The sequence below is a fragment of the Methanomicrobium mobile BP genome (assembly GCF_000711215.1).
In the GTDB taxonomy this organism is placed as follows: domain Archaea; phylum Halobacteriota; class Methanomicrobia; order Methanomicrobiales; family Methanomicrobiaceae; genus Methanomicrobium; species Methanomicrobium mobile.
Map to the genome: position 1 here is coordinate 55,622 of NZ_JOMF01000007.1, position 57,671 is coordinate 113,292.

The 57,671-nt window shown below is 50.7% G+C and carries 54 protein-coding genes, 2 tRNA genes and 1 other RNA gene (1 of these 57 cut by a window edge); 23 read left to right on the forward strand and 34 right to left on the reverse strand.

From position 1 onward, the window contains the following. The first annotated feature begins 32 nt into the window (after positions 1-32). The gene (locus tag T502_RS06040) at positions 33-590 is read left to right on the forward strand and encodes a CBS domain-containing protein (protein ID WP_042706291.1); all 558 of its coding nucleotides are present in this window, start codon (positions 33-35) and stop codon (positions 588-590) included. Positions 591-709: 119 nt separating this feature from the next. Here T502_RS06040 and rnpB read toward each other — a convergent pair. Further along, an RNA gene (gene rnpB, locus T502_RS08630) (RNase P RNA component) lies at positions 710-1,021 on the reverse strand. Positions 1,022-1,057: 36 nt separating this feature from the next. Here rnpB and T502_RS06045 point away from each other — a divergent pair. The 5 genes from T502_RS06045 to gltA all read left to right on the forward strand — a co-directional run bounded on the left by T502_RS06045 (position 1,058) and on the right by gltA (position 7,371). After that, on the forward strand, positions 1,058-1,639 hold the full coding sequence (locus T502_RS06045) for a TIGR00296 family protein (RefSeq protein ID WP_042706293.1): 582 nt from the start codon (positions 1,058-1,060) through the stop codon (positions 1,637-1,639). A gap of 118 nt (positions 1,640-1,757) precedes the next feature. Continuing rightward, a complete protein-coding gene (gene tgtA, locus T502_RS06050; protein WP_042706295.1) occupies positions 1,758-3,224 on the forward strand; it encodes a tRNA guanosine(15) transglycosylase TgtA in 1,467 nt (488 codons plus the stop codon). Next, on the forward strand, positions 3,217-4,902 hold the full coding sequence (arcS, locus tag T502_RS06055) for an archaeosine synthase subunit alpha (protein ID WP_042706296.1): 1,686 nt from the start codon (positions 3,217-3,219) through the stop codon (positions 4,900-4,902). Before tgtA ends, arcS begins: the two co-directional genes overlap by 8 nt. A 136-nt stretch (positions 4,903-5,038) precedes the next feature. Continuing rightward, the gene (locus tag T502_RS06060; protein ID WP_084173094.1) at positions 5,039-6,013 is read left to right on the forward strand and encodes a sulfide/dihydroorotate dehydrogenase-like FAD/NAD-binding protein; all 975 of its coding nucleotides are present in this window, start codon (positions 5,039-5,041) and stop codon (positions 6,011-6,013) included. Further along, complete coding sequence (gene gltA / locus T502_RS06065; RefSeq protein ID WP_042706297.1) at positions 6,013-7,371, forward strand: NADPH-dependent glutamate synthase; 1,359 nt, start codon at positions 6,013-6,015, stop codon at positions 7,369-7,371. The genes T502_RS06060 and gltA overlap by 1 nt, the downstream gene beginning before the upstream one ends. A 203-nt stretch (positions 7,372-7,574) precedes the next feature. Here the strand turns inward: gltA and T502_RS06070 are convergent, their stop codons facing one another. Together T502_RS06070 and T502_RS06075 are read right to left on the reverse strand one after the other, a co-directional pair. Next, positions 7,575-8,684 (reverse strand): hypothetical protein, encoded by a 1,110-nt coding sequence (locus tag T502_RS06070; protein ID WP_042706298.1) that lies wholly within the window; start codon positions 8,682-8,684, stop codon positions 7,575-7,577. 5 nt (positions 8,685-8,689) lie between these two features. Further along, the gene (locus tag T502_RS06075; protein WP_042706299.1) at positions 8,690-9,862 is read right to left on the reverse strand and encodes a tubulin/FtsZ family protein; all 1,173 of its coding nucleotides are present in this window, start codon (positions 9,860-9,862) and stop codon (positions 8,690-8,692) included. A 522-nt stretch (positions 9,863-10,384) separates the two neighbouring features. On the opposite strand from T502_RS06075, the gene T502_RS06080 reads away from it, so the two are divergent. The 6 genes from T502_RS06080 to ndk all read left to right on the forward strand — a co-directional run bounded on the left by T502_RS06080 (position 10,385) and on the right by ndk (position 15,133). After that, positions 10,385-11,356, forward strand: coding sequence for a lysylphosphatidylglycerol synthase transmembrane domain-containing protein (locus T502_RS06080; RefSeq protein WP_042706300.1), 972 nt, complete (start codon positions 10,385-10,387; stop codon positions 11,354-11,356). 112 nt (positions 11,357-11,468) lie between these two features. Further along, entirely contained in the window at positions 11,469-13,652 is a 2,184-nt protein-coding gene (locus T502_RS06085; RefSeq protein WP_042706301.1) for a DUF2298 domain-containing protein, read from the forward strand. 243 nt (positions 13,653-13,895) lie between these two features. Further along, positions 13,896-14,264: a 50S ribosomal protein L7Ae gene (gene rpl7ae, locus T502_RS06090; RefSeq protein WP_042706302.1), complete on the forward strand. Its 369-nt coding sequence runs from the start codon at positions 13,896-13,898 to the stop codon at positions 14,262-14,264. 11 nt (positions 14,265-14,275) lie between these two features. Beyond that, a complete protein-coding gene (locus T502_RS06095; protein WP_042706303.1) occupies positions 14,276-14,482 on the forward strand; it encodes a 30S ribosomal protein S28e in 207 nt (68 codons plus the stop codon). Between the two features lie 2 nt (positions 14,483-14,484). After that, positions 14,485-14,676 (forward strand): 50S ribosomal protein L24e, encoded by a 192-nt coding sequence (locus T502_RS06100; protein WP_042706304.1) that lies wholly within the window; start codon positions 14,485-14,487, stop codon positions 14,674-14,676. A 7-nt stretch (positions 14,677-14,683) separates the two neighbouring features. Continuing rightward, positions 14,684-15,133: a nucleoside-diphosphate kinase gene (gene ndk / locus T502_RS06105; RefSeq protein WP_042706305.1), complete on the forward strand. Its 450-nt coding sequence runs from the start codon at positions 14,684-14,686 to the stop codon at positions 15,131-15,133. A 118-nt stretch (positions 15,134-15,251) separates the two neighbouring features. On the opposite strand, the gene T502_RS06110 is transcribed toward ndk, so the two are convergent. The 8 genes from T502_RS06110 to T502_RS06135 all read right to left on the reverse strand — a co-directional run bounded on the left by T502_RS06110 (position 15,252) and on the right by T502_RS06135 (position 22,609). Further along, positions 15,252-16,721, reverse strand: a complete 1,470-nt coding sequence (locus tag T502_RS06110) for a TrkH family potassium uptake protein (protein WP_042706306.1) — start codon at positions 16,719-16,721, stop codon at positions 15,252-15,254. Positions 16,722-16,981: 260 nt separating this feature from the next. Next, positions 16,982-17,362, reverse strand: coding sequence for a desulfoferrodoxin family protein (locus T502_RS06115; protein WP_042706307.1), 381 nt, complete (start codon positions 17,360-17,362; stop codon positions 16,982-16,984). Positions 17,363-17,366: 4 nt separating this feature from the next. Then, the gene (locus T502_RS06120; protein ID WP_042706308.1) at positions 17,367-18,560 is read right to left on the reverse strand and encodes an FprA family A-type flavoprotein; all 1,194 of its coding nucleotides are present in this window, start codon (positions 18,558-18,560) and stop codon (positions 17,367-17,369) included. 30 nt (positions 18,561-18,590) lie between these two features. Then, positions 18,591-18,746, reverse strand: a complete 156-nt coding sequence (locus T502_RS08770) for a rubredoxin (protein ID WP_084173096.1) — start codon at positions 18,744-18,746, stop codon at positions 18,591-18,593. Between the two features lie 108 nt (positions 18,747-18,854). Further along, positions 18,855-19,028: a rubredoxin gene (locus T502_RS09200; RefSeq protein WP_342665772.1), complete on the reverse strand. Its 174-nt coding sequence runs from the start codon at positions 19,026-19,028 to the stop codon at positions 18,855-18,857. 149 nt (positions 19,029-19,177) lie between these two features. Next, positions 19,178-21,289, reverse strand: a complete 2,112-nt coding sequence (locus T502_RS06125) for a DEAD/DEAH box helicase (protein ID WP_042706309.1) — start codon at positions 21,287-21,289, stop codon at positions 19,178-19,180. A 14-nt stretch (positions 21,290-21,303) separates the two neighbouring features. After that, positions 21,304-22,113: a DUF7839 domain-containing protein gene (locus T502_RS06130; RefSeq protein WP_042706310.1), complete on the reverse strand. Its 810-nt coding sequence runs from the start codon at positions 22,111-22,113 to the stop codon at positions 21,304-21,306. Beyond that, a complete protein-coding gene (locus tag T502_RS06135; RefSeq protein WP_042706311.1) occupies positions 22,097-22,609 on the reverse strand; it encodes an ArsR family transcriptional regulator in 513 nt (170 codons plus the stop codon). The genes T502_RS06130 and T502_RS06135 overlap by 17 nt, the downstream gene beginning before the upstream one ends. Before the next feature lie 327 nt (positions 22,610-22,936). Here T502_RS06135 and hypF point away from each other — a divergent pair, with 327 nt between their 5' ends. Continuing rightward, the gene (gene hypF, locus T502_RS06140) at positions 22,937-25,195 is read left to right on the forward strand and encodes a carbamoyltransferase HypF (RefSeq protein ID WP_042706312.1); all 2,259 of its coding nucleotides are present in this window, start codon (positions 22,937-22,939) and stop codon (positions 25,193-25,195) included. Positions 25,196-25,347: 152 nt separating this feature from the next. Here the strand turns inward: hypF and T502_RS06145 are convergent, their stop codons facing one another. From T502_RS06145 to T502_RS06185, 9 genes are all read right to left on the reverse strand, one after another. Continuing rightward, entirely contained in the window at positions 25,348-26,019 is a 672-nt protein-coding gene (locus tag T502_RS06145) for a PEGA domain-containing protein (RefSeq protein WP_042706313.1), read from the reverse strand. Positions 26,020-26,392: 373 nt separating this feature from the next. Beyond that, on the reverse strand, positions 26,393-26,710 hold the full coding sequence (gene rpl12p, locus T502_RS06150) for a 50S ribosomal protein P1 (RefSeq protein WP_042706314.1): 318 nt from the start codon (positions 26,708-26,710) through the stop codon (positions 26,393-26,395). 41 nt (positions 26,711-26,751) lie between these two features. Next, positions 26,752-27,600 carry a 50S ribosomal protein L10 gene (locus T502_RS06155; protein WP_042706315.1) on the reverse strand — a complete coding sequence of 283 codons (849 nt, stop codon included), beginning with the start codon at positions 27,598-27,600 and terminating at the stop codon, positions 26,752-26,754. 1 nt (position 27,601) lies between these two features. Further along, positions 27,602-28,246: a 50S ribosomal protein L1 gene (locus tag T502_RS06160; RefSeq protein WP_042706316.1), complete on the reverse strand. Its 645-nt coding sequence runs from the start codon at positions 28,244-28,246 to the stop codon at positions 27,602-27,604. A 64-nt stretch (positions 28,247-28,310) separates the two neighbouring features. Further along, positions 28,311-28,784: a 50S ribosomal protein L11 gene (locus tag T502_RS06165; RefSeq protein ID WP_042706317.1), complete on the reverse strand. Its 474-nt coding sequence runs from the start codon at positions 28,782-28,784 to the stop codon at positions 28,311-28,313. A 159-nt stretch (positions 28,785-28,943) separates the two neighbouring features. Beyond that, positions 28,944-29,420 (reverse strand): transcription elongation factor Spt5, encoded by a 477-nt coding sequence (locus T502_RS06170; protein WP_042706318.1) that lies wholly within the window; start codon positions 29,418-29,420, stop codon positions 28,944-28,946. Between the two features lie 43 nt (positions 29,421-29,463). Continuing rightward, on the reverse strand, positions 29,464-29,637 hold the full coding sequence (locus tag T502_RS06175) for a protein translocase SEC61 complex subunit gamma (protein ID WP_042706319.1): 174 nt from the start codon (positions 29,635-29,637) through the stop codon (positions 29,464-29,466). 9 nt (positions 29,638-29,646) lie between these two features. Further along, a complete protein-coding gene (ftsZ, locus tag T502_RS06180; RefSeq protein ID WP_042706388.1) occupies positions 29,647-30,762 on the reverse strand; it encodes a cell division protein FtsZ in 1,116 nt (371 codons plus the stop codon). Beyond that, positions 30,762-32,219, reverse strand: a complete 1,458-nt coding sequence (locus tag T502_RS06185; protein ID WP_042706320.1) for a D-aminoacyl-tRNA deacylase — start codon at positions 32,217-32,219, stop codon at positions 30,762-30,764. Before T502_RS06185 ends, ftsZ begins: the two co-directional genes overlap by 1 nt. 331 nt (positions 32,220-32,550) lie before the next feature. Between T502_RS06185 and ileS the strand changes: the two genes are divergently transcribed. Beyond that, positions 32,551-35,724, forward strand: a complete 3,174-nt coding sequence (gene ileS / locus T502_RS06190; protein WP_042706321.1) for an isoleucine--tRNA ligase — start codon at positions 32,551-32,553, stop codon at positions 35,722-35,724. Positions 35,725-35,856: 132 nt separating this feature from the next. On the opposite strand, the gene T502_RS06195 is transcribed toward ileS, so the two are convergent. Together T502_RS06195 and T502_RS06200 are read right to left on the reverse strand one after the other, a co-directional pair. Continuing rightward, positions 35,857-36,699 carry a tRNA(His) guanylyltransferase Thg1 family protein gene (locus tag T502_RS06195; RefSeq protein WP_342665759.1) on the reverse strand — a complete coding sequence of 281 codons (843 nt, stop codon included), beginning with the start codon at positions 36,697-36,699 and terminating at the stop codon, positions 35,857-35,859. 166 nt (positions 36,700-36,865) lie between these two features. Continuing rightward, a complete protein-coding gene (locus T502_RS06200; RefSeq protein ID WP_042706323.1) occupies positions 36,866-37,126 on the reverse strand; it encodes a PRC-barrel domain-containing protein in 261 nt (86 codons plus the stop codon). 51 nt (positions 37,127-37,177) lie between these two features. Here T502_RS06200 and T502_RS06205 point away from each other — a divergent pair, with 51 nt between their 5' ends. Next, a complete protein-coding gene (locus T502_RS06205) occupies positions 37,178-38,341 on the forward strand; it encodes a site-2 protease family protein (RefSeq protein WP_042706324.1) in 1,164 nt (387 codons plus the stop codon). Here the strand turns inward: T502_RS06205 and T502_RS06210 are convergent. The 3 genes from T502_RS06210 to T502_RS06220 are packed head-to-tail and all read right to left on the reverse strand — an operon-like array spanning position 38,331 to position 42,344. Next, positions 38,331-40,058, reverse strand: a complete 1,728-nt coding sequence (locus tag T502_RS06210) for a radical SAM protein (protein WP_052359212.1) — start codon at positions 40,056-40,058, stop codon at positions 38,331-38,333. The two genes, T502_RS06205 and T502_RS06210, sit on opposite strands and share 11 nt — an antisense overlap. 45 nt (positions 40,059-40,103) lie before the next feature. Beyond that, on the reverse strand, positions 40,104-40,814 hold the full coding sequence (locus T502_RS06215) for a 6-hydroxymethylpterin diphosphokinase MptE-like protein (RefSeq protein WP_042706325.1): 711 nt from the start codon (positions 40,812-40,814) through the stop codon (positions 40,104-40,106). A gap of 51 nt (positions 40,815-40,865) precedes the next feature. Further along, positions 40,866-42,344 (reverse strand): DHH family phosphoesterase, encoded by a 1,479-nt coding sequence (locus T502_RS06220; protein ID WP_042706326.1) that lies wholly within the window; start codon positions 42,342-42,344, stop codon positions 40,866-40,868. 88 nt (positions 42,345-42,432) lie between these two features. Here T502_RS06220 and T502_RS06225 point away from each other — a divergent pair. Next, a tRNA-Lys gene (locus tag T502_RS06225) sits at positions 42,433-42,506 on the forward strand. A 155-nt stretch (positions 42,507-42,661) separates the two neighbouring features. Here the strand turns inward: T502_RS06225 and T502_RS06230 are convergent. After that, positions 42,662-43,555, reverse strand: coding sequence for an ABC transporter ATP-binding protein (locus T502_RS06230; protein WP_042706327.1), 894 nt, complete (start codon positions 43,553-43,555; stop codon positions 42,662-42,664). A gap of 186 nt (positions 43,556-43,741) precedes the next feature. On the opposite strand from T502_RS06230, the gene T502_RS06235 reads away from it, so the two are divergent. The 3 genes from T502_RS06235 to T502_RS06245 all read left to right on the forward strand — a co-directional run bounded on the left by T502_RS06235 (position 43,742) and on the right by T502_RS06245 (position 48,210). Continuing rightward, a complete protein-coding gene (locus tag T502_RS06235) occupies positions 43,742-45,616 on the forward strand; it encodes a PrsW family intramembrane metalloprotease (protein ID WP_245597775.1) in 1,875 nt (624 codons plus the stop codon). Next, entirely contained in the window at positions 45,613-46,689 is a 1,077-nt protein-coding gene (locus T502_RS06240) for an ABC transporter permease (protein WP_042706328.1), read from the forward strand. Before T502_RS06235 ends, T502_RS06240 begins: the two co-directional genes overlap by 4 nt. A gap of 198 nt (positions 46,690-46,887) precedes the next feature. Beyond that, the gene (locus T502_RS06245) at positions 46,888-48,210 is read left to right on the forward strand and encodes a PEGA domain-containing protein (protein ID WP_052359213.1); all 1,323 of its coding nucleotides are present in this window, start codon (positions 46,888-46,890) and stop codon (positions 48,208-48,210) included. Between the two features lie 342 nt (positions 48,211-48,552). Here the strand turns inward: T502_RS06245 and T502_RS06250 are convergent, their stop codons facing one another. From T502_RS06250 to T502_RS06265, 4 genes are all read right to left on the reverse strand, one after another. Further along, the gene (locus tag T502_RS06250) at positions 48,553-49,380 is read right to left on the reverse strand and encodes a metal ABC transporter permease (protein WP_042706329.1); all 828 of its coding nucleotides are present in this window, start codon (positions 49,378-49,380) and stop codon (positions 48,553-48,555) included. Beyond that, the gene (locus tag T502_RS06255) at positions 49,377-50,306 is read right to left on the reverse strand and encodes a metal ABC transporter ATP-binding protein (protein ID WP_084173111.1); all 930 of its coding nucleotides are present in this window, start codon (positions 50,304-50,306) and stop codon (positions 49,377-49,379) included. The genes T502_RS06250 and T502_RS06255 overlap by 4 nt, the downstream gene beginning before the upstream one ends. A 77-nt stretch (positions 50,307-50,383) precedes the next feature. Then, complete coding sequence (locus tag T502_RS06260) at positions 50,384-51,346, reverse strand: metal ABC transporter solute-binding protein, Zn/Mn family (protein ID WP_169736987.1); 963 nt, start codon at positions 51,344-51,346, stop codon at positions 50,384-50,386. Positions 51,347-51,640: 294 nt separating this feature from the next. After that, a tRNA-His gene (locus T502_RS06265) sits at positions 51,641-51,713 on the reverse strand. 322 nt (positions 51,714-52,035) lie between these two features. Between T502_RS06265 and infB the strand changes: the two genes are divergently transcribed. Together infB and T502_RS06275 are read left to right on the forward strand one after the other, a co-directional pair. After that, a complete protein-coding gene (gene infB / locus T502_RS06270; protein ID WP_052359224.1) occupies positions 52,036-53,841 on the forward strand; it encodes a translation initiation factor IF-2 in 1,806 nt (601 codons plus the stop codon). A 68-nt stretch (positions 53,842-53,909) separates the two neighbouring features. Further along, positions 53,910-54,317 (forward strand): 30S ribosomal protein S6e, encoded by a 408-nt coding sequence (locus tag T502_RS06275; protein ID WP_042706330.1) that lies wholly within the window; start codon positions 53,910-53,912, stop codon positions 54,315-54,317. Positions 54,318-54,528: 211 nt separating this feature from the next. Here T502_RS06275 and T502_RS06280 read toward each other — a convergent pair whose 3' ends face one another. From T502_RS06280 to hypB, 4 genes are all read right to left on the reverse strand, one after another. After that, positions 54,529-54,984: a DUF2240 family protein gene (locus T502_RS06280; protein WP_052359215.1), complete on the reverse strand. Its 456-nt coding sequence runs from the start codon at positions 54,982-54,984 to the stop codon at positions 54,529-54,531. Further along, complete coding sequence (locus T502_RS06285; protein ID WP_042706332.1) at positions 54,984-55,409, reverse strand: hypothetical protein; 426 nt, start codon at positions 55,407-55,409, stop codon at positions 54,984-54,986. The genes T502_RS06280 and T502_RS06285 overlap by 1 nt, the downstream gene beginning before the upstream one ends. Before the next feature lie 318 nt (positions 55,410-55,727). Then, positions 55,728-56,105, reverse strand: a complete 378-nt coding sequence (locus T502_RS06290) for a 30S ribosomal protein S8e (RefSeq protein ID WP_042706333.1) — start codon at positions 56,103-56,105, stop codon at positions 55,728-55,730. Positions 56,106-56,340: 235 nt separating this feature from the next. Continuing rightward, positions 56,341-56,988 (reverse strand): hydrogenase nickel incorporation protein HypB, encoded by a 648-nt coding sequence (gene hypB, locus T502_RS06295; protein ID WP_042706334.1) that lies wholly within the window; start codon positions 56,986-56,988, stop codon positions 56,341-56,343. 52 nt (positions 56,989-57,040) lie between these two features. Between hypB and T502_RS06300 the strand changes: the two genes are divergently transcribed. Further along, complete coding sequence (locus T502_RS06300; protein ID WP_042706335.1) at positions 57,041-57,313, forward strand: signal recognition particle subunit SRP19/SEC65 family protein; 273 nt, start codon at positions 57,041-57,043, stop codon at positions 57,311-57,313. 94 nt (positions 57,314-57,407) lie between these two features. Continuing rightward, positions 57,408-57,671, forward strand: the beginning of a protein-coding gene (locus tag T502_RS06305; protein WP_042706395.1) for a histidinol phosphate phosphatase domain-containing protein. The gene runs 384 nt beyond the window's last position; 264 of the gene's 648 nt are visible here — the first part of the coding sequence; it begins with the start codon at positions 57,408-57,410; the stop codon falls past the right edge of the window.

A 57,671-nucleotide genomic window follows, 5' to 3' on the forward strand; every position in this document is an offset into this window, starting at 1 on the left:
CTTAATAATAATTACTGCACGTAATATTATATATGCAGGTTCCTACACCGGAAGAGATAAGAGACAAAAGATGCGAGCTTAAGCTGACGCAGGCGGATATTGCCGAAAAATCCGGTCTGAGTCAGTCGATGATAGCCAGAATCGAATCGGGAACCGTGGATCCGCGGGTGAGCACCCTTAAGAAGATCATCGACGTGCTCAATCAGGAGGAGATCTCGGTAATAACGGCACGCGACATGATGCATTCGCCGGTAATCAGCGTCTCCGCGGACGAGACCCTAACGGCAACCGTTGCCATCATGGAGAAGAACGGCATCTCACAGCTGCCCGTCATCGAAGGCGGCGTTGCAATCGGGTGCATATCCGAATCCGCGATAGTAAACGCGCTCGATGAGGGACGTATTCAGAAGATGCACGCGCATAACGTATCCGACTTCATGGAGGACGCATTCCCAACAATTCCGCCGTCAACGCCCATCGAGACCGTAATCCACCTTCTGCATTCGCACCATGCGGTCCTTATTGCCGAAAAAGGAAAGGTCGCCGGCGTTATCACGAAACATGACCTTATAGGCATGATAACAAAGTAAGCAGTGAATGCAATAAGTGTAAAGTAAGCAGTGAAAGTAAGTGGTGCAAAGTAATTATTGCAAATCGGAAGAAATAGTGCAAAACAGTATTGCAAAGCAATAAATGAATTTTAATCAATGAGTGGGAGTAGTAAGCCCCATTCTGTTTTTTGCGGCATTCAGCTGACGCGCCATACCCGAGACAAACCCGGAAATGTTCTTAATGTCTCTGTTTGACTTGCACCCGCAGGGATTCACCGTTCCATCGTTTTTCGTGAGCTGCAAACGCTTCAGCATACTCTGCATCACAAGCTCGCTCCCGAACCGTATCGTTTCTGTGTCAGAGCCGTGACTCTCGCCACCCGCAAAGTTAATGCGGCTGCGTAACCGGTCGGTGTGGGGACTTTCCTCAGCGGCAAATCGATGCCGCCGTAAGCCGCTCTCTCCCTCTCAATCTTATTATTTAAACTGCGCACTATATTTATGTAATGAGATTACTTACCGACGAAGAAGGAAAGATTGCGCTCGCTGCCGCAAAATTCGCGGTATACGACAAAGTCGCAAAGACCGTTAACACGGAGAAAGCAGCGCCGCCGGACATATCCGATTACGAAATATTCAACGAAAAGCGCGGAGTATTCGTGACATTGACCGAGGACGGAGAACTTCGCGGCTGCATAGGCTATCCCTATCCCGTATTGCCGCTCGGCGAGGCTTTGCATGACGCCGCCGTATCCGCCGCCGTAAGAGACCCGCGTTTTATGCCCGTCCGCGAAGACGAGCTTGCCGCAATAGAATTTGAGGTGACAATCCTCACGCCGCCCGAGCTGCTTACCTGCAGTGCCGCGGAACGCCCGAAGAATATAGAGGTCGGTCGACACGGTCTGATAATCAAAGACCGCGGCATGTCGGGACTTCTGCTTCCGCAGGTCGCAACCGAATACGGATGGGATGCCGAAGAATTCCTCATGCATACCTGCATAAAGGCGGGAACCGACAGAGATGCGTGGAAAAGGGACGATACGGCTCTCTACACGTTCGAAGGGCAGATCTTCAGCGAGAGACAATAATTCAGTCAGGATAAAGAATCAATAGCGCCAATAATATTCACACATATTCCAACATATTCAAGCATATTCAAACATATCTCGTCTGTGAGAAATATCTGGATAAGATTCGGGAAAAATCATGAGCATTAGTTTTGAAGTCATACACAAAGACATAATGGGAAGGCTCGGAAAGCTGAAAGTCGGCGACAAAACCGTAAGAACGCCGCTTCTTCTGCCGGTCATCAACCCGCACATACAGCTTATTAAACCGGAGGAGCTGGCAAAACTCGGCGTGGAAGCGCTGATAACAAACGCTTATATCTTCAGTAAGAGCGAGGAATTCAGAGAGCGTGCACTGACCGAGGGACTTCACAAAGTCCTCAACTTCGACGGAGTCATCATGACTGATTCCGGCGCGTTTCAGCACGCCGTCTACGGCGACATTGACTTTACCAATGTCGAGACCGTAAAGTTCCAGCGTGCAATAGGCAGCGAAATAATAGTGCCGATGGACATAGCCACAGGTCCCGACAAGACTCATGACGAAGCCGAAGCCGAACTCAATACCACGATGGAGCGCCTTAAGGAAGCGCTCACGATAATCGACGACGGTCACCTATGCGCGCCCGTTCAGGGCGGCATCCACACCGACCTGAGGAAGAGAGCGGGGCGCGAGGTCAAAGAGTTGAATATCGCATTCTGCCCGATAGGTGCGGTCGTTCCCCTTATGGAGAGCTACCGTTACAGGGATCTTGTCGATGTCGTGATGGCGGCAAAGTCCGAACTCTCCCCGTCATCCTGTATCCACCTCTTCGGCGCCGGTCACCCGTCCATGTTCGCGCTTGCCGTCGCCATGGGCTGCGATGTCTTTGATTCCGCCGCATATGCACTCTATGCGCGTGAAGACCGCTACATGACGCCGCAGGGCAGTTATAAACTTGCCGAACTCAACGAACTTCCCTGCGCCTGCGAGGTCTGCCGCACGCATACCGCCGAAGAACTCAAGAAACTGCCCGAATCCGAGAGAACGAGACTTCTTGCATATCACAACCTCTATGTCACGCTCGCCGAGATTTCGAGGATTCGTCAGGCGATTCTGGACGGCACCCTCTGGGAACTCGTGGACGAGAGATGCAGAAACCACCCGCGGCTTCTTGAGGGATACCGCGAACTTCTCAGATACAATGCCGAACTCGAGAAGTCCGACAGCCTTACAAAGCGGCGTTTCTTCTATCGCGGCAGTGAAAGCTGCCTGCGAACCGAGGTAATCCGCTATCACGATATGACAAAGCGCCTTCCCTGCGGAAAGACCGCGCTCATCACCTTCGACGGCAAAGTGCGCGGAGATTCCGATTATGAAAGCGTCTTCCTGTTCAAGCCGCCGTTCGGACCCTATCTTGCCGAACTCGGCGAGACCTTCCCCATAGGTCAGAGCGAGATTCCCGATGTCTGGGATGACGACATGATAAAGGCAGGCTGCCGCGGTATCGTAAATCTGATAGAGGCAAATCCCGATTCCGTCTTTTACATCAGCTGCGCCGAAGGTCTGAGAGAACTGCTGACAAAGGAACTTGCCGTGGTCGCCGCGAGGTTCAGCTATGTTTGAAGCGGTTAAGCGCGACGGCATTGCAAGAATAGGTATCCTGAGCGGAGTGGGAAGCAGAGTAAGGTGCGAATCCGCGCAGGAAGAGCAGACCGATCAGATCCGTTATCAGACACCGATAGCCATCGATGTCGATAAACTCTTTCCCGATATCTCGGATGAGCGTCACAGGTTCACATCCGTCCCGCTCTTTGCATCCGAAAAGTTTACCGCGCGATACATGCCGGAATACAAAGACGCCGTATTCAAGACGCCGAATTCCGGCAATGTCGCGGAGTCCGGCAGTATGCTGGTCATAGCCAACTGGCAGACCGTTCTTGACAACCCGCGCTATTATGCCGATGCCGTCATTAAGATAAAGAGCGGGGTTCCGGCGGACACCTGCATGTATGCGCCGGCATCCGCACTGCCTTCGAATGTCTGCACCCTGATATGCTCGGGATTCGATCTCTTCGATTACCGCGCCGTAGACCTCAAATCCGTTCAGAACATCTTCTGCACGCAGGACGGCGAGTTCCCGGCGGAGGAGGCATTCGGCAGAGGCATATGCAGCTGCAGCGGCTGTAAAAAAGGCGATCTCAAAGAGCACAACCGCAATATGCTCGATAACGAGATAGAGACCGTCAAATACTTCATACGCACGGGACACGTCAGAGAACTTCTCGAGCGCAGGTGCAGAAACACCGCGGCACAGGTCTCGATAATGCGCCTCTTCGATGAAAATTACGAATTTTCCGAGAAGCGCACTCCGATTGTAAGACCGACGCGCCTCTATGCCAATACGGGCGAGTCGATGAAGCGCCCCGAAGTGAAGCGTTTCGTAAACCGCGTCATAGAACGCTTTGTCCCGTCGAGAACCGATGTTGCCGTTCTGATTCCCTGTTCGGCGAAGAAACCGTATTCGCAGTCGCAGAGCCATATCAAGTTCCAGTCCGCGATTCAGAACCGTGCCCATGAGATAATCATTACGTCGCCGCTGGGAATAGTCCCGCGCGAATTGGAGCGCATCTATCCCGCGGGTCATTACGACGTCCCCGTAACGGGATACTGGGACGGCGAGGAGAGAGCGTTTATCACGGACGCGATAGCGCGCTACTTCGAAAAGAACCGCTACGAAAAGGTCTTTGTCCACCTTGACGGCGATTCTCTCGGGATTGCGGAGGCGGCTCTCAAACGCGCGGGTATCGGTTATGAGGTAACCGCCTCGGAGCGCCTCACGTCCGCGGAGTCCCTGAAGAAACTTCAGGATGCCCTGCAGGGATACAGAAAGGTATCGCCGGATATCATCGGCGGCACCGTCTCCTACCAGTTCGGCGCAACTCATGAGAATTTTGACTCCTCCAAACTCAGACTTAAGGGCAAATTCCTGCGCGAGAAGGTTCTCATGGGTAACCGGCAGTTATTCTCCGTGGACACCGAGACAGGCTGTTTCAGACCGACCTTTGATGGCTGGGAACTGATTGAATCGGGATATCGTGTTTACATAGATAATTTCGTCCCGCAGGGTGACATCCTCGCGCCAGGTGTCTCGGACTGCGACCGCGATATCCGCGAAGGCGACGAGGTTCTTGTAGTCGGCGAAAACGCACTGGCAACCGGAAAGGCGATGATGGGTGCCGATGAGATGCTCTCGTCAAGGCGCGGGGTAGCTGTCCGCGTGCGTAAAGTAAAGAAGTTGTAATAACAAAATAATACACGCAATTCAATCTCATCTCTCGGACTGACGGCAAAGAGCACAACCCGCGGGCAACACGCGTGAGCACGTGAGATCCCGTGTCGGTTGTCCCATCTTTCGGTCTGAAAAGGAGTGACTCAAATTGGTATACGAAATAGAAAAGGCGACTCAGATAGCCGACAACATCCATGAATTCTGGATAAATGCTCCGCAGGTTGCAGGACACGGCAAAGCGGGACAGTTCCTGATAATAAGACTCGACGACAGCGGGGAGAGAATTCCGCTTACAATCTCGGCGGTCAGAGGCGACTCGGTAAGAATAGTCTTCATGGCAGTCGGCAAGACAACGAAACAGCTTGCGGCGATGAAAGCCGGCGATTGCATAAAGGACGTCGCAGGTCCGCTCGGCAACCCGAGTGACACGTCAAAGATCGGTAACTGCGTTCTCATAGGCGGCGGCGTCGGTATTGCCTGTCTTCCGATACTTGCAAAAGCTCTTAAAGCGGCAGGAAATCACGTAACGGGAATCATAGGCGCAAGAAACGAGAAACTCCTCCTTCTCTCCGATGAACTGGAGAAGGAATGCGATGAACTTGTAATCTGTACGGATGACGGCAGCCGCGGATACCACGGATTCCCCGCGGATATTCTCAAGAAGAGAATCGAGACCGACAGGATAGATGCCGTCTGGATAATCGGACCCGCAATCATGATGAAGATAACATCCATGGCAACGCTTTCGACCGGAATCAAGACAATCGTAAACCTCAATCCGATTATGGTCGACGGCACGGGAATGTGCGGTTCGTGCAGGGTCACGGTAGACGGAAAGATGAAGTTTGCCTGCGTGGACGGACCGGAATTCGACGCGCATCTCGTCGACTGGAATGAACTCATGAACAGGCAGAGAATCTATCCCGCAATGGAAAAGGAGTCCGCCGAGCTTTATGCGGCCGATCCGCACCGTCAGGACGGAATAAACGGTCATGCCGACGGACACGCCGACGGTCACGGGCATGTCTGCACATGCGGTTTGAGCAAAGCAAATAGCGGAAACATAGGAAAAAACGGAAATAACGGAAATAACGGTAAAACAGGTAACGGAGTTGAGAACTGATGTCCGGAAAACGCGATGCCGCAGAGAGAATTCATGATTTCCTTGAGGTCGATACCGGTCTGAGCGAGAACAACGCCGTTCTGGAAGCCTCGCGCTGTATGGAATGCGTCCGCCCGAAATGTATCGAGGGCTGCCCCGTAAACATAAATATCCCGGGCTTTATCGCCGAGGTTGTAAAGAAGAACTACGCCGAGGCCGCGAAGATTCTGAAAGCCGACAATATGCTCCCCGCAATCTGCGGAAGAGTCTGCCCGCAGGAGACGCAGTGCCAGGGCAGATGTGTCCTCGGAAAGAAGGAGAGACCGGTAAGGATAGGCGCACTAGAACGCTTTGTTGCCGATTGGGAGAGAGAGCAGGGTATTGTCACACCCGAAGTAGGAAAACCCACGGGAAAGCGTGTGGCAGTTGTGGGTTCGGGACCCGCGGGGCTTACCGCCGCTGCCGAGCTTGCACGCTACGGTCACAGCGTCACGCTCTTTGAGTCGCTCCATGCGCCCGGCGGCGTTCTGACCTACGGCATCCCCTCGTTCAGACTTCCCAAGGATATCGTGCGCGAGGAGATTGATCAGGTCTTAAAGCTCGGCGTTGATCTGAAGCTGAATCACATAGTAGGCAGAAGTGTCCCTGTCGATGAACTTCTTGCCTATGATGCGGTCTTCCTGGGCATGGGCGCGGGGCTGCCGTCTTTCATGAACATAGAGGGCGAAGGACTTAACGGCGTTTACTCGGCAAACGAGTTTCTGACCCGCGTCAATCTCATGCATGCCGACAAATTCCCCGATTATGACACGCCCGTCATAAAAGGAAAGAAGGTTGTTGTGGTCGGCGGCGGCAACGTAGCCATGGACGCATCCCGCGTTGCAAGAAGGATGGGTGCCGAGGTTAAACTGGTCTACAGACGCCGCATGGAAGATCTTCCCGCACGTCTGGATGAGATAAAGAACGCGGTCGAAGAAGGTGTGGAGTTCATGTGCTGCGCAAACCCGACGAAGATCCTCGGCGAAGTCGCGGTCTCCGGAATCGAGTGCGTTAAGATGGATATGGGCAAACTTGACGAGAGCGGCAGACCGGTTCCCGTTCCGATGAGCGGTCCGGATGCGACCTTTATGCTTGATGCCGATGTTGTCATAGAAGCAATCGGTCAGAGTCCCAATCCGCTTCTCCTCTCCCTCATGCCCGATCTTGAGAGAGGCAGACACGGAACCGTATTCGTTAATGCCGCAGGTATGACCTCGATACTTCATGTCTTTGCAGGCGGAGATATCGCAACCGGCGCCGCTACGGTCATAGAAGCAATGGGTACTGCAAAGAAAGCGGCGGCGGCAATGAATGAGTATCTGACAAAGATCTCGGAATAGGTATATCTCTTTTTTCTTTATTTTCTCTTTTTTTAAATTCACATAACGTTAAACCGTTACTGTCGTTACGTCCTGATATACATGCGATAACGTATTTGATCTGATAGCGGATGTGTCCGGTAAAAACCGTTAAAAAAGTGATGTAAAAGAATGATTGGTGTTTTGTTGTTTTGTTAAATGCTTTAATACTTTATGCTTTGTTTTTATCCAAGTTCATCCCAGGATGTCTTACGCCTGTATACGAAGAATCCGGCAATTGCAATGACAACCACAATGCCGATTATGACAAATATACCGGTGCCGCCCATATCGGGTATTATACCTTTACTGACTTCAGCATAGAGTTCTTCCGCACTTGCGAGTGCTTCCGAGGCTTTTGCATGTGCAGTCTCGGCAACCGTATATGCCTGTGCATAGTTTTCGTTTGCCATCAGACCGTTTGCGGAGTTAAGCGATGACTGAGCGGATTCAACCTTTGTCTCGATGTTGAGGACCCTTGCATCATTGGTCATGCTGCGGTTGACCTTGAAGTCCGTGATATAGTAAGCGGTCTTTTCCAATGCCGCAGTCGTCTCGTCTATGGATTTCTGTGCCCAGGATTTCTCGAGCTGTGTTTTTCCTTCCGTAATTATCTTCTGTGCATCGTCCAGAAGCACCTTTGCGGTCGCATATGATGCCGTTGCCGACTGAATCCATTTTTCTCTTGCGGCATCGTATTTTGCCTGTGCCTGAGATACATCAACACCGGTCTTTAATTTGTCGGTAATTTCGGTCTCGAACGTGCTTAAATCCGACTCGACAATGGCACGTAATTTGTCGATATCCTCCGGAATTACGACCATTACATCCACTTCGTAATGACTTCCCGATATGGTGTTTCCGTTTGCATCTATCTGTTCAATACTGAAGATTGCTTTCTCACCGCTTGTAGGCATTGAAGGAATCGTACCTGTCAAAACTATACTCAGTGCGATGGTATTTTGTGACGGATAATCGAGCATATAACCACTGATTGTAAGCACCTGTCTGCTTACGGTCTGTTCCTGACCGTGACCGTTTATCTTGACCGTGTAGACCCATTCGGGGTTGTCAAGATCGGTATATGCCCTGACAGAATGCTGTCCCGGGAATGTTGAGCCGCCTGTTGTGGCAAAGGGCACTTCTGCCGTAATCGTCACCCTGTCTCCGGGGGTGTACGATGTCTGATCAGGTGTCAGTTTTGTAATAGGCTCTTGAATGTTTGCTGCCGCGACCGACTGGACGAGGCAGAGTGCAAAGATTGCCAGTATTAAAAATAATATGGATTTTTTCATGCTACTCACTCGAACAGCGGATCAATCTCGCCGTTATCAAACATCGTCACACGGCGTTCTTTGGATTTGATAACGTCTTCTTTTGTCTCTTTTGCGATCTCGAGAAGTTCTCTGATACGCGGTGCGTCGCCGATTGTAGCCAGAACCACAACTGCCGCAATCTTTGAACTCTCTGTCGGATAATCTCCACCACGTACTTCTACGCCGGCGATGTTCTCCTCAACCCAGGACTTCGATTTCTCGACACCCTTTCTGTCCATCTCGTCGGGAGGACCTGCGATAAGGACAAGGGCACGCTCAGCGGTCGTATAGTCGCACGGGAGCGTAAGTCTTCCGAGCATTGCACGTCTGACAAGCCCTATGACTTTTGCGGACTTGTCTTCGCCGGTGAGCACCTCCTCGGTTGCCTCCTTCTTCTTGACCGAGAATCCTCCGAGGAATCCCTTCTTCTGCTGAACGCTCTTGGTTACTTTCTCGCTGATTGCGTAACCGACCGAGGTCACACCGCCGCCGCGCAGGGTGTTGATGATCTCACTGGAATCTACGACCATCTCACCGACGCCGCTCTTTCCGACCTCGCCGGCGCGGAAGAGAACACCGAAGCGGCGAACTATTTCGTCGTTCAGGCGTTCGTATGCGGTTCTGACACTCTCTCCCTCGTTCTTCCATGCGCTGTTATCGAAGATGAAGGTGTTATCGGCTTCGTTTACAAGCGTGGACAGACTTCTTGCCGCATTGTAGGAATAAAGTCTTCCTTCTTCCGGAGCCGGAAGAATTCCGAGAGCGTATACGGGCTCACGGTATATGCGCTTTAAGTGGCGGCAGAGTACGGGGGATCCTCCCGAGCCTGTTCCGCCTCCGAGACCTGCACAGACGACAAATGCATCGATATCGTGGGTACCTCTCGTATCGATTGTATTTATGATGCTGTCTATCTCATCTGCGGTAATCTTAGCGCCGGTTACGTTATCGGTGCCTACACCGTGACCTTTTACTACGGTCTGTCCAATAAGGATGCGGTCACGCAACTCTATATTTTTAAGACCCATCAGGTCAGTTCTTGCAGTGTTTACTGCAATTCCTCTAAAGCTTCGGACAGGGGCTCTTTTATCCTGTTCCATGAACATATCTACTATTTTGCCCCCGGCCTGGCCAAATCCTATGAAAAAGACTCTCATTTAACAAAACACCATCCAATGGAATACTAGTCTTCCAATTGTTTCAGGATATAAAAATGTATTACTTCAGTACTTCAAAAACCTTCTTATCCATTATCATATTTTTACAGAAAATTACTCTCTTAATCGGAATGTCTGACATTTTTAATGCAGTGATATCGGATGTTTCGTCCCTCTGCATGTACAATTATGATCAGTTATGTTAATGAAATTTATTTAATCGGATAGCATCGTAATATAGAAGCGGAAGATGGAATCGGAAGATGGAATCGGAAGACATAATCGGAAGATAGAATCGAAAGATGGCTGCGGAATATTGTTGCCCGTGAGCATGTGCAAAAAGACAGCCCTGCCGGAAGATCTGCGGGGAGATCATGCAAAAAGATGAAATTCTCTGTAAGCCATATATTAATTCATATTTACGATAAGCGATAATATTTTAGAGCAGTGAGAATATCGGAAAATACTTGGAATACCGAGATTCTTGAGATTACTGAGAAGACTGTGAATATCGGAGAATAAATGAATCTTAAAAAAATAGGTGCATTCGTAATTCCCACAATAATTGCCGTCGCAATCATTGCCTATATGCTTTACAGTATCCGCGACGATCTCTTTGTTGCCATAGATCACGCCGTTCCGGCATATCTCATAATTGCGGTGCTTATCTGTTTCTTCTCGTGGATTCTGAGGGGACTGAGGTATAAATATATCCTCGAGAAACTCAGCGTCGGGATAACTCTCTTCAAATCGATTGCCTGTATCTTTATCTCACAGACTGCGAACATGATAATTCCCGCAAGGCTCGGTGATCTGCTCAGACTGTTCATCATAAAGCATGAATCCGATGCAACCTACTCCAACGGGCTTTCATCCATTGTTGCGGAGCGCTTCTTTGATATCGTGATAGTCGCTCTTCTCGGAGCCGTCACCATGCCGTTCATCCTCAATGTGCCGGAATGGTTCTCGACCGTCATCGGTTTCACGCTCGCAATCTCGTTTGTCTTCGTTCTTGTAATCTTCGCACTCAAAGACATTCACAGCAGCAACAGATTCATTGCCTTCGGTCTCAATCTTATCGCCGAGATTAAGAAGGCTTACTCGAGTATATCCGCGCTTTTCGTGCTGTCCTCCACAACCGCCGTCATATGGCTCATGGATTCCCTTATCTGCTATGTAATCGCGCTCATGTTCAATGCGCAGATTCCGTTTATCATAATTGTTCTGGCAATTGTCATAGGTAATCTCGTAAAGGCGGTGCCGGTGACGCCCGGAGGTATAGGAACTTACGAGATTGCGGTTGCACTGACACTGGCAATCTCGGGAACGCCGGCGGCGGTCGCGACCATAATCGCCGTAATCGATCACCTTGTGAAGAATGTGGTCACGCTTGTCGGCGGCGTTGTCTCGCTGTATATATTCGGCGACTGGTCGGTTGACCTCATGAAAAGAGCGTTCTCAAAGGGAATCAGCAAAGAAGACATTAAGGACTGATCATTTAAAGGGAATTAATGACTTGGGTATTAATGACGTGGAATTAATGACCGGGGAATTAATGACTGATTTTTTAACGACTGAGAACATAATTAACAGTAAATTGTAAAGCATGACCGAACTTTTTGCCGCAGTTGTCTGGCTGATTCTTCTGAAATTCATCCAGTTATCAATATATCCGATGTTTAAGGGCGCATTGCCGCGCTTTGCCTACGGCATATCGTATCCGCTATCGCTTCTCTTTCTGACCCTCCTTACATGGTATTGCGGGCTTGTCGGGGTGACGCTTTACGCCGCACTCATACCGTTTGCCGTGCTCATGGTTTACTTTGCGTATATGCGCGAGTATACCTTTGAGAGTCTGCGCGGGAATCTCTCATGGGATGTTGTCTTTCTGCTGCTCTTCATCGCCATGCTTGAGGTGCGGTATCTCAACCCGTCCGTGAGCTACGGCGAAAAACTGATGGATCATGCGTTTCTGGTCTCGATAATCAACAATCCCGTCGTATCCCCCGCTGATCCGTGGTATGCCGGCGGCGTCCTTGATGTCTATTATTATCTGGGTCACTGGATGTTCGGCGCAATCGGCGCAATACTCGGCATTAAGTCGACCGTTGTCTTCAATCTGATACTGCCGACAGTATTCGCAAATATGGGGGTCGCGCTCTTTGCCTGCGGCAGACTCCTGCTTAAGAGATATCACTGGCTGCCGGTTCTGACACTCTTCCTTGTTAATCCGGCTTTCGTCTGGTATCTGGCGCTCGGAAGCCCCCTGACTTCGGTGATGTGGGACAGCACGCGAACAATAGAGAACTGCATCACGGAGTATCCCTTATTTTCAATGCTCTGGGGCGACCCGCATGCGCATGTGATTGCGATGTTCAACCAGTTGCTCTTCATATTCCTCCTGATGCTCGTTTATCTGAAGTGGCATGACTTAAGCAGTCGGGGCAGGATTCTTCTCGCCATTGCTCTCGCTCTGAGTCTGGGAAGCATGCCGCTGATGAACACATGGGACGTTCTGGTATATGCGCCGCTGATGCTTCTCTTTGCCGTAATCACGGGGCTTAAGGAATGTCGGGCAGGGATTGCTGAGAGCGCGTGCGGTGCGCAGGGCCCCGGCAGTGTTAACGGTGCGGGAGGTGTAGTGCATTGGTTTACGGATTTGATACGAAATATTCCTATGCTCATCTTTATCGGCGTTCCGATAATCTCCGTAATTATCTATGCGCCGTATTATCTGATGATGAATGCCGTCGGAATCGAGGGGATAGGAATTGTCACAACGCCGACCGAAATCCTGCCGTTCCTGCTGGTATACGGATTCTTCCTCTTCGTGCTGTATGCAGAGACCTTCTGGGATCTGGTCAGGAGACCGTATCTGATTATATTCGGCGTTGTCTTTGCACTCGCGGGATACGTGGGTGCGGGTCTGTGCATAATCCCCGCGCTTGCTCTCATAATCCGCGTTCTCGATTCAAAGTCGGAAAAGCTGCCGCAGGACATCATAGCCGCGGTAGGAATACTTATCGTGATGTTTACCGAGCTTGTCTATCTGAAGGACAATATGGGCGATATCTATTACAGGCAGAATACGGTCTTCAAGTTCGGCGTCATGGCATGTCTGATGCTCAGTGTATCCTGTCTCTTCTATATCGGCAGATTCTTCGAGAAGCGCAAGGGAATTGCGGAAGACGAAGTTGCGGGGGACGAAGCCTGCGATACGGATTCGGGAATCTGTGCGGGTGATGGCGTTGCGGACACCAACGCCCCGTCTCTCTCCAATCTCTTGCGCGGTTCGGGCACAATCCCCGCGCTTATACTTGCGGTCATAATTGTCGCGATGCCGTTTGCCGTTCCCGACTTAAGTTACGGATACGGCGGTCACAGCCTTGACGGCATGAAATGGGTAAGCATTCAGTATCCCGACGATTATGAGGCACTCGTCTATCTTCAAAGCCTTGATCCTAACAGTATCGGAGGGATAGTCGAGGCTGAAGGCGGCGATTACAAATACTACTCCAGAGTCTCGGCATTTACGGGAATACCCACGATAATCGGAATGCCCTTCCACGAAGAGATGTGGCGCGGCAGCGACGGTCATGTCGGTGAGAGAATGGGGGATGTCAGAAGAATCTATGAGAACCCCGATCTCTGTCTAAATCTGATGGCAAAATACGGAATGACCCATATCTTTGTGGGGCAGTCCGAAAGGGATGTCTACAATGTAAACCTGCCGCTTGATAAGTTGACCGAAGTCTTCTCAAACGGCGGCACGGTCATTTACAAAATCTGACCTGTTATGCCGCATCCCCGTCTCTTATTTTCGCGGCGTAAAAAAGTCCTCAGGTCATTGCAAAAATCTTTATGTGCTTTCGTGTCGATTTAATATAGCACATCAATCACTGACTGATGAGTGATGAGGGAGCAGTTATAAGTCGGGAAAGGTATAAAGCCCCCCGTTTATGCCGGCATTTCGGAAGATACCGCCACGGCGGTAAATCATCGAATGTCAATCTGTTCCTGAATGAGGTGAGTTATGTCTAAAGTATACGCAAAATTCGAAGTTCCTGAAGAGATTCAGAACAAAGCTCTTGAGATCTTAGAACTTTCAAGAGACACAGGAAAGATTAAGAAAGGATCAAACGAAGCAACAAAAGCTGTTGAGAGAGGAGTTGCACAGCTCGTCTTAATCGGCGGCGACGTTGAGCCTGAAGAGATTGTAATGCACCTTCCCGCACTCTGTGACGAGAAGCAGTGCCCGTATGTAATCATCAACAAGCAGAACGATGTCGGTGCGGCAAGCGGTCTCGAAGTAGGCTCCGCAGCGGCTGCAATCGTCAAGCCGGGTAAAGCAAAGGACCTCCTTGACGAGATTCTCGGTCAGATTGCCGAACTCAGAAAGTAAGGTGAATTATCATGGCAGACGCAACGCCGGCAGAAGTCATTGAGATTATCGGTCCTACCGGAATGCACGGTGAGGCATTTCAGGTAAAATGCCGTATTCTTGATGGCACAAACAAGGGAAGGATCATCACCCGCAACACCGTGGGTCCGATCCGCGAGGGCGATGTGCTTATGCTCATCGAAACCGAACGCGAAGCAAAGAAATTATCGAGGCGCTGAAAATGGTAGATTCATACGTATGCACATTCTGCGGAGAGCCTATTGAGCCCGGAACAGGTAAGATGTATGTCAAGAAAGACGGTACAATCTTCTACTTCTGCAGCTCAAAGTGCCAGAACAACTACCGCCTTGGAAGGGTTCCGCGCCGCGTAACCTGGACAAAAGCAGGTCGAAAGGCTCTCGGTAAGGACTGATCCCAAAATGGACAGAACATTCCTTATGATTAAACCCGACGGCGTCCAGCGCGGACTCGTCGGTGAGATCGTTGCACGTTTTGAGAAGAAAGGCTTAAAGCTCGTTGCGGCAAAGTTCGAGCGCCTTCCGGAATCACGTGTAATGGAGCACTATGCAGAGCACGTTTCAAAGCCGTTCTTCCCGGGACTTAAGTCCTATATCATGAGCGGACCCTGTTTCCTCATGGTCTGGGAAGGCAAGAACGTTGTCTCAATCACACGCCAGATGATTGGCGCTACCAACCCTGCGGAAGCACTCCCGGGAACAATCCGCGGAGACTTCGCGCTTGAGATTGGTATGAATGTAATTCACGGTTCCGACTCAAACGAGACTGCAAAACGTGAGATTGCAATCCACTTCAAGAATGAAGAGATCACCTCCTACGAAAGAATAGATGAGAAAGTCCTTTACGAGTAATTTCTCTCGGAAATTGCACAACAGGATAAATTATCTTTCTTTCCCTTATCAGTAACCAAATATCTTTTTTTATTGTTTTATTGCTTAATTGTTGTTTTATTGCGGGATATTCGGGATATTATTTGATATCTCCGTTGAATCCCTTGAATATGAACATAAAGAAGACGATTACGGGTACAATTTCGAGTCTGCCGATCCACATGGCGAATATGAAGAGTATCTTGCTCATCGGCGTCAGTTCGGAGGATACAAATCCCGTGCTTATTCCGTTGTTGCAGGAGGCGGAGATGACATCGAAGATGACTTCGCTGGAGTCCGATGCCAGCGGCTCAAAGTGCATGACAAGGATTGCCGATACGAAAATGACAAAGATATAGAGGAATATGACCAGCATATTCTTTGAAACTTCCAGTTCGGCATCGGTTTTGGAGATTACCCTGCGGCCGATACGGAAAGGAATTATCACGTTTGCGCTCTTGAAGGAGCGTTTAATCCACCAGACTATTCCGCGGTATGCCATCCTTGCACGCGAGAGCTTGATACCTCCCGCCGTACTTCCCGAAGAACCGCCTATGAACATAAGAACGGCAAGGAAGAGGGTGGTTGCTGGAGCCCAGACGCCGGGCGATGTCGTCTGAAAACCTGTACTTGTGATGCCCGCGGCTGCCATGAAGATTGCGTATCTCACGGAGTCAAATATATTCATCTGGTTGAAATACAGCAGATCAAATAAGATAACCGCAAATCCCAGGGCTATGAGCGAGAAGAGAAGCATTGCTTCCGCATCCTTTCTGAAACCGTATTGGCGTTTGTAATACATGAAATAGTAGATCTTAAACGGGATAGCGCCGGCGATCATCACCGGAATTATGAGCATCTCGAGAAGCGGATTGTCGTAATATGCGAGGCCTTCGGCGTGAACCGTAAATCCGCCGGTGGATATGGCTGTCATTGCGATATTGACGGCATCCCAGAGAGGAATGCCGGAGATACAGATAAAGGCTATTGCGGCAATTGTAAGGACAACGTATATCTTCCACATCTCGATACCCTGCTGCATGGCGCTGGGAACAAAAGCCTCGGAACGTGCTTCCGAGCGGTAAAAACGTGACGGATTCAGGCTTGTTCTTGAGAGCATTACGACCGTGAATGCGACGATTCCCAAACCCCCGAGCCATTCCATGAGCGATCTCCAGAAGAGAAGCGTATAGGGGACTGTATCTAGATTGTCTATCATGGTCATTCCCGTATCCGTCCATCCCGACATTGCCTCAAAGAAGGCGTCAAGATAGGGCATATTGATGCCGAGCGTGAACGGAACGGCGCTTATCGCGGCGCAGATTATCCAGATGAACGCGACCGAGAACAGCGCATGGCTCAGTTGCGGCTCTTTGTTTCCTTTGGGAATGCATACAAACGTCGTTCCTATAAGGTAAAGAAGAAGCGGCACCGTGAGCATGGGCACAATCATATCCCACTCCTTATAATAGACAGTAAATCCGATGGGCACTACCGTGGCAAAACTGATAAAGCGCAGAACAGTACCGAGATCTTCTGCCGCCGCCGAAAACTGTTCGAGTCTGCCCATACACAAAGCCACCAAACGATACGATATTAAAGTAAACTATCTGAAAATATAACTCTTGCTATCTCTGTTTTTTGACTGCAAAAAAGGTTGCGCACCGTGCCCCGGGAGATCGCGGTAAAAAAAGAGGTTTGGTCTGATTGGTGTTGTGATTCTGGTTATGTTGTGATATGTTTCGTAAATGTTGGGGAATGATTGGAAATGTTTGGGATATGTTTCGGATAAGTTTGTGTTCGGATAGGTTTGCGTTAGGATGTCTGCGATTACTTTTTGTTTGTCCAAAGACCGTGAAGATTACAGTATTCGACTGCTTTTGCATCGTCTTTGGCGTTCTTGAATGATGCTTTAGGTGCGTCTCCGGGCTTAAACCAGTGGATTGCCATATCGGAGCCGTCTATGATGCCTGCGCAGACAATCGCGTGCTCTTCGGTCATAGGGTGGAGTGTCGAGCCTATTGTCACGGTTACGCCGCCGTCCGCCTTCTCCACGACAGGGACGTGCTTCTCGGTCGCCGAGTCCGCCGTTTTTGCCTCAAGAAGAGTCATCGGAGCACCGCAACAGACCAGCTGTCCCATCTTTCCGTCGATAACCAGAACGGTGTTTCCGCACTTTTCGCATTTGTAAATTTCCTGATTTTTTGTCATGTTATCATTTTTTGAATAATTCGTTGTGTTTTTTCACGATCTCGTCAACAAGGCGGTCGAGCATGCCGTATGCCTCCTCATCGGGCAGTCCTTTGATATAGACCGGCTCGATGATCTCCGCGGTATTGTTCGGGAACATCGCTTTAAGGGTCTCAACCGCAGTTCCGCCCCATCCGAAAGAACCTATGATACTGATGAACTTTGCCTTAGGTTTCAGGATATTGGCAATAAACGTCAGGTTTGCCGCCTTGGGATGCGGTCCGAAGAGGACGGTCGGCGTCGCGAGAATTATCGTTGCCGCGTCTATAAGGTCGGCTGCAAGCCTTCCCGTGTCTGCCTTTCCGAGATTATACGGTTTTACGGTAATCCCGTGCGCAAGAAGCGCGTCGGTGACATATGAGACCATCTTCTTTGTGCTTCCGTGCATCGAGATATACGGAATTATTACCTTGTTTGACACTCTGTCACTGCACCAGTCGGTATAGGCGCCGATTATTTCGTCAATCGCCTCTTTTCCCTTATAGATGGGGCCGTGGCTGGGTGCAATGATCTCGGGGGCAAGTTCTCTTACGGCCTGAACATTCTGTGCCGTCGGATACCTGAACGGCATCATAATCTCGGCAAAGTAGCGTCTGGCGTTGACGTAGTGCGTATGCACATCCTCGATGAATAACTCGGATGTCGCATAGTGCGAACCGAAGAGGTCCATGCTGATGAGCATCTTATCCTCGCGGATATATGTCATCATGCTGTCGGGCCAGTGCGACCAGGGTATCTGAATAAACTCGAGCGTCTTGTCGCCCAGCGACAGTGTGTCGCGGTCGTTTATCGTCGAGATTTTGAAATCGGGCACCTGAAGCATGCTCTTTAAGAGTTCTTTTCCCTTTTCCGACGTGATTATCTTTGCATTCGGGAAGAGTTCCAGAAATACCGGTATTGAGCCGGAATGATCCTGTTCGGCATGGTTGATGATGATGTAATCTATCTTCGAGACTCCCGAGCGGGCTATGTTTGTTATCAATTCTTCTTCGAATTCGGGATCAACCGTATCTATGAGGACGGTTTTTTCACTGCCCTCTATCAGAAACGAGTTGTATGTAGTGCCGTCGGGGAGCGGAAGGAGTTCATCGAAAACCTGTCTGTCCCAGTCGAAGACGCCGATAGAGTATACGCCTTTGCAAACTTCTCTGACTACCATAATAATCACGTAATGTTTTGTATAATCTGATTATACGGAAATGAAGCTTGATTTTCTTGCGCCGCAGATCGGGCATACCCAGTCGGAAGGAACGTCGTCCCATGCAGTTCCCGCAGGTACTCCCTTGTCTCCCTTCTCCTGTTCGTATACGTGTCCGCAAAGTGTGCATTTCATTTTGTCTGCCATTTTTTCTTTCTCCTTTAGTTTACTATTTACGATATTTGAATTTGAAATTTGTTGTTTTAACAATCGAAAATTTGTTATGATTTTTTTGGATTTTCTATGGTTAAGATCTCAGTCATCTATCTCGATTGACGTGAATCTGTCTTTTCCGACTCCGCATCTCGGACATTTCCAGTCGTCGGGAATGTCTTCGAACTTTGTGTCCTTCTTGATTCCGTTTTTGCCGTCACCGTAGCGTGAGTCATAGGTGTATCCGCATTTTTTGCATTTCCAGATAATTGCTATTAATTACACCCCCTGTCCGTATGAACAGATATGAAATATTCTTGGGGATGTTCATATAATACTTTTCTTTAAAAATTTGATAAAAAGAGAACGTAAGAATGCGGGATTCTGCGCATCATTATATGCATATATACGGATATGCCGCGTATCTAACGTTTACCGCGGATCTGCTTCGTAAGTTCCTGCTTGGTCCTGTCGTATTTTTCCTTCTCGGCATTGCTGCTCTGCGCAAGGTTCTGACCCTTCTGATTATTGTCGCCGTCAAGCTCGTCGCATTCGAGTTCGGCGGCAATCTCAATCGGAGAATCGACATGCTTTAAGAGAACACGTATGCGGTCAAGCCTCTCCATTCCGATGAAGTGCTCCGCCATTACTCTGGCAAACGGCGAGAGTTCCACTTTGTCGCCTTTTACCGTGATATAACCCGCTTTCTTTAGCAGCGGATATACATCGTTCATCTCGCCGACCATGGTTGCGCACATTCGCCTGAGACCGTCGCTGTCGCCTTTGCAGACAACGGCATGCGCGATATACTCCTCCGAGGATGCCTCGCTGTCGTAGACCGGCGCTACCTCCTCCATCTCGCCTTTCAGAAGGCTTATCGCTACCTCCTCCTCGGTCAGTTTTGTCTCCCGCGAGTAGTTGCCGCCGGGCTCGGCAAGGACGACGACCTTACCGAGATCGTGATAGTCGGGTCTTCCCGCACGCCCCATCATCTGATAAAAATCCTGGACCGTGAGCCATTTGATTCCCATCGCAAGTGCATCGAAGATAACCTGCGAGGCGGGGAAGTCGACGCCGGCGGCAAGCGCCGCTGTTGTGACCACCGACGATATCTCGCCTTTCTCGAATTTCTCTTCGATATCGCGCCGCTCCTTTGCGCTGAGTCCGGCATGGTATGCCATCGATTTTTTGCCGATGGCTTCAGCTATCTCGTGACACCGCGACCTCGAGTTCGTAAAGACTATGGTCTGACCGCGGAAACCTTTTGAGGACTTGTTGCGGTATTCTATCGTGACGAGGCGCTTGACTGCTTCAATCTTCTCTTTTTTCGCAACGAAGATAAGGTGACGTTCCAGCGGCACGGGGCGTTCGGCGTAGGTCACAAGAGCGGCACCGAGCTTTTCGGCAAGAAGGTGCGGCATACCTATGGTTGCGCTGAGATACAGAAACTGCGCCCGCGGCAGGAGATACTTAAGTCTGGATATAAGACCGTCGAGGCGGTGACCGCGATCTTCGTCCTCGAGCATCTGAACCTCGTCTATGACCACGGTGCCGATGTTTTTGAGGGTTTTGCCCGTCCGCAGGATGTGGTCAATGCCTTCGTAAGTGCCGACTATGATATTCGCCTGCGTGCTCCTGTTGGCATTGACCTTTGTCTCCGGCAGATTTATCCTTGAAACACCCGTGAGCAGGGAGACCTTCATATACGGATAGCGCTCGGTAAAGCGTGTATATTTCTGGTTTGCGAGTGCCACAAGCGGGACAAGAAAGAGCATATTGCCCCTGCCGCCGAAGTAGTTCATGTTGCCCGCCATCTCGCCTATGAAGGTCTTTCCGCTCGCGGTTGCCGCGACCACAAGCTGGTCTTTACCCTCAAGAAGACCTGCCTGCACGCAGAGATGCTGCACGGGCATGAGTTTCGTGACGCCGCAGACCTCCTTGAACTTCTTCGGCAGATTGAGATCGCTGATATTTGTCGTCTCGATTATCTTATGGGACTCCAGAATGTCGAAGACGGTATGCTCAAGATCAATCTTTTCAGGCTCGAGCATGGCAAGGATCCTGTCAAGGTCCATATACAGCATAAGGAGCTTTTCGAGGTGAGCGGTCGAGAGCCCGCCCATCTTGCCCATGTATCCGATCTCGCGGCGCAGCTCGTTCATTGCGCAGTCAACGCATATGACTTCTTTACCGTGTTTTACCTCGTTCTTGCCTTTGAGAGGCGTTATCTTATTCTCGAGAAGACACCTGCGGCAGACCGTGATGAATCTGTATTTTATCTGAAGATCGTCGAGGAATTTCTCGAAATTCTTTGCTTCGCCGGTGAGCACCACATCGCAGGAACGAAGCTGTGAGATGAGTTCTTTCGTGGGAGTATGCGCAAAATGGCGTTTCCCTTCACCTCTCAGAAGGTAGCTTTTGGGTCGGTATCCCTTCGAAGTCTCGACAAGGGTGATTACGCCTTCAGCGCATACGCAGTGATTATCGTATAAAAAAAGTTTATACTCGCCGCGATTCGGGCTGATTATCAGTTTCATGTCAGGAAAAAAGATTAGGGTGCAATGAGGTCATGGATGACATATCGCAGGTTGACTGCCTCAAGCCTCTTTAAGAAGTCGGTGAAGTCCTCATCCACAACGACAAGAGCGGATTCAAGACCGTGAATCGCGGCTTCGATAACGCCCTCGCGCGATCCGAAGAACGTGTTCGGAGTAAGTCCCGTGTTCTTTACCGCAATATCGGCTTCTATACCGCATGTGCCGATGAATCTGACCTTCTCGAGAATATTGCGCAGAAGTTCGGGCTGAACGCGCTCGGAACCGCCGCGCTGGATACGCGGAACCTTGCAGACGTGAACAAGACCGTATGAAAGCTCTATGATGCCGACAAGGTCCGAAACACCGAGATCCATGCCGCTTTTCGTGTCGGCGATGGCTATGCCCGAAGCGCTCTGCTCCTTGTAGGACGCATGGATATGACCGTCCTTCATGTAGACGCCGACCTTGTCGCCGGCACGTATGTTGCAGTCGGCGATTGCCGTCCAGACCGCGACCTGCTGCACGATATCGTGCGTGATGTGCTTGGCATAGGATTCCAGAGCCTCGGCATTGTTGATTACCCATTCGACACCCTTGGGTGTTATGACATAGCTTCCGCGACCCTGCGACTTTACCATCTCGTCATCGACAAGCTCGCGTATGTATTCCGAGACCGCCTGCGGAGTTACCCCTAATATCTCCGCAATCTCCTGTTGCCGGACGGAAGGCTGATTTTCAGCTACACCTACAAGTATCTGAAATTTGGTAGCCTCGCGTTTGCTTCGAAGTATGATATAGAGGGGATCTTTATCCTTTGTTTTCAACAAAGACCAGCCCCTGACCTTTTACATCCAATATCGGAAGTCTCTTTGCAAGTCCTTTGATAAATACAGGGCTTACGCTGTATTTTCTCGCAAGGTCGTTGACCGAAGAGTTTCCGGATTTTACTTCTTTTTCTATATCGTCCACAAGACTTCTCAGAGCGTCGTCGGTTGAGATTGAGACGTTGATTAAATCCCCCAAATCATCCATCGTGCATTGGAAGTTTGCCCTGAATTTGCTGTAGGTCGTCTTGTATTCAATAACCGGTTTCTCGCCCGGTTTCGGCATTCTCCACTGTTCTTCCACAAGATTGCCTTTCTTAAGGATGGCAAGGCATTCCTTCACCTTATCTGCGGCTGTTGATTCTGAAAGTTCGGTCTCGGTCATCCAGTTCTTTGAGAGTAATGTATATACGTTCTTGAAGTCCGAGTCATTGAAAGTAATCAAAAGCGGAACAAGATCGAGAGGATCGTTGACTATTCTAACATGTCCCGTCAAGATAAAAACCCGTATAAATATAGGACCTGCAATAAAATAAACTTATTCAGATTTCTTGACTTGCCTTAAAATTACTTTAACTACTTCTCTTGGGACGGCAAAAAAGGCACGTTTTCGGTTGATTTCCGCATTATGCCGACTTTCAAAGTTCATCCCCTATTGCCGCATACACCCGCGTATGCGACAGTATGCGATAGTATGCGATATTAAGATCAATCACCTTTTATTTTTTTAACTCATATGTGAGTAAAGAGCGGCAGGAGAGTCTGGCGGCACGAGCGGCAGGAGCGGTAAAAGCGCATTTCATTTGCCGGAGGCGGAGGAAGCATGGGTTCAAGGGTATCCGGACGGATTGTCATAAAGGGAATTGTGCAGGGGGTCGGTTTCCGACCGTTTGTATACTCGCAGGCGAAGCTGTACGGCATACGCGGCAGTGTAAAAAATCTCGGCAGCGAAGTGAGCATTATCGCCCTCGGCAGTCGTTTTGAGGAATTTTTGAAGGCGGTATCGGTCGGCACCGTTCTCTCGAAGATAGACAGCGTCGAGGTCTTTGATATAGATGATTCCGTGGCGGAAAGCGATTTCGGCGGCGGGTTCGTTATAGAAAAGAGCGGCAGGAGCGATTCGCTTACGGGATTCATACCCGCGGATGTCGCAATCTGCGATGAATGCGTGAAGGATATCTTCGAGAAGGGCGGGCGCTACGAGGGATACTGGGCAACCTCGTGCGTCAACTGCGGACCGCGTTACAGCATTATCCGCGAAGTTCCCTACGACCGCGAACGCACGACCATGGATGAGTTTCCGATGTGCGATGGCTGTCGCGGGGAGTATGAGAGCCCGCAGTCGAGGCGGCATCATGCGCAGACCATAGCCTGCAATGCCTGCGGTCCGAAGTTGTTTCTGCTTGACAGTGACGGCAATGACCTTAAATCAGCATCGCCCACAGACGATGCCGCAAGACTCCTCGACGAAGGTCATATCGTCGCGATAAAGGGTATCGGCGGTTACCACATCGCATGCATCGAGTCCTCCGCCGTTAAACTCAAGACAGCTCTGGGAAGAACCGAGCAGGCGCTGGCAATAATGGCAACCGAAGATACGGTCGCGGATATTGCCGTTGTCGGCGCCGGCGAACACGCGATTCTGAACGGTCCCGAGCATCCGATTGTCGTATTATACAAGAAAGACAGGGATTCGCACCGCGAGATATCAAATCTCGACACAATCGGCTGTATGCTTCCGTATACGGGTCTTCATCATCTGCTCTTCTCGAAGCTTAAGAACCGGATTCTTATAATGACCAGCGCAAATGCGCCCGGAAACCCGATGATTACCGATACGGAGAAGGCGGTTGCGAAGCTGAAGGGCTGTGTCGATTATTATCTTGCGCACGACCGCACGATTCTCAACCGCTGCGATGATTCCGTCGTGCGTGAAGGCTACATAATAAGGCTTTCAAGAGGATATGCGCCGAAGAGAGTGAACATTAATCTCGGAAAGGACTGCATTCTGGGCACGGGACCCGAACTTTACACGACGGTATCCGTCTATAAGAACGGGTTCTGCTGCACTTCGCCGCATATAGGGAATATCAAGAATCCGCAGACTCTTGAGTATCTGGAGGATACGGTCGGCAATCTGAAGACGCTTCTGGGAGCGGATTTTGACGTGATTGCGCATGACATGCACCCGCAGTTTTTGTCAACGCGGTTTGCGAGGCGGCTTTCGGATGAGACGGGCGCGGAGACCGTCGCGGTTCAGCACCACCGCGCCCATATCGCGGCGGCGTTCTCAAAATATGCGGCTGAGGACGCGGGGCGCAACTGCGTGGGCATTGCTCTCGACGGCGTTGGTCTCGGCGATGACGGGACGGTCTGGGGCGGGGAGATATTCATCGGCGATATCCTTAACCTCAGGCGCGTCGGTCACCTCGAGAGCGTGAAGATGCCGGGCGGAGACCTCGCGACCGTATACCCCGAAAGGATGCTTTACGGCATGCTTCCCTGCGAAGATACCGCAAACCTTCTCTTAAATCGCGGGTGGAAGGATTCCGAGCTTGCGATCCTCGATAAGCAGATAGAACGCGGCTTCAATGTGCCGCTTACGAGCAGCGCCGGAAGAGTCCTCGATGCCGCTTCCGCACTATTGGGTATCTGCCGCGAGCGCACATATGACGGCGAGCCCGCAATGAAGCTCGAGGCGGCGGCATCCGCGGGACGGGCGGAGAAATGGGAGAGTGTCGTTACCCGCGACGGCGGTATGAGCGTCCTTTCTACATCGGCACTCCTTAAGAATGCGCTTGCGGCTAAGAATGCGGGCAGAAGCATAAACGACATTGCCGCAAGCGTCCAGTTCAACCTTGCCGACGGCTTTGCGGAGATTGCGGTGGAGAAGGCTCTCGATGCCGGCATAAAAGATGTCGTTCTCTCGGGCGGCGTCTGTATAAATCACACAATCCGCGAGACCATAGTAAGAAAGGTCTCGGATGCGGGACTGAACATGATAATAAACCGCGAGTATCCCTTCGGCGACGGCTGCATTTCCTACGGTCAGTGCGTCTATGCGGGGCTTCTCAGGCGTTGATGCGACAGAGCACCAAAACGAGCACAAAATTGCGGCAAACAGTTACAAACTGTGACTGACTGTGGGAAAAGCGGTGGAAAATCCTGAAACGCCCGAAAACAGATTATAAAAACGAAATAAAATAATTTTTCAGGATTTGTCCTGAAATGAATTTACTCTCTCTTTGCAAGATATGCGATACCGAGAATACCCAGTATTAGACCTGCAAAGATGCTTACCGCCGACAGAGGTGACGCGGGTGTTACGGGTGTTACCGGAGTAAGTGTCGCATGAAGCTTAACGGTCTCGCCCGCCTTGGGATATTCCATAATCTGAGCGGTAAAGGTTGTGTAACCGTCTTTCTTTACGATGTAGGTTGTGTAGGGCGTGCCCGTGACATAGACGGGGACGGTAAGTTCTCCGCCGGCGATAGTGCCTTTGTAGTCTTCGTTAAAGTAGACCTGTGCGCCGTCGACGTTACAGTAGACAATGTATTCGCCCATGTTACCGCCGATAGGAGCCTGTGTCGGTTCGGGTGTAAGGGTTGCATATACGTCAGCATAGTTTCCGGCACCCGGGTGCGGCATATTACCCGACCACGGTGTGTAACCGTTGCTCTGAACCGAGATTGTTCTGTAGGGTGTGCCTGTCGTGTAGACATATCCGAGAAGAACTCCGTTCTGGATTGCTCCCTTGTAATCGCTGTCAAAGTATACGCTTGCACCTTCAACATTGCAGTGCACGATGATAAGACTCTGATCTCCGCCGATCTCGTAAGCGACCGCAGGTGCGGCAACGGCAAGGAGGAGTCCGAGACCCAAAATTAACGCAAATATTTTCTTCAAACTATCACCTGATTGTGATAACAGAAATAGCGCTTTTTAGAGTATAAGTCTATCTATTGGAATTCTCTCTTAAACCGTGAATAAAACCCGTTTATCTCTCGGAATATCCGCGCTTTGCAATATCTCACGACCTCTGTCACTGACGGCATGTTAATCGGGTTAAGTAAATCCCGTATCTGCGGGCGGAAATGAATGTCGTGACCGTTGATGAACGCTATTATTGTAAATATATCCTATTGGCGTTAGTGAACGTAATAACCGTAAAAGAACTCTATTCGCAGATGAATAATCGAAAGATATAATCGAAAGTTAAAATGTTAAAAAGTCGTAAAACAGATTTGCGTAAATTGATTTTGTCGAAAAAAAGGTGGATTTATCCGAAGAGAGCTCCGAGTCCAGCCATTCCGCTTTCCTCGTCTGCCTTCTCTTCCTCTGCCTTCTTCTCAGGTGCCGCTTCAGCTGCTGCCGGAGCCGCTGCGCCTGCTGCTGCCGCCGGTGCTGCAGCTACTGCCGCAACTGCCGATTTCTCGATTGCTTCCGCAATGTTAACGCCGTCAAGTGCTGCGATGAGTGCTTTTACACGGCTGCCGTCGACTGCGATACCTGCTGCTGTCATGACTTTTGTGACAGCATCTTCTGTTACTTCCTTACCTGCGCTGTGCAGAATAAGTGCTGCATAGATGTATTCCATTTTATTCACCTAATTTTGAAATTTGATATATTTTTATTTCCTTACTCAGTAAGTGCTTTTACGGTCACCGATTCGCGCTGTGCACGACCGATGATAAGTTCAATAACGTCCTTCTCGTAGATTGCCGCCTCGACTGCAAGGTTCTTGGCCTCGCGAACAGCTTTACCGATAATGGCTTCGGCTGTTGTCTTGGTCGGGATAGCTGCATTGACCGACAGGTTGAATGCCTGTTTGCCTGCGAGAGTGAGTTTGTTCATGAACTCGGTCTCATCAATTGCCAGTGTAGAGGGCTCAAAGAATGTGCCTTCATAGTAAGCAACCTGGAGGTTCAAACCTACGTCGATTGTCTTAATATCAAGTTTTGCGAGCACATCAGCGAGTTTCTCGCTGATGACGTCGCCTGCTTTGGCAACAGTCTTTGTCTCACGAATAACGACTTTTCCGCCTTCGATAGCGGCAGGAATGCCTGCCTGCTGGAGAGTACCCACGATAGGTCCGGGCGGGAATGCGGTAGGTCCTTTCGGAACAACCACGTCTTCCGGTGCGACATCGCCGGGCTTGGCGATCATCTTTGTCATGGTCTCCTGAAGCTTCTTGTAAAGCTTGAACGGATTTTCGTTCGTGTAGATCATTGCGCTCTGACCGTCGACATACTCGCTTGTCTTGCTGATGTCGCCGCCGAGCTGTGCAAATGCGTGCTCGATAAGAGTGTTCCTGGTCATCTTGATGACCGCGGTTCCGCGGAGATCGCGGCGCATCTGCTGAAGCTGGCTTGCCGGAATACCGTGCAGGTCGACAAGACCCGTGAGTTTGTATTCGCCGGAAAGGCGCTTAATCTGCTCTACTTCATCCTGTTTCCACTGTGGAAGGTGGTGTGTATATAATACCATATTACATCAACCTCACTGACGGACCCATGGATGTTTTTACGTAAACCGAGCGAATGTTCATCTCACCGCTCTCAAGGTGACCTTCGACCTTTCGCAGGACCGCGTCGATGTTATCGGTTAAATCCTCAAGGGACTGGGAAGCACTGCCGATTCTTACATGGAATGTCTTCTTGTCCTTCGATCTGAATTTGACCGAGTTTCTTAAACGCTCTACGATTGGTCCGATGTCAAGTCCCTGAGGAATCGGCTGCGGCATCTTACCGCGCGGACCCAGACGGGTACCCAAGTAACGACCGACAAGCGGCATTACTGCTGTTTCGGCAAGGAAATACGAATATTCATCCGCAATCTTTCTTGCCTCACGCGGTGATCCTCCGAGACGCTCGATTTCTTCTGGCCCTATGATGAGTTCCACTTTTGCAGCTTTTGCCTGAGTGGTGATATCTCCTTTTCCGAGAACGGCGATCTTCTGGACACGTCCCGTTCCCTTAGGCAGAATCATAGTCTCATCTATACGGTTTTTCGGCTGCGCCATATCGATGTTCTTCAGGTTGAATGTAATCTCTACACTCTCCGTGAACTTTCGTTTCGGCGCCTTTTCTATAGCCTCTGTTACGGCCTTTAGAATCTGGACCCTTTCAACCATCTAATTTCCTCCATAGTTCAACGACTCGAGATTATCGAATCTTCTATGGGTCTTCATAGTCTATTCATGCTAACTTACTGTCGTATTCGCCTGCATCGATGAGAGCAAAGATATCCTTCGGATTCTTGCCGTCAACCGTGACGCCTACGCTTACACATGAACCTATGACCTCTTTGACGGCGGTCTTCAGCTCATACGAAAGCATGTCGTCGAACTTCATGCGGGCAATGCGGACAGCAGCTTCAAACGGTAAATTGCCAACCTTGTTTGTGTTGGGTTCTCCGGAACCTTTCTCAAGGCCGCACTCTTTTATGATGAGTGACGTTGCCGGAGGAACACCCACGGAAATTGTAAATTGCTTTTTGTCGTCGACTTCGACTTTTACAGGAACCTGCATACCGTTGAATTCTGCGGTCTTCTTGTTTATCTCGTCAACTACGGCTTTTACATTAATTCCGAGAGGTCCTAATGCCGGTCCCAACGGAGGACCTGCAGTAGCTTTACCGCCGGGTACCAATACCTCGACTACTTCTCCCATTGTGTATCACCTTTCGCTTCCGTGCCGGAATCTGATACCCGACACTAAGCTTGGGTCTTAAAATGTTTGAACTGTACTGACTTAAATGTATCAATATGTTCGGCGGAATAATCCTCAAAAATCCCGTAAAATATCCGAAAAAACAGAGTTGTAAAAAATTTATTCGTGGGTCTTGTCGATAACGCGCACGTTGTCGCCGCGCACCGTAATCGGGATAGGAACCATGCTCTCGTAGAGTTCGACGGTTATCTCTTCTTTTGAGGTGTCGACACGCTTGACGACTGCCTTCTCGCCCTTGAACGGACCGGCAATGAGCTCTACGATTGTTCCCTCGTCTATGCCGGTGACGACCGGTTTCGGGACAAGGAAGTGCTCTATCTCGGAGAATGCCATCTCGCCTTTTACGACCGCACGCGCATTCGGAACCATCTCGCGAAGCTGCTCTATACGTGCAATGGAGTCGGGACTCTCGATAAGGACGTAACCTTTCAGTTCGTCGGGCGCCATTACGGCAACAACGCGGATCTCGTCATGGTCTTCCAGAGCCTTTACAATGTTGTCAACCACCGTGCGCTCCTGTTTGGCGGTTGTCTTCATTGCATAGATCGTGGTCTTTATCTCTTCTGCATCAGTCATTTTATAATCCTGTAAAATATTGAAAGATTTTTAGGGGTTGATTTTATGGGAGTATGAGGAATATTTCGTAGATGATAAAACCGATAATACCTATTATTGCGATACCAGCCGCAGCTACTACTGCAATCTTCTGAAACTCTTCTCTGGTCGGTGTTCTTGCCAATTTAAGAACACGAATGTATTTTTTGAATAAATCTTCATCGAATTTAAATGCCATTTAATGTCTTCACCTTAAAAAGTCGATATCGTACTCGCGCTCAGATGTTGGCTTGCGAACATTATAATCTTCACTTCTGCCGTATATCTGCGGTGAGCTGACACCCGTCACGACAAGCATGGTGCGCATCCGTCCGTGCATGTCCGGATCGACCTGTGCTCCCCAGATTATGCGTGCTTCCGGATCAATGCGGTCGCAGACTTCCTGCACCACACCCTCGGCTTCTTCCATTGTCATGTCCGGACCGCCGACGACGTTGACAAGCGCGGCTGTCGCGTTTGTGATGTCAACGTCGAGTAACGGTGACCTCAATGCCTTTTTAACGGAATCTGCTGCCTTATCTTCGCTGTCGCTCTCGCCCATGCCTATCATGGCGACGCCGCCGCGCTCCATGACCGTGCGGATATCGGCGAAGTCGAGGTTGACCATTCCGGGCTGGGTAATCAGTTCGGTAATTCCTTTGACGGCACGCATGAGGACCTCATCGGCGACCTTGAATGCCGCGTGGAGCGGAAGTCTGGGGACGACCTCGAGGAGTCTGTCGTTGGGCACGACGATTACGGTGTCGGCAACGTCACGGAGGCGTTCGAGACCCGCTTCGGCGTTTTCAAGCCTGATTGCACCTTCCGAGCGGAACGGAAGCGTTACGATTGCGATTGTGAGCGCACCCTGGTCGCGTGCGGCTTTGGCGATAATCGGCGCCGAACCCGTACCAGTTCCGCCGCCGAGACCTGCCGTGATAAAGACCATGTCGCTGTTTGCGAGCAGCGCGCGGATCTCTTCGTCGTTCTCGAGAGCCGCCTCTTCTCCGACCTGCGGGACCGAACCTGCACCGAAGCCCTTTGTCTTGATGCGTCCGATAAGGATTCTCTTGTCTGCTTTTGTTCTGATAAGGTGCTGTGCATCGGTATTGACTGCAAAGAGCTTTGCACCGTCGATACCTTCTTCGTACATGCGTGTGACCGTGTTTGATCCGCCGCCGCCGCATCCGACTACCGAGATCTCGGTGCGCATCGAGTTCAGAAGATCCATGAGTTCCTGATCTTCGTCGCCTTTGCCGCTGTCTACAATCATTTCCGTGTCGGCATTTGCCCTGCTGAGCGCTTCTTCAACTATTGATTTCATCATAGGTATTTCTCCAACCCCTTAATGCGGATTACCTTTGTAATTTGATTTGAAACCATTTCCGGCGTTATTGTCTTACCGTTAAGGTTTATCTCAAAACCTGCCGCAAGCTTTCCAAAGGACGGACCTTTTGGCACCCCCAACTCTGTTGCTTTGGCAGGGTCAAATCTGACTTTTTTGAGAATCAAAGTGTCACCCTCAATGGCGGTGCCACTTTCCTTGTGTAATATCTTGACGCATAAAGATATTAAATCATTTATTGTTTGTTCTCCGAACTCTTCATAGGTTATAAATGCCGGCTCCAAAATTCCGTTTTTCGAGAAGAGTGCGGCAAGTTTCATGGATTCCATTCCCTCAACCGTTCCTTTCGGGTCGGTTTTGTATGCTTCCGCGACGAGTTCGGGATCAATCCCGATTATTACGGGCGTCTTTTCCGCGTGTTTCTTTGAATCCGGTTGTGTATCCGTGAGTGCAAAGATACGGTAATTCAGTTTCGGGTATTTTTCGGAGACGAACCTGCGGATTTTCACGCAGTTCTCCCACGATATGTCTTTTATCTCCTTTATCTCCCCTTCCGTGAGTATTGGAATATCCGCGTATCGGCTCTCTTTGAAGACGGATTCGAGTCGTTTAAGTTCCTGCGCATTGAGTGCTTTTCTGTCGATGTAGGCGGCATCCGCATGCGTCCTCTCAATCATGAGTTCGAGTGAACTTACGGTGATGCCGGCTATCTCTCTCGTATGCGCAATATGCCCGAATGCTCCTTTTGAGTCGAGAGAGATATCGGTCTGGCGTGCGGCATAGTGCGTGCCGCCGAGCCCTATGAGGCGGATGACGTCATTGAGGGTGTCGTTATCAAGGGAGAGCGCGTCGAGGACGGCGCCGGCGACAAGTTCGCCCGCGGCATCGTCCTGCCATTCGTCGATTGTGCTTCCTATCTCCACGAAGAGCGAGGGCGTCCTGAGGTCGGTGGGTCCGTGGTGCGTGACCTCATAGGAGAGGCGGTATCTGCCGATATCGTCCTGCGCTTCTTCGTCCGTGACGTCCGTGCCCGCAGTTTCGTCTGCAGTATCATCTTTGGTTGCCGCCGCTTTCAATCGCCGGTTCATTGCGTTGAGCACCGCATGCATCATCGCGGGCGCCGCCGTCGCAAGTTCACGGTCGTTTCCGCCGAGCATTGCCTTGCCGTAGTTGCCTGTGGCGTGGACCGTGAGCGCCGGCGTCGGATTCTGACTGGAGTGGCGCGATATGAACATTATGAGGTCGCAGTCAGTGCGGTCGTCAAGCCCTTTCTCGTAGATAAGCCTGTCCTCGGCCTGGAGGAACAGGAGTGTGTGACTTTTGAAGGCAACCGTTTCGCTCTCACCGACTGTCTCCTTTCCAAGACGCTTTAACAGATGTTTTCTGATGTTGCATCCCGCAATATCCGTCTTTGAGTTAATTATCGCTATTTTCATATTTTCCCTAATTATCAGATTTTTGTCTTAATCATGTCATTATCTTGTCTTAATCTTGTATTTATTCGAAATAATCGTCAATAATCGTCAATAATCGTCAGTAATCGTTTTATGTGATTATCTTCTCCGCGGTATGGTTACAGCGATAATATTGATTCGCAAAAGTAATCAAAATTATTCAGGCATGGTCATGAGTGCAATATAATGTATATGTATGTGCCGACACATCACGGTATACGAAGTATCGTGATCTACTTAAAAGTTTGATGTAAACTGAAAAATACTATCTTTAAAGAGAGACATACATTAACGGACTATCGAGGGATCACATTTGAAAGAGGTCGCAAGCAGCTATAATGCAAAAGAGGTGGAGGACGAGGTTCAGAAGTTCTGGACGGCGGAGGATACCTACAAAAAAGTAAAAGAATTGCGCAAGACGGGTCAGGATTATTTCTTCGTCGACGGACCGCCGTACACGACGGGAAACATCCATCTCGGAACCGCATGGAACAAGCTCATAAAAGATACGATCCTGCGCTATAAGCGCATGCAGGGCTTCAATGTCTATGATCGCTCGGGCTACGACATGCACGGACTTCCGATTGAGGTCAGAGTCGAAAACCAGCTCGGATTCAAGTCGAAGAAGGATATCGAGGGCTACGGCATCTCGAATTTCATCGAGACCTGTAAAGAGTTCGCGGTTACCAAACGTGACACAATGTCCGAGCAGTTCGAGAAACTGGGTATCTGGATGGACTTTAAAGATCCGTATCAGACCATAAAGCCCGAATTTATCGAAGCGGCATGGTGGACCATAAAGAAAGCCGACGAGAAGAAACTTCTCGAGACAGGTTACCGCGTGGTCAACTGGTGTCCGCGCTGCGAGACCGCGATTGCCGATTCCGAGGTTGAATACTGGGATGAGGAAGACCCGTCGATATATGTGAAATTCCCGATTAAAGACCGCGAAAACGAATATCTTGTCATCTGGACCACTACTCCGTGGACACTTCCCGCAAACGTGGCCGTTGCGGCGGGAAAGGATTTTGTCTACGCAAGGGTGGAGGCCGAGAAAGAGGATAAGAAGGAGATACTCTGGATTGCCGAGGCGCTCTGCGAGGATGTTCTTAAGAAAGGAAGATACACGAACTTCAAAGTCCTCGAGACGAAGACAGGCGCTGAGATTGCCGGCACGGAGTATTTCTCGCCGCTTGAGGAGGCGGTTCCCGTTCAGAAGACGGTAAATCACAGGGTTGTGCTTGCCGACTACGTGGAGCTAGACAATACCGGACTTGTCCATATCGCGCCCGGACACGGCTGGGACGACTACCTTGTCGGCGTCCGCGAGAAGCTTCAGATACTCTGCCCCGTAGACGGCTCGGGTCACTTCACCGAAGATGCGGGCATATTCGCGGGTCTCTATGTCCGCGAGGCAAACGATAAGGTGATCGAGGCGCTCGGCGACTTCCTCCTGCGCAAGATGAAGATCACCCACCGCTACGGTCACTGCTGGAGATGCAAGACACCTATCATCAGCCGCGCCACTCAGCAGTGGTTCATTGCGATCCCCAAGATCAAGGAGCAGCTTCTCTCCGAGATTGCGAAGGTCAAATGGTATCCCGAATGGGCGGGAAGTGCCAGATTCCACGATTTCATAGCCGACGCACGCGACTGGTGCATATCCCGTCAGAGATACTGGGGTATCCCCATCCCCGTCTGGAAATGCGACAAATGCGGCGAATACCATGTCTTCGGCACTATGGCGGAGTTAAACGCGACCGCCGGATCAAACCTCACCGACCCGCACCGTCCTTATGTCGATGAGATTACATATCCGTGCCCGAAGGGTTGCGGCGGCACCATGCGCCGTGTTGAAGATATATTCGATGTCTGGTTCGACTCGGCAATGGCTTCGTGGGCGACGGTCGGCTTCCCCGGAAAGACGGAAGACTTCGAGAGGCTGTGGCCCGCGGATTTCATCACCGAAGGTCAGGATCAGACCCGCGGCTGGTTCTATTCCCAGCTCGGGGCATCCGTGATTGCGTTTGACAAAGCGCCTTATAAGAGCGTCCTCATGCACGGTTTCGCACTCGACAGCGAGGGCAGGAAGATGTCAAAGTCAATCGGCAATGTCGTCACGCCCGAAGAGGTCGTGGAGAAGGTAGGTATCGATGTTTTAAGGTTGTATATCCTTTCGTCGAGCGCACCGTGGGACGACCTGAAGTTCAACTGGGAAGGCGTCAAGACCACGAACCGCACGGCAAACATTCTCTGGAATGTCTACCGTTTCCCGCTCCCGTATATGATTCTCGACTCCTTTGAGCCGAAATGCACTGTGAGCGGCGTCTGGAACGGCGATTATGTCCGCGAGAATATTGCGAAGATGCCGGATGAGGACAGATGGATTATCTCCCGCATCAATACTCTTTGCCGTGATGTAAGCGCGTTCACGGAGTCCGGCGAGCTTCACCGTGCGTCAAGAGCGATTCTCAACTGTATCCTTGAGGATATCTCGCGCTGGTATGTCCAGCTTGTCCGTTCAAGGATGTGGCTCGAGGAGGATGCCGTTGAGAAGATTCAGGCATACGAGACTATGTATTATGTCATGAGAAGGCTCTCCGGCGTAATGGCACCCTATGCCCCGCACCTTTCCGAGAAGATCTATCGGAACCTCAGATGCGCTGGCGACCCCGCAAGCGTCCATATGCTCGACTGGTATGCCGGCGACGAGTCTCTCTGCGATGCCGAACTCGAGGCTGAGATGGCGGTTGTTCAGGCATTTGACGAGTCGGTTGCCGCCGCAAGACAGGACGGCAAGAGAAAACTGCGCTGGCCGGTCTCCGAGGTCTTTGTTCTCACGGATTCAAAGGTCGTCGAGGGCGCGGTCTCAAGGCTCGGCTATCTCTGTAAACAGCGTGCGAATGCAAGGAAGATAACGGTCGTAAACGGTCACTGGGACAGAATGGGCGTGAGCGTCGAGCCGAATATGCGTGCCATCGGTCCGGGATTCGGAAAGCAGGGTCCGCAGGTCAAAGCCGCAATCGAGGCTCTCGACGGCGCCGCAGCCGCGGCACTTAAGACCGAGCTTGCGTCGAAGGGCAGTGCCGTTCTCGGCGGATTTACGATTACCTCCGATCACGTGAAGTTCTCGGAGACGATGCCGGAGAACATCTTCCCTGCGGAAATGACCGATGCGACCGTCTGCGTGGACGTCACGCTCACCGAAGATCTCGAAGCCGAAGGATATGCCCGCGAGGTCATAAGAAGACTTCAGGAGATGAGAAAGCAGGCAGGTCTCAATGTCGAGGATACGGTCAAGGTCGCAATGAGCGTCGCCGATGCGAGAGTCTCAAAGCTGATTGAGTCCTGGAAGGACTCGATTGCCGGCGAGGTCCGTGCCGTTAAGATTGAGATGACTTCCGACTCCGGCGCCGTAAACGGCGGACTCGTTCAGGAATGGGATGTCGAGGGTATTGCCATGAAGATGGCGGTTACCCGCGCCTGAATCCGAAAAAAAATCCGAAAAAATTGAAAAAAAGTTGGAAAAAAAATTGAAAAATCAATTAAAAATATTTTTACTGTTTTTTACTTTTATTACATCGGTTTATTTGCTGTAGATCTGTCAGATATTCGTTATTTATCGGTTTTTGGCTGCCCTGTCTTTTCCTTTTCCGATAAGGTTTTGTAAGTAGTTCACGCCTTCGGGTTCGCTGAACAGCGGCAGGTCTTCATCGCGCGATATGCGGCGGCGGGCGGTTTGGACTTCGACCTTCTCTATGGGGTTATAGCCCGTCTTGACGTATTCCTCGCGGAATATTATCGTGCCGCGTCTCTGCCATGCCGGCGTTTTTGACAGGTTTATGCCGCGCTCATGCATCATCTCGTGCATTGCCGCGGATTTGGCGCCGTTTAGGACCTTCGCCGCCTTCTGCGGCGTCATGCCTTCGGTAATGAGGGCATGCTGGCAGTATGCGTTCATGTGGTTCCTCCATGCCTCTTTCTGCCGCCAGGAGAAGTATTCCGCAATCACCGAAGGCTCTCCCGAGAGCATGACAATGCGGGAGTCGAATGACGCCGGCTTTGAAAGTCCCATTGTCAGACCGAATGCCGCTGCCGCGTATGAAGCCGCGACCGAGTCAATCTTTTCCACGCGCCCGCTGAAAGGCAGCGTTGAGAAGAAGATGCTTATTTCGTCGGAGAAAGTGTAGGCAAAGTCCGGTTCGAGTCCGCTGTCGCCGACAATCATCTCGCAGACCCTGCACATGGCTTCGTTAAAGCGCGTGTCGTAGGGTTTTTCCAGCCGCAGTTCCGCCGTGAGCGTGTGAAACGCCCTTCCGTCGAGCCTGACGACTACGGGCGGCACTGCCGTAAGACTGCTGAATATCTCCCTATCCTTAACCGTCATGACCGATACTCCAAGACTGCGTGTAACTCCGACACTGCGTGCAACTCCGAACTCCGATGAACGGGGGCGCGTCAACAGCGTAAAAGCGCATAAAATGTATTCTTTCAGTGATACCCGAAAGTACCCCTGCGCACCCCCCGTGACACCTGCGGCGAACTCTCCGTATCCGCACGCAAAAAATCAAAATTTTGCGAATTATAAAAAAATTCGCGTTATTCGGACGATATTTCTCGTAAGCTTCTCAGTCCGCGTCCTTTGCGGGGAACATGTTCGAGAAGTGTCTGATTATGATAATATCGCCGATTGATCTGATGATACGATACGGTATCTTAATGCCCTTGAATCCCTTAAGCTGAATGAGTTCGGGGTTTAATTCACTAACGGCGAGGAAATCTATCTTTTTTGAGTCGACGTTAAGTATTGCATCGTCAACAATGCCGACGCGGATTGCCTTCTCCGTGTAGACCTCCATCCCGAAAAGCTCAGTAACCTGTGTCTTCATGATAACCAGTGAAGATATAAGACTTGAAAGTTAAAAATATAATCCATCTGTATGGGGGATTCTATAAAAATCGGATCGCTTGCGGGTGTGCCCGTAAGACTCCACATCACGTTTCTGCTGATTATTCCTGTCTTTTCGTATGTCATAGGAAAAGACATCACCTATACCGTAAGGTTGCTCGAGACGGTCTACGCAACCGGCGATCTCGACGTTTCCGTTCTGGCTGCGGGTTATACCCCGTATCTGCTCGGCGCCGCAGTCACTCTCTGTCTGTTTGCGGCGGTATTCCTCCATGAAATGGCGCATTGTCTGATAGCGATGAGATACGGTCACAGGGTCACCGAGGTTACTCTCATGCTCCTCGGGGGCATCTCGGTTATCGAGGACCACGGACGAAGCACGCCGAAGAGTGAGTTCTGGATATCGATATCGGGACCGGTTGCAAGTCTCTTAATCGGCATCCTCTCGAGTGCGGTCGCATACGCCATTGTCGGATATACGCCGCTCCTGACCGGGAGTCCGATGACAGGTCTTATTCTCTTCTATATCTTCGGATATCTGGGGATTCTCAACGTATTCCTCTTCCTCTTCAATATGATCCCCGCTTTTCCGATGGACGGCGGCAGAATACTTCGCGGGCTTCTCTCCCTGAGACTCCCGCACACCCGCGCCACAAAGATAGCATCCGACATCGGCAAGATTTTTGCCGTTTTATTTGCGGTCGCAGGTATAATCTGGCTGAACTTCCTTCTGATTCTTATTGCCCTTTTCATCTATTTCGGAGCCGCACAGGAGAACTCAATGACCGAACTGAGCGAGCGGATAAAGGGCGTCAGAGTTACGGATGCGATGAACGGCAATGTCACGTATGTCTATGACAGCGACCTCATCTGCGATGTTGCCGCAAAGCTTTCGTCCGAGATGGTCTCCGGCTGTCCCGTCATAAACGGAATGGGGCACGTTGTCGGAATGATCTCGCGGAAAGAGGTTGACGGCGTATCGGGGGCGGATGCCTTCACGGTGACCGCCGGCGAGGTCATCACCGGCAATTTATTCGGGGTAACCTCGGATGCCACGCTCTATGACGCGCTGGTTATGATGTCGGATAAGGATGTGGACATTCTTCCCGTCTTTGAGGGCACCGAGATAATCGGGCTTGTGAGCAGTACCTCGGTAATGCGGTATTCTCAGGAATTCGGCGAGATTACCGGTTGAAGTCCAGATATTCCGTGTAGAACTGAGTTCCGGCAACCTTCTCGAACTCGGCGGCATTTTTGTAGGGGCGCTTTACGAATACGTTCGTGCCCGTTTTCTTACCCATATTCGGGAGTTTTTTTATGACGGCATGACCTGCCGTATTGATGCGGAACGGTTTTTGAAATGCCGTGACCGAGCGGTATCCCCAGTCGGTTACAAAGAAGTCGCCGACCGTGCCTACCGGAAGTTCATAGGGGATGCCGATGAGAATCGGGTATGAACCGAGTTGTCTGGCAAAAGAGATGTTTCCCGAGACCTCGACGACGGCATCCGAGAGAATTGTTCCCTGCGGGAGCACTCTCTTTAGCATGGGCAGATCGAATTTCTCGCGCACGGTCTCTTTGAACTGTTTGAAGCGCTTTGCGTGCAGACCTATGGTATTGTTTCCGTAGGCTTTCGTTCCTTCGAACGGCATCACCTGACGGATGTTTATGCGCCGCGTCATGAGTCCGTCGTCGAGGATGCGCCTCAGGAATTTCTCGTTTAAGTCATAGGTCTCTTCGGTCTCGCCGGCAAGGTTCGTCACGAAGTTGAGTCCCGGAAGGAGTTTAGGAACGCCGTTTCTGTCCCGTGTCGCACCCGCCCCGTTGATTATCTTCACGGCCGTGTAGACGTCGTCGGCATAGGCTTTCAGGTTGTTTGCCTCGACCACTGCCGGGTCTGCGCTCTCAAGACCAAGAGCCGCGGTGTCGCCGGCGGTGTTGTATGCGGCGATTGCTTCCAGCGCCGCCCTTGATTCGTCGGGATATGCCGCGATTGTGCAGGGGTTTATGTTGTCGATATGGAGGACTTTCAGTTCCGGCGCGCTCGCGCGTATTCCCGCGAAGAGCGCCTCAATCTTCTCCGGGCAGGGTTTGGCTACGCCCATATGCGAGCTTGCGCCGTATGCGAGGAGGTCGGGCTGCCTGCCGAGCCTGAAGTATCGTGCACCTGCGTTGTGCAGAGCCGCGACCTCCGCGGTTATGCCATCCTGCGTCCTGTATCTCGGCATTCCGTAAAGGAACTCGGTGCAGAACGCACAACCGCCGACCTCGGCGCGTGAACAGCCGCGTGCCGTCTCAAGTTCGCATATGACATGGGGGTATGACGGGTGGAGTTTAATTATGCCGCTTCCGAGTACGCTCCAGCGGTCAATGTTTCCGTATTCGAGCGTGCCGCGGATGATTCTGCCCTCAGTTGCATCCTTTGCATTTGGTACATTCGCGCCGTCGGGGTCTTCGAGATATGTCTTAAGGTATCGGTTGAGGGCATCGGCGATCTCGCCGCCTAAGAGGCAGTCATAGAGGGAGTAGTCATCGCTCTCCGCCTTCATGCCGCCGCCTGCCGCGTTTCCGAAGACTATCGGACCTCCGAGGACCTTCCGCGGTCTCTTCAGTGAAGAGGCAATGCGGTTTATCTCGCCCGAGTCGGCAGGCGTTCCGCCGAGATATTTCCCGGGAACCGTGACTCCGGCTATGAAGATTAAGAGATCGCATCTCTCGATCCCGGGGAGAATGGCGGGGTCTTTGCGGAGCATGTCGATTGTGGCGTATTTTACCCCATAGCCGTTCCCGGCACAGACTCCCGCGCAGTATCTTACATACGGGGAGATGTAGGGCGGCACCCCGAGGCATGCGGGTTCGTCGACATAGCCGTCAAGAATGAATGCGTTTTTTGATGCGTTTCCTTTATCCATTTTCCTGTATCTGCCCTTTAACGCGGTATGGTGCGGATTTTCCGGCTAAATTCTGAAATCGAGGAGTGCCAGAAGGTCTCGCGCAATCATGAGTTTGCCGTGCTTCATGGGCACGACATCCTTATCGTCGAGGTCGAAACCGGCAAGCGTTATCTCCGCGGCACCGAGTTCGTCGGCGGCAAAGACTGCCCTGTCGCCGTCCGTAAACCCGCCGAAGTTGTAGACGCGCTCTATGGGTATGCTCTGGGTCGTGAGGACAAGCGGACCTTCGAATCGCGGTATCCAGCTCTTTAAAAGCGGCATGTTATCGCCGTGCGCGTGAACGACCATTATTGTTCCCGCGCGGTTCATCTCAAGAAAAGAGTCCTCGCAGCCGTCAAGATCGGTCGAGACTATGTCGGGACGTATCCCTTTTGAAAAGAGTCTGTCGGCGGCGGCATCCGCGGCAAAGATGACTTCGTCCGAGGATGATGGCGCATTGCCGGCATCTCCTGTTCCTGCTTCCGCTCCATTCCCCGTTCCCGCTACCTTACCTGCTCTGCCGATTCGTCTGCCGAGCCGCATATCCTCAAGAAGTGAGGGTGCATTGCCGCAGACCGTGACCTTTTTTCCGCAGACGGCGTCTTTCAAAACGGCAATATCGTCCTTATCCGTAAGGGAGCGTGCCAAAACAGCGGCATCTTCATCGCCGGTTCTGTCAAATCCGAAAAAATCGAGGATGTTTTTGTAATGGGGTTCCCATTCTTCAAACTTCATTGCCGGGTCATGCCGCAGTCCGTATGTCGCATGTTATAATCGGTTTCAGGCTTACGCCTCATTCTTCTCTTCCTTTCCGAGACCTATCGTGTCGGTGAAGCGCTTTAATAACGGCTCGGCAATCAGGTTGAGAAGTTCTTCCTTGCTCTTGATGACCGAGAAGGAGTTGAGCGGTATCTTTGCCGCCGCCATGGTGGCATGTCCGCCCGCCTCGCCTATCTCCTCGAACGCCTCTTTCATGACGTTGCCGACATGCATCCTGATATCCTTGTTTCTCGCCGATATCGTGATTGCGTCGTCACCGATTCCGTATGCGATTGCCGTGTTGATACCTTCGAGCTGAACGAGTAGGTCGGCTGCCTGCGGGATTACGTCGCGGTTCTTGACATATCCCACATTCGTGAAGAGATAACCGTTCTGCACCTTTCTGTTCTTTATCGCAAGTCCGAGAGCCTCTACGGTCTCGATTGACATGGACGGCGACGTAATCTTGTTGAGAAGCTCGTTGTCCGTGAGCGGGAGCAGGAATGCAGCGTAGTTAAGGTCCTGCGGCGTCGTGTTCCTTGAGAAGTCGCGGGTATCTGCGCGGATACCGTAGAGAAGAGCGGTTGCCACCTTCTGATCGACCAGAATATCGAGTTCCTGCAGATACTGCGTGAGGATACTTGCCGTCGCGCCCATTCCCGGTCTTATATCAACGAAATGAACACCGCGGTTCTCTTCTTCCATTATCTTGTGGTGGTCGATGATGATGTCGACCTTGGTATCGGGCGGGAGGAAGTTGTTTACGCCCGCGGCGGAAGAGTCGACTATCGCGATGTAATTGCATTCTTTGAGAGTTTCTTCGACATTGTCTTCCGTTATCCTCTGAAGCTGAATGTCGAGGAGCGTGACGAATGCGCGGTTTTCCTGATGACCTATCTTGCCGTCGTAGATAATCTTGCATGAGAGCTTGCCGCCGGACGCCTCTTTTCCGATTACGCAGAGCGCCATTGCGCTTGAGATTGCGTCGGGGTCGGGGTTCGTGTGAAGGATGATTCCCATTGTTCCTTCGCAGTCCGAGAGATAGTGGTAGAGCTTTCTTGCAAGCCTTGAGGAGTGCAGTCTCCTCATAGTGTGAACCGCGGTCTTTGCATAGACTTCCTGAGGATATAAAGCGGCATCCGCGCCCGCCTGCTCAAGGAGCGATAGGCTCAGTCTGTCCAGCGCTCTTACAATTACATATGCCGAGGGGTGAACTTCTTTCACTCTTCGGACCGCATCCAGATTTGCGTTCTTGTCGTTGGAAAGGATGAATACCACTTCGGGTATGGGCAGTATCTCGAATATTGTCGGGTCGGCTATATCGTAGACCAGTGCCTCGTAGTTCTGATCTCTCAGATCATTGACTCTTTTGGGATCGTGGTCAATTATGAGAATCGGCTCGTCGTCGTGTGCCAGTTCTTCGAGGACGTTGTAGCCGCTGCTTCCGCATCCGAGGATCATATACTTGACTCGATCGGATGATCGATTTGGCAGATTATCAGGCATATTACTATAGATTGTATCTCATCCTTATTTAGGCAATATCAGAAAGACTTATTAAGTCAAAGATCAGATTTATTTAGGCACAACAACGGGGCCTGTAGCTTAGTCAGGAAGAGCGACGGACTCTTAATCCGTAGGCCAGGGGTTCAAATCCCCCCAGGCCCGCTTCGTGTTGTAAATGTTCTGTTTTGTGAAATTTTGTTTTGAATTATCTGTTATGAATTTCCTGTTTTTCGGTAATTGCGATTTTTCGGTAATTGCGATTATCGAAAAAGGGTCAAAAAGAGTTTTTTTAAAAATTGTAATGAGAATATGCCGATCTATCTGCCGATCTTTACAAGCATGTCCTCAAGGCTCGGATAATGCGATTCTATCTTCTTTATCCTGCCGCCCGATGTCGATACGGCTTGTGTGAGTGAGTTTAAGGAATCGATATCATTGACCTTTGCCGAGATGACTCCCGCAGATTCCGTGTAATCCGTGATAATGCCGTCGAGCACGCTTCTTTCTTCTGTCACGAACTCGACCTCGTAGTAGACCGATCCGAAGTTCTCGCGCAGTTCGTTCATTGTTCCGAACGCCGCCGTTCTGCCTCTCTGAAGGATAAGGACGCGGTCGCAGAGCTCTTCGACCTGATAGAGATTGTGTGCCGAGAGAAGTATCGTCTTCTTGCGCTCGTTTCTCAGCTCCCGCAGGAACTCGCTTATGTAGCGCGATGTCATGGGGTCAAGACCCGAAGTCGGTTCGTCGTAGACGAGAAGCGAGGGGTCGTGGAGAAGCGATCTGGCAATCGCAACCTTCCTCTTCATGCCTTTCGAAAGTTCGCCGAGTTTTTTGTCGCCGACTTCGAGGCTGAGTTTCCTGAAAAGTTCTTTTATGCGCGAGTCAATCTCGTCGGGTTTCATAGAGTAGATCTCGCCGAAGAACGTAAGATAGGCATGCGCCGTCATATTCTCGTAAAGCCGCGACTCTTCGGGGAGGTATCCCATCTGTTCCTTGAGTCCGTCGGGATTCTTTATGACATCCACGCCGTTAATTGTGAGTTCTCCTGACGTCGCAGGTATCAGACCCGACATTATCTTGAGGAGCGTGGTCTTTCCCGCGCCGTTATGACCGATTATCCCGAATATCCCCGGCTCTTCTATATCGAAATCGACGCCGTCCAGAGCACGAAAATTGCCGTAATCTTTTATTATCGAACGGGCATGTAACATATCTGTTCAAGCGTAGTTTTTCTTCAATTAATCTGATAAACTTTCTTGTCGTTGCAGGCTGTCCGTTAAGCATAGTTTTATATTTTTGATGGATTCTAAGATATTTTTGATATATTCTGATATATTCAGAAATTTTCCGAAACAATTATCGGATTATTTCCCGGATATTCTGAAACAATTGCGGGGTTGAGTGTTACGGGCGGCAACAATACGGTATCGGATGAAAAAACCGCCCTCCGCAGAATTTTAAAGATCTCAAAGTGGGAGATCCGCCGTTTTGCGGGGACTATGGATAAGGGACTCATCCCCATAGTCGCGGCACTGTTCATTCTTCTCGTGGTCGCAATGGGCTTTGCCAACAGCAGCGGCATACACCTCGAAGACAATGTCTATACCGTCTTCACGGATTCCGACGAGAGCATAAAGATAATCGGATTCGACAGCCGTTTTGTTATCTATAAAGTGCCGTCCGGCTATTTCTCTCAGCATCCGCAATATCTTCTTGACCCGCAGTATCGGGACGCTTTTGATCTTATTGTCTCCGGCGATACCGTGACGACGTCGGGCACGGATCGCGGCAATGCCGCACTTCTGGCATTCGAACGCGATTATTCCCGCTATAAGATAGCGTTCTACAACAGGCAGAAGGATCTCTATGCGGCATATCCCGTCTGGATAGACGAGAAGGAAGTCGAGAGCGTGATTGACTTTACCGCAACCCAGATGGGACGTGCGGCATTCTCGTATTCCAATCCCTACCGCGTCCCCAGACCCGCAAACATCATCGAGATTCCGCTTCCGTCCGAAGAGATTGAAGTTCCCGTGGAAGAACTGCGCAGGTATCTCATCGCCGATGAAGGCAGCGATCCCACGATAAGCCGCTATACCGATATCCTGAAGTCCGGCGACCTTGACGTCATACCCTATATCGTCCCCTCGCAGATGAGTGCCTCACTGCCGTTTGACACCATAGTTCTGGTATTCGTCTTCATATTCCCGCTTTATTTCACGTCGCAGTTCTTCATGATGAGTATCATGAACGAGAGAATAGACAGGCGCGGCGAGATCCTCCTCAGTACTCCCGTAAGCCCGTGGATGATAATCGCGGGAAAGGCGCTCCCCTATCTTGCCATGATGAGCCTTATCGCCGTTGCGCTCATCCTCTATATTCGGGCGGACCTGATAATCTTCCTGCCGCTGTTTCCGGTAATCCTCTTCTTCCTCTCGGCGGCGCTGCTGATAGGAATGATTGCGAGGAGCTTTAAGGAGCTTTCATTCATCTCAATATTCTTCTCGACGGTCGCATCCTCGTATATCTTCTTCCCGGCGATATTTGCAAATATCCACGTTATCAGTCAGATATCGCCGCTTACTTTGATTATTTATCAGATTCAGGGCGACGGTTTCACTGCCGAAGAGTATCTGTATTCCACGATTATCTTCTATCTTGTAAGCCTCGTAATCTTCTGGTTCGCCGTAAAGAACTACAACGGCGAGAAGCTGTTCATGCAGCACAAGATTCTGACCGCGCTTGTCGAGTTCGTCGACGGCGTTATCTCGAAGAGATACGTGAACACATCGCTTGTGTTTGTCGCAATCTGCATGATTCCGTTTGTCTTCCTCATGCAGCTTATGCTGCTCGTTCTTCTCTTCAATTTCCCGATGCCGCTCTCGCTGATAATGATAATGCTCTCGGCGGCGCTGGTGGAAGAGTTGTTCAAGTCGGTCGGAATCTATGCGCTCTTCCTGAAGCGTCCCGACTATATGACCTGGAAGAACCTCGCAATCGGCGCATTCGCGGTGGCGGTCGGTTTCCTTCTCGGCGAGAAACTGCTCCTGTTTGCAACGCTTGCGGAGATCTCGGAGTCGGTCTTCGGCGCGGTCATGTTCTCGAGCCTGCAGGTGCTCTGGCTCCCGTTGATTCTGCACTTTGTCACGACCCTTATCTGCGGCTCGGTCGTCAAGGTCTGCGGTCTGCGCCTGTATATCTTGGGAATAATCGCGGCAGGCGTTGTGCATACCCTGTATAATCTCTATTTCGTTCTGGGGGTATTCGGATGAAAATCAATTCAAGAAACTGCAGACTTGTGGCAAAGAAGGAGTTTAAAGGACTTATCAACGAAAAGACCATAGTTCTGGCACTGCTTCTCCAGCTCTTCATCGCCATGTTCTCTTCGTTCCTCCTTGTGGGTCTTGCGTCGATGTATAACCCGGATGCGATGAGCAAGTATTCCAAGATGAAGTACCCGATAGCCTATGCGGGAGAGACCTCGCATCTCTATGTCAAACTGATGGAGGATCCCAACCTGATTGTCTATCCCATGGAGCTTTCGCCGGCGGTATCCGCTCTGAGCGAGAGGCAGCTGGCGGCAGTGGTCTGGGTGCCGAGGAACATGGAGGAGACCATGAATCCGATGAAGGTGACGATATACCTCATCGAGAATGATATACAGTCCGGCATTGTCAGCGCAAAGCTGAAGAGTGTTCTCACGGACTACGAGACGGAGCTGCGTGATGCCCGTTCGGACAGGCTTACGGCTATGCCCGTGGAGATGCGGATGCCGGCGACGAATCCTGCCGGCGACTTCTATGAGTTCGTATACGGCGTTCTCATTCCTCTGCTCGTGTTCATGCCGGCAATCATATCGGGTGCGCTTATCATAGATATGATAACCGAGGAATCTCAGAACAAGACCCTCGAGACTCTCATGTCGACGCCGGTGAGTTTTACCGACATGGTCTGGGGCAAGATACTTGCGGCATTCCTGCTCGTGCCTCTGCAGGCGGGAACGTGGATGATACTGCTGATTCTGAACGGAATCTATATCGGCGGATTCCTTGAGATACTGATGCATATCAGCATAGTTGCGTTTATTCTGATACTTATCGCCGCAACCTTCGCCATGAGATATCGCGAGAGGACGAACGCGCAGTTCATGTTCTCGATTGCGACCGTCGTCGTGCTCGTATTTGCCCTCTCCATACCCATGAACTCCGGAAATATCATCGTAAGGCTGGCTACCGGATCGATAGGTGCCGAGCATATGATTGTTCTTCTGCCCATGCTTGCGGTAGCCATGGGTCTGTCGTATTTCGTGACAATGTATTCCTCAAGGCTTGCGCAGAAGCTCTAATCCGAATTATTTCGGATTTGTTCGGATTTTGTCCTATTTTGACCGTTTTCAGGGTTGCCGCGGATGTTCACGGCAATTTATGTCTGCTTTTTGCGGGTCGATTCCGTATGGGATTATGCAAAGGATTAAAAAAGTAAGAGTACAAATTTTGCAATGGTATATATGTCATGTAAAACTGGTTCAGTTATAGGAATACTTTTGATTGCACTTCTTGCTATAGCCGTTCCTGCAAGTGCTGCAGGAGGCATGTACGATAGCGGCGGTGCAACAGGCACATGGGGTATGACCGTCGGCGGCGATGTAGGCGGCGGTATGGGCTGGATAACTTTCCATACCAATGTCGACGGCGCTTCGATATACGTTGACGGCGCTTATGAGGGAACAACCACAAACGGCGTTTACACAATGGCGGTCTACTCCACCGGTACTCCGTTAAGATCCGCATATGCGGCAAAATCCGGATACTCCGAGAGCAACAGAGTCAGTCTGACCATGCCTTCGCCCGGAGAGAATATTGACTACTATCTTACTCTCAATCCGATTCAGACAACGGGTTCCATTTCGGTAAGATCTTCTCCGTCAAACGCGGTTGTCTACATCGATGATGTCTATGTCGGAACGACACCCGTTACACAGAGCGGATATACTCAGGGATACCACAATGTTAGAATTACCAAGTCCGGATATCAGGAATGGGCATCTTCGGTCTACGTATACTCGGGATCTACGGCAACCGCATCGGCAACGCTTACGCCGATTGAGTCCTACGGTTCAATCTATGTGAGTTCTACGCCTTCCGGCGCATCGATTTACCTTGATGACAATTACGTCGGAATTTCGCCCAAGACAATCTCGGGCGTTACAAAGGGAGGACACTCTCTCAGACTCGAGAAGTCGGGATACAACACGTGGGAGAGCTCGGTTACCGTAAACCCCGGTCAGACATCCTACGTATATCCGACACTTCAGCCGTATTCAGCACCCACGGGAACTCTCTATGTCACATCGTCACCCGGCGGAGCATACATCTACCTTGACGGCGTCTATCAGGGTATCGCACCCGCATCTGGCAGCATGGTCATAAGCAATGTCGCGTCGGGAACGCACACGGTCACGGCAAAGTTGTCTGGATATCAGGATGCATCCATGAGCGTCACGGTTAACGGCGGCGCAACCGCGTCGGTCACAATCCCGCTCAAGAGCACGGGTCCGGCAATGGGTTATCTCTCGGCATCGTCAATGCCTGCGGGTGCTAACGTTTACGTCAACAATGACTACATGGGCGTTACTCCGCTGACTGTTGCACTTGCCGAAGGTTCCTACAATGTAAGATTCAGTCTTGCCGGTTACTACGATTCGACGGTTGCGGCAACGGTTACGGCAGGCGCAACATCCTCGGTATCGAGTTCGCTCACGCCCAACCCGGGTAATGTTCAGAAGTCCGGCAGCCCTGCATTTGCGGCAATAATCGGTATCTTCGCAGTCGCGGCATTACTGGTCGCAACCCGAAGGAATGACTGAAACCGTTACGAAGAGACAAGAGAACGGTTAAGAACAGACAAAAAACAAAATAAAGTCAAAATCGACAAACAACAAAATAAAGTCAAAATCGACAAACAACAAAATAAAGTCAAAATCGACAAACAACAAAATCTACAAAAGACAAAATCTGAAAACGGAAAACAGGATAAATATCCAAAATATCCCTTTTTCTTTTTGTGATTCAAGAAGTGTTTTAGTTATTTTACAGGTTTTAATTACTTTAATTATCCTGACTGTTTGACAATTTTAAAAGTGTTTTAAGTGTTTTAATTATTAATTGGCACTTATTATCGCAATTACCTTTTTTGTTGTTTGAACTTCTTATCGTCTGCAAAAGGTCTTTGCGCAGAGGGCAATGATGTATGCCGCGGCGCCTATGAGAATTATCGTTGCTCCCGAGGGGACGTCGAGGGTATATGAGAGGAATATGCCGCAGGTCGTAAATGCGATGCCGAGTATCGTGGAGAGATAGAACATCCTGTCGAGTCTGCCGGTAAACTCGCGTGCGATTGCCGCAGGCAGCGTGAGGAGAGCAATAGTGAGGATAATTCCCACTACCTGAATGAGCATGACGATTGTCACCGCCGTCATTATGAGGAGAAGGGCGATTATCTTATCGGACGCGATGTTCATGACCGTGGCGTATTCTTCGTCGAAGGTGACCGCAAGCAGCTGGTTATAGAAGATTGCCGTTATCGCGATGATTGCGGCAAGAAGGGCGCCCATGAAGAATATCTCGCTTGAAGGGACGAGCAGGATATTGCCGAAGAGGTATCCGTAGAGGTCGGGCGCAAATCCCGGGGTGAGATAGACCAGAAGGATGCCGATAGCCATTCCCGCCGCCCATATGGCGCCGACGAGGGTATCGAGGTGCTGATGCGCGATATGCCGCAGTTTGGCGATTATTGCCGCGGTTGCGACACAGAAGACCGTCGCTCCGAGTATGGGCGAGAAGCCGAGGAAATATCCGAGACCCACGCCGCCGAAAGCCGCATGGGATATGCCGCCGGTGAGCGAGACCATCCTTTTTATCACAACGAAACTGCCTATGATGCCGCAGGCTGTGCTTGCCAGAATGCCTGCCAGAAGAGCGTTTCTGAAGAATTCGTATCCGAAAGCGGATATGAGTTCGGCGATGACGTCGATCATTGCCCGCCTCCGTGCTCCGTGCATCCGCACCTTATTTTATCGCGGTCGGAGATCTCCGTATCCTCTTCGTGTTCGTGTTCGGGTACTGATTCAAGCGCGGAATGATCGTGCAATACCCTGTGCGCAAGTCCGTGCGCTATCAGATCGACGGGGCATTTGTAGGTATTGAGGATCATATCGCTTGTAATCTCGGCGGAGTAGTGCGTGAACATCTTCACGTTGAGGCACGCGATTACATCGACGCCGGACGATATGACGCCGATATCGTGCGTGACCATGATTACGGTCATCTTCTTGTGAAGTTCGACAAGGATGTCATGGAACTTCTCTTCGGTAGGCGAATCGACGTAGACGGTCGGCTCGTCGAGGAGAAGGACCTTCGGATTGCCGACAATCGCGCGTGCTATGATTGCCCGCTGCTGTTCGCCGCCGGATAAGTCGCTCAGCGTTCTGTCGGCAAGGTGAAGTATGCCCAGAGTCTTCATTGCCTCTTCCGCGCATCTGCGGTCTTCATCCGAGTATCTTCTGCGGATTCCTTTGATATGTCCCAGTCTGCCGGTAAGGACCATGTCGCGGACGCTTATCGGATAGCTGAAATCAAAGGTATGAAACTGCGGGACATATCCCAGCATATAGCGGTTTACGGCGGGGCTTTCGCCGTATATTTTGACAAATCCTGAATCGGGTTTTATGAGTCCGAGGATTGACTTGAGAAGGGTGGTTTTGCCGCCGCCGTTGGGTCCTATGATTGCGTAGGACTGCCCCTCCTCTATCTTAAGGGAGACTTTGTCCAGAACGGTCTGCCCTTCTCTGTGTATCGTTAAGTCTTTTATCTCGATGGCGGGGACTGAAGCAATGTTCTGCCGCGACTGCCGCGAATTCCGTGCGGCATCGTCATATTCGGTCCCTGATTTTTCCTGCGGCATTGTATATCCCGTATTTCGCATCGGTAAGTCTTTATGGATCTCCTTTTGCGGTATTAGTTTTTTAATGCCCAAGGTCTTTAGTTTTGTGCGACTGCGCTTTTGAAGGCTTCGGCAACCGATTTCATGTTATCGATATAGTTCTCTGAGAGCGGATCGATAAGGACGACGCTGCCGCCGATTGCGTCCGCAATCGTGTATGCGCTCTTTGTGCTGTATTCCGGCGATGCGAATATTACCTTAATCCCCTTCGCTTTTGCGGTGTCGATGAGCGCGGCAAGGTCGGAGGGCGAAGGTTCTTTTCCGTTGTTCTCGACGGAGATGCATTCAATGCCGTAGTCGCGGACAAAGTACGACCATGCGGGGTGATAGGTCATTATCGTGACGTTCTTCATGTCGGTGAACGACTCTCTGATCTCGCCGTCGAGCGCGTCAAGTTTTGCCTTGTATTCCTCAAGATTCGCCTTGAAGTATGCTTCATCCTTAGGGCTTTCTTTTGCGAGTGCTTTGCAGACGTTCTCGGCCATTATCTTTGCATTCGCGATTGAGAGCCAGACATGCGGGTCGCCGCCGGAGACATGCGTGCCGTCCTCTTCGGTGTAGCCGTCGATGAAGGTGATGCCTTCGGATGCGTTGACTATCGGCATATTCGGATTGACGCCCTTAATCTTGTCCATCCATGCGAGTTCGAACTCTATTCCCGAGCCCATGGATACGAAGAGGTCGGTATCCGCTATACTGCGCAGCTGTCCCGATGTCAGTTCATAGGTATGCGGGCTGAAGCCCGGCGGCACCAGTATCGAGACTTTCACTTTATCCTTACCGACCGACTCGATTATCTCTTTCTGCGGCAGGATTGATGCCGCTACCGTTATCCGCTCATCCGCGGCTGCGGTGTCTGTCTGCGTCTGCTGCTGTGTCGGTTGCAGTGTTTGCTGCTGTGTCTGTTCATTCCCGTTCGTATTTCCCGTGCATCCCGCAAAGAGTATGCATGCCGAGAGGCAAACGAGCAGGATTGCCGTTAAAATCTTATTAATTCCCATGATTTTCATCTCATCATCTCAGATTCATCTGCATATACATCTGCATAATCTGCATATACAATCACTGTTATGTCCCGATGCGGTAAAGTTCATCATCCGCAAAATGTTTAAGGGTTTTGGTGGTCAAGCATGCCGAAATATGTTAGGAAAAATAGTCCGGAATAATAGTTATGAAAAATAGTTATGAAAAATAGTCCGGGAAAATATGCGGGGGATAAACAGGGACGGATAAGTCGGCAAATATAGCAAACTATGTGGAAAGTAGAAAACGGAAAAACCGGAAAAAAACAAAGAGGCCAGGGCCGAGATTTGAACCCGAGTCCAGGGAGCCACAATCCCTGAGGATATCCAACTACCCCACCCCGGCAAAGTTTTATTGCGCTATTTAGTTTGACGGCGCATGGTAATTAATCTATTCATTTTGTATCCGGCACGTATCCCGAAGTATGCACGTGTCCAATCGTATCCGCCCTTCAGGATTCGTCGGGACAGCGTGATATCATAGGATTATTAATATTCTTATATGCACCAATAATATCAGACAATTAGTGTAAAACCTGTATTCTCTGCCGTAACGTATCGGCAGTGTCGGGATGTTTTCCGTATTTAGCGATTGCTTACGAATAAAGATGGAGCTTTGACGAATCTCCAATCTGCCTTGTGAAATACATTTGTTGGAGGATATCGAAATGGCGAAAAAAAAGGGAAAGGGAAATGGTGCGGATTCGGGTGCCGGTTCGATAAGAACACCCATCGTATGTGTTCTGGGACATGTCGATCACGGCAAGACATCGCTTCTTGACAAGATTCGCGGCTCATCGGTGGTAAAATCGGAGGCGGGCGCAATCACGCAGCACATAGGTGCGACAATAGTGCCGCTGGAAGCGATTCAGGAGATGAGCGGGACAAAAGGCGTGGTTAATTTCGATGTCCCGGGACTTCTCTTCATCGATACTCCGGGTCATCATGCTTTTACGACTCTTCGAACAAGGGGCGGTGCGCTTGCGGATATGGCAATCCTCGTCGTCGATCTTAACGAGGGTTTTCAGCCGCAGACAATTGAGGCACTTCATATTCTGAGGAATTGCAGGACGCCGTTCGTGGTCGCCGCCACCAAGATGGATAGAATCTCCGGCTGGAGAACCACGCCGAATGCGCCGTTTAAGAAGTGTTACGCGGCGCAGAACGAACGTGTCATCTCGACGCTCGAGACCAGGGTCTATGAGCTTGTAGGCAGGCTCTCGGAAGAGGGTTTCAACTGCGAAAGATACGACAGGGTCACTGATTTCAGCAAGACCATAGCAATAGTGCCGGTGAGCGGCATCACGGGCGAAGGTATACCCGATCTGCTGATGGTCATGGTCGGACTTGCGCAGAGATACATGACCGGAAATCTCAAGCTCACGGTCGACGGTCCCGGAGTGGGCACGGTTCTGGAGGTCAAGGAGGAGCGCGGTCTGGGAACAACCCTCGATGTAATCCTCTATGACGGCACCCTCAATGTCGGCGACGAGATAATGGTGGGCTCGAATCAGGGCGTGGTCTGCACGAAGGTGCGTTCTCTCTTAAAACCGCGTCCGATGCAGGAGATTCTCACCGAAGATCGCTTCGAGCGCGTCAAGTCGGCATCGGCGGCATGCGGTATCAAGGTTGCCGCGCCGAATCTCGACAGGGTTGTTGCTGGATCGCCCATCATGGTGGTCAGCGGCGGCAACCGCGACGAGATTGAGGAGAATATCCAAAAGGAGATGCAGACCGTCGCCGTCAAGCTCTCCGAGGAGGGTATCTTCATCAAGGCGGATACCATCGGCGCTCTGGAGGCGCTCTCAAAGGAGCTTGAGCAGCACGAGATTCCGATTATGCGTGCCGAAGTGGGTCCGATAACGAGGCATGACATTGTGGAGATTGCGACTCTGAAGAATCCGCTCATGTCGGTTCTTCTGGCTTTCAATACCACGCGCCTTCCGGACGCCAACGACGTTCTTATGGAGAAGAACATGGATAATGTCATGATCTTCGAGTCCGACGTCATTTATCATCTTATCGACGATTATCTGGAATGGGAGGAGAAGACGCGCCGCGAGATCGAGAAGGAGAGTTTCGAGAAGCTAATCATGCCCGCAAAGATCACCCTTCTTCCGGACTGCGTCTTCCATCAGAGCAATCCTGCGGTTGTGGGCGTCAGAATCCTCGGCGGCAAGCTCCAGACGGGCACGAATCTTATTCATCCTGACGGCAGAAAAGTCGGGCGCGTGAAGCAGATAAAGAAAGGTCCCGACAGTGTAGCCGAGGCAACCGAGGGTCTGGAGGTGTCCATCTCAATAGAAGGACCTACGGTCGGGCGTCAGGTCGATGTCGGCGATACCCTCTTCGTCGACGTCCCCGAGCATCATGTAAAAGTCCTTGAAACCGAGATGTTTTCGCATCTTGGCGACAGTATCAAGTTCGTTTTGGACGAGTTCACCCAGATCGAAAGAAAAGACTCACCCTTCTGAGGAAAGTAGTCTTTTTATTGTTCTAATTCAAATGTATAAAGACACTGAATATTGGAGTTCTAAATCAGATGGCAGATTTAAAGTTAGTCCTTTCCGACCCCAAGACAGGAAAGGCATACAACATTGAAGCAACCGGCGGTATGGCGGGTGCACTTATCGGAAAGAAGATCGGACAGGAGATCAGCGGCGACGCATTCGGATTTGCGGGATACACAATCGAGCTTACGGGCGCAACCGACCGCACCGGAATTCCGGCAAGAGAGGACCTTCCGGGCGCGGGCAGAAGGAAGATCCTTCTCTCCGAGAGCACCGGATTCCACCCGAAGTATCCGGGACAGCGCTGCAGAAAGGCAATCCGCTGTGCGGAGATTACCCCCGAGTTCGTTCAGGTAAACGCAAAGGTTGTCGGCTACGGCGCAAAGTCACTCGAGGAGTACTTTGCACCCGCGGAAGCCGAGGCACCTGCAGCAGAATAAACCGATAAAAGTTTGAAAGAAAAAGTTTGAAAGATTGCTCCGTAAGGGGTAATCTTATGATATTTTTTGATTATGCTGTTTTCAGAGGTTTCTGAAAACAAAAAAACGCATTCCCCGTTCTTTATCAACCGTTCATTCTCAACGGTTCTTTATCAACGGTTCTTTATCAACGTTTCTTTCTCAAAATTATCTCAAAAATATACCGATATGTTTACTGATTTGATCTGAGTCTTTCGAGTTTGTCCCCGAATTCGACTTTGTATTTTCGTGCAAGTATTACTGCCGCGGCTTCTCTGGTCAGGTTGCCGTCGAACTTCTCGCGGATGATTGCCTGTAACTCTTTATCCACGGCATCGGTCTCGCGGTCGGTTATCCGTGCGATGTCCTGAATCAGCTCTTCGTAAGCGGTTGCCTTCCTTGTCTCGAAGATATCCGCGGGGGGCTTGTAGCCCGTAGGTATCTCTATCTCCGCGATGTCGAAGGTCGGCGATACCATGCCGCCTTCCTCTCTGAGAAGGTTCTGTTTGAGTCCGATCTTTAAGAGTGCGTTCGCCTGTTCGCCGCTGATCCAGCGCTTGTCGTAAGCGAAGAAGAAGGTGAAGTCGGTTTTTTTCATCGAGTCCTTGTTGAAACTCTTGAACGGCGCGGCAATCGCTCTTTTAAGCATCACTGTTCGAATGCACCCGAGATCAGTTTTTTGACGTCATAGGCATCCGTGCTGCCTTTGTCGCCTTCTTTTGTCGCGAAGCACTCCGACATCATGCCGCTCTCTTTAATCTTGAGATAGTATATCGTCTCGGCACGCGGGATCTTGCGGTCGCCGGTGAGAATGGTCTCGTTCATGCGGAGCAGGAAGTCGGCTTCGTCGGTTATCGTGTCGAGGAGTGCCGGTATGTTCTCGACCGGCACCATGTTTGTTTTTTCGTCGGCGACGGAGATGCGTAAGTCCAGTTTTACGAGGTCGCCGCCTGCTCTCTGGGTCACGTGCGTGTTGTTCATCGAAACTATCTTTGTGACGACATCTATGAACGGATACGGCAGATCGAAGTCAAGGTCGCATCTGAGTGGGAAACGGTGGTATACTCTGCGCATTTGCTATAATATGCATTTCGAATTTATAAATATTCTATTAATCAATGCCGTATGTCCGACCCGGCGGCAAAACGGGAATGCGTGATAGGATATCGCGAAGGGATGCTTGAAGGGATGCCTTGAAAGGATGCCGTGAAAGGGTGCCGTGAAGTGGTGCCGGAAAATGCGATGCTGCCGTGAATCTTAATGGCGGTGAAAAAAGTCATCTTAGAGATGCGAAATAAGATTGTTTGCCCTTAAAGAGTTGGAGCATTTCTTTAAGGACTCGGGCGGAATGTTCAGAATTCCGCAAACCGCTTGTATTTTATCGTCAGCGGTTTATTCGATGAGAACGGCGTTGATAACTCCGTCCTGTCCGGGTCTGGAGATGATCTTTGCCCTGCCGAGTTCGGTCTTGATGACTGCGCCCTTTGTAAGGAGGTTACGGCGGACGTAGTTCTGGTTTGCGGTGTTCTCTTCCACATTGAGGATGGCGGACTTCTCGGTCTTGCCTGTCTTCGGGTCGGAAACGTTTGCGGTAGATGCACGGAGTGCACGGACCTTGGTGTTGCCGCCGTGTGTGCGGATGATCTTCTTGCGGTCTTCGCCGATGTGTGTCTCTGCAGGTGCACGTCCGACTTCGACGCGTCTCTTGCTGCGTGCAGGCTTTAAGCGTGCACCGGTCTCGGTTCTTACTGATTTACCTTGCCAAAGCATGTAATTCTTCTCCTGTGTTTTTAATTTACGCGCTTTTATGCGGGATGCATAAATGCCGCGTCTGCTCCAATACTGAAGTGCTGTATATATCTGTTTTTAAGTTATTTAATCTCACGCATATGCAGCCGCGATATGCCTGCGGCTGACGACGGATTCAGACCATGCCCTGCCGTGCCCTGCGGCAAAAAAGTTATGTGGAAAGTTATGTGGGATGTTATGCGGATATCGGGGTGATTCAGCGGAGAATCTCTTTTACGAGTTCTTCCACGCCTTCGCCGGTCTTGAGGTTTGTCTTGAAGATCGGCATTATCGGGTTGTATTTGTGAATGTCCTCTTCCATTCTGGAGATGTTGCATCCGACGAATTCCGCGAGGTCAATCTTGTTGATTACGGCGATTGTGCCGTTTCGAAACATCATCGGGTGCTTGTTTACGACATCGTCGCCCTCGGTCGTGGATATGACGACGACACGTTTCTCGGCGCCGAGCGCAAAGTCGGTCGGGCAGACCATATTGCCGACATTCTCGATGAAGAGTACGTCTATCTCGGAGAGCGGCAGATCCTCGATTGCGTGCTCGACGATATGTGCGTCGAGGTGGCATTCCTTGCCCGTGTTGGCGTTGACGGCGGGGATTCCCGTAGCGACAATCCTCTTGAAGTCATCGTCGCCCCAGACGTCGCCGGCGATGGCTCCCGCTTTTATGCCCTGTCTGTTGAGGATGGGCACGATATTCTCGATGAGTGCGGTCTTTCCCGAGCCGATGGCGCCGAGCAGGTCGAATGCACGGACGCCGTTGTCCTTTAATTTGTGGTAGTTTTCGTGCGCAAGTTTGTTGTTGGCGTCGAAGACATCCTTCTCTATACTGACATCTATATGGTGCATAGTATTAGATATGACAGTATCAGTTAATATCTTGACTGAATATACTATTATCATGGATAAAGAGAAGGTCTTATACCCGTGTTATTTCAATGAGAGTCTTACACGTGCGGAGGGTCGGCGCGTGAAGAAGACCGATGCCGTCAAGAGTCCTTCGGTGAAGAGCATGGTTCTTGCGGCGAAAAAGCTGGGACTGAGCCCGACAACGGACGGCAAGAGTCACCCGGCATTCTGGCTCGAGAAAGAGGGGCGCGTTCTTGTCGCATGGGACGGACCGAAGGAAGTGCTGATTCAAAAGATTGCGCAGAAGATGAAGGCGGAGAAATAATTCGGATTCTGCCGATTTGATGATTTATTGAATTACAGATTTAATGATTTACCGAATTAACGAATTACCGATTTGATTTCTCATGGGGCAGAATATGTTTGATCTTCACACACATACAACGATTACGGACGGCGAACTGATTCCTACCGAGCTTGTGCGCCGTATGGCAGTGGCGGGATATAAGACCGTGGCAATCACGGACCATGCCGATTTCTCGAATTACGCTGAGATTATCGCCGCATCAAAGGCCGTAAAGAGGTCGGCGTCGGTTTACGGCGTCAATCTCCTGAGCGGCATCGAGATTACGCATGTGCCGCCGGGCGAGATAGACGAACTTGCAAAACTTGCCAAGGATGCG

What these genes read in the sequence shown, in the direction of transcription:
- T502_RS06100 (WP_042706304.1), top strand. Translation starts at nt 14,485, where the DNA reads ATGGTAGATTCATACGTATGCACATTCTGCGGAGAGCCTATTGAGCCC.
- T502_RS06155 (WP_042706315.1), bottom strand. Translation starts at nt 27,600, where the DNA reads ATGGTATTATATACACACCACCTTCCACAGTGGAAACAGGATGAAGTA.
- T502_RS06200 (WP_042706323.1), bottom strand. Translation starts at nt 37,126, where the DNA reads ATGAAGACACAGGTTACTGAGCTTTTCGGGATGGAGGTCTACACGGAG.
- T502_RS06220 (WP_042706326.1), bottom strand. Translation starts at nt 42,344, where the DNA reads ATGCCTGATAATCTGCCAAATCGATCATCCGATCGAGTCAAGTATATG.
- T502_RS06175 (WP_042706319.1), bottom strand. Translation starts at nt 29,637, where the DNA reads ATGGCATTTAAATTCGATGAAGATTTATTCAAAAAATACATTCGTGTT.
- T502_RS06260 (WP_169736987.1), bottom strand. Translation starts at nt 51,346, where the DNA reads ATGGGAATTAATAAGATTTTAACGGCAATCCTGCTCGTTTGCCTCTCG.
- T502_RS06215 (WP_042706325.1), bottom strand. Translation starts at nt 40,814, where the DNA reads ATGAAGTTTGAAGAATGGGAACCCCATTACAAAAACATCCTCGATTTT.
- tgtA (WP_042706295.1), top strand. Translation starts at nt 1,758, where the DNA reads ATGAGCATTAGTTTTGAAGTCATACACAAAGACATAATGGGAAGGCTC.
- T502_RS06045 (WP_042706293.1), top strand. Translation starts at nt 1,058, where the DNA reads ATGAGATTACTTACCGACGAAGAAGGAAAGATTGCGCTCGCTGCCGCA.
- T502_RS06075 (WP_042706299.1), bottom strand. Translation starts at nt 9,862, where the DNA reads ATGAGAGTCTTTTTCATAGGATTTGGCCAGGCCGGGGGCAAAATAGTA.
- infB (WP_052359224.1), top strand. Translation starts at nt 52,036, where the DNA reads ATGGCGAAAAAAAAGGGAAAGGGAAATGGTGCGGATTCGGGTGCCGGT.
- T502_RS06205 (WP_042706324.1), top strand. Translation starts at nt 37,178, where the DNA reads ATGGGGGATTCTATAAAAATCGGATCGCTTGCGGGTGTGCCCGTAAGA.
- hypF (WP_042706312.1), top strand. Translation starts at nt 22,937, where the DNA reads ATGGGTTCAAGGGTATCCGGACGGATTGTCATAAAGGGAATTGTGCAG.
- T502_RS08770 (WP_084173096.1), bottom strand. Translation starts at nt 18,746, where the DNA reads ATGGCAGACAAAATGAAATGCACACTTTGCGGACACGTATACGAACAG.
- T502_RS06170 (WP_042706318.1), bottom strand. Translation starts at nt 29,420, where the DNA reads ATGACTGATGCAGAAGAGATAAAGACCACGATCTATGCAATGAAGACA.
- ftsZ (WP_042706388.1), bottom strand. Translation starts at nt 30,762, where the DNA reads ATGAAATCAATAGTTGAAGAAGCGCTCAGCAGGGCAAATGCCGACACG.
- T502_RS06125 (WP_042706309.1), bottom strand. Translation starts at nt 21,289, where the DNA reads ATGAAACTGATAATCAGCCCGAATCGCGGCGAGTATAAACTTTTTTTA.
- T502_RS06185 (WP_042706320.1), bottom strand. Translation starts at nt 32,219, where the DNA reads ATGAAAATAGCGATAATTAACTCAAAGACGGATATTGCGGGATGCAAC.
- rpl7ae (WP_042706302.1), top strand. Translation starts at nt 13,896, where the DNA reads ATGTCTAAAGTATACGCAAAATTCGAAGTTCCTGAAGAGATTCAGAAC.
- rpl12p (WP_042706314.1), bottom strand. Translation starts at nt 26,710, where the DNA reads ATGGAATACATCTATGCAGCACTTATTCTGCACAGCGCAGGTAAGGAA.
- hypB (WP_042706334.1), bottom strand. Translation starts at nt 56,988, where the DNA reads ATGCACCATATAGATGTCAGTATAGAGAAGGATGTCTTCGACGCCAAC.
- T502_RS06285 (WP_042706332.1), bottom strand. Translation starts at nt 55,409, where the DNA reads ATGCGCAGAGTATACCACCGTTTCCCACTCAGATGCGACCTTGACTTC.
- T502_RS06230 (WP_042706327.1), bottom strand. Translation starts at nt 43,555, where the DNA reads ATGTTACATGCCCGTTCGATAATAAAAGATTACGGCAATTTTCGTGCT.
- arcS (WP_042706296.1), top strand. Translation starts at nt 3,217, where the DNA reads ATGTTTGAAGCGGTTAAGCGCGACGGCATTGCAAGAATAGGTATCCTG.
- T502_RS06280 (WP_052359215.1), bottom strand. Translation starts at nt 54,984, where the DNA reads ATGCTTAAAAGAGCGATTGCCGCGCCGTTCAAGAGTTTCAACAAGGAC.
- T502_RS06120 (WP_042706308.1), bottom strand. Translation starts at nt 18,560, where the DNA reads ATGGTAGTCAGAGAAGTTTGCAAAGGCGTATACTCTATCGGCGTCTTC.
- T502_RS06240 (WP_042706328.1), top strand. Translation starts at nt 45,613, where the DNA reads ATGAAAATCAATTCAAGAAACTGCAGACTTGTGGCAAAGAAGGAGTTT.
- T502_RS06070 (WP_042706298.1), bottom strand. Translation starts at nt 8,684, where the DNA reads ATGAAAAAATCCATATTATTTTTAATACTGGCAATCTTTGCACTCTGC.
- T502_RS06290 (WP_042706333.1), bottom strand. Translation starts at nt 56,105, where the DNA reads ATGCTTTGGCAAGGTAAATCAGTAAGAACCGAGACCGGTGCACGCTTA.
- T502_RS06040 (WP_042706291.1), top strand. Translation starts at nt 33, where the DNA reads ATGCAGGTTCCTACACCGGAAGAGATAAGAGACAAAAGATGCGAGCTT.
- T502_RS06085 (WP_042706301.1), top strand. Translation starts at nt 11,469, where the DNA reads ATGACCGAACTTTTTGCCGCAGTTGTCTGGCTGATTCTTCTGAAATTC.
- T502_RS06250 (WP_042706329.1), bottom strand. Translation starts at nt 49,380, where the DNA reads ATGATCGACGTCATCGCCGAACTCATATCCGCTTTCGGATACGAATTC.
- ndk (WP_042706305.1), top strand. Translation starts at nt 14,684, where the DNA reads ATGGACAGAACATTCCTTATGATTAAACCCGACGGCGTCCAGCGCGGA.
- T502_RS06160 (WP_042706316.1), bottom strand. Translation starts at nt 28,246, where the DNA reads ATGGTTGAAAGGGTCCAGATTCTAAAGGCCGTAACAGAGGCTATAGAA.
- T502_RS06080 (WP_042706300.1), top strand. Translation starts at nt 10,385, where the DNA reads ATGAATCTTAAAAAAATAGGTGCATTCGTAATTCCCACAATAATTGCC.
- T502_RS06210 (WP_052359212.1), bottom strand. Translation starts at nt 40,058, where the DNA reads ATGGATAAAGGAAACGCATCAAAAAACGCATTCATTCTTGACGGCTAT.
- T502_RS06115 (WP_042706307.1), bottom strand. Translation starts at nt 17,362, where the DNA reads ATGACAAAAAATCAGGAAATTTACAAATGCGAAAAGTGCGGAAACACC.
- T502_RS06255 (WP_084173111.1), bottom strand. Translation starts at nt 50,306, where the DNA reads ATGCCGCAGGAAAAATCAGGGACCGAATATGACGATGCCGCACGGAAT.
- T502_RS06300 (WP_042706335.1), top strand. Translation starts at nt 57,041, where the DNA reads ATGGATAAAGAGAAGGTCTTATACCCGTGTTATTTCAATGAGAGTCTT.
- T502_RS06110 (WP_042706306.1), bottom strand. Translation starts at nt 16,721, where the DNA reads ATGGGCAGACTCGAACAGTTTTCGGCGGCGGCAGAAGATCTCGGTACT.
- gltA (WP_042706297.1), top strand. Translation starts at nt 6,013, where the DNA reads ATGTCCGGAAAACGCGATGCCGCAGAGAGAATTCATGATTTCCTTGAG.
- T502_RS06165 (WP_042706317.1), bottom strand. Translation starts at nt 28,784, where the DNA reads ATGGGAGAAGTAGTCGAGGTATTGGTACCCGGCGGTAAAGCTACTGCA.
- T502_RS06275 (WP_042706330.1), top strand. Translation starts at nt 53,910, where the DNA reads ATGGCAGATTTAAAGTTAGTCCTTTCCGACCCCAAGACAGGAAAGGCA.
- T502_RS06095 (WP_042706303.1), top strand. Translation starts at nt 14,276, where the DNA reads ATGGCAGACGCAACGCCGGCAGAAGTCATTGAGATTATCGGTCCTACC.